Origin of the sequence: Streptomyces sp. NPDC007945, assembly GCF_042958885.1 — a bacterium.
Taxonomy (GTDB): domain Bacteria; phylum Actinomycetota; class Actinomycetes; order Streptomycetales; family Streptomycetaceae; genus Streptomyces.
Window position 1 is genome coordinate 227,004 of record NZ_JBIBJV010000003.1, and the last position, 55,633, is coordinate 282,636.

At 70.7% G+C, this 55,633-nt stretch carries 47 protein-coding genes and 2 tRNA genes (1 of these 49 running past the window's edge); 34 read left to right on the forward strand and 15 right to left on the reverse strand.

What is annotated here, in order from left to right; translation table 11 throughout:
* Positions 1-2,064 carry the 5' portion of a transglycosylase domain-containing protein gene (locus ACFZCF_RS11795; RefSeq protein WP_391286280.1) on the reverse strand. 774 nt of this gene lie to the left of the window's left edge, so 2,064 of the gene's 2,838 nt are visible here — the first part of the coding sequence; it begins with the start codon at positions 2,062-2,064; the stop codon falls past the left edge of the window.
* Positions 2,065-2,446: 382 nt separating this feature from the next.
* Here ACFZCF_RS11795 and ACFZCF_RS11800 point away from each other — a divergent pair, with 382 nt between their 5' ends.
* The 3 genes from ACFZCF_RS11800 to ACFZCF_RS11810 all read left to right on the forward strand — a co-directional run bounded on the left by ACFZCF_RS11800 (position 2,447) and on the right by ACFZCF_RS11810 (position 5,608).
* Positions 2,447-3,121, forward strand: coding sequence for a helix-turn-helix transcriptional regulator (locus ACFZCF_RS11800; protein ID WP_382838865.1), 675 nt, complete (start codon positions 2,447-2,449; stop codon positions 3,119-3,121).
* A gap of 48 nt (positions 3,122-3,169) precedes the next feature.
* Positions 3,170-4,252 (forward strand): inositol-3-phosphate synthase, encoded by a 1,083-nt coding sequence (locus ACFZCF_RS11805; protein WP_189953451.1) that lies wholly within the window; start codon positions 3,170-3,172, stop codon positions 4,250-4,252.
* Positions 4,253-4,336: 84 nt separating this feature from the next.
* Positions 4,337-5,608: an MFS transporter gene (locus ACFZCF_RS11810; protein ID WP_388442359.1), complete on the forward strand. Its 1,272-nt coding sequence runs from the start codon at positions 4,337-4,339 to the stop codon at positions 5,606-5,608.
* A gap of 40 nt (positions 5,609-5,648) precedes the next feature.
* On the opposite strand, the gene ACFZCF_RS11815 is transcribed toward ACFZCF_RS11810, so the two are convergent.
* On the reverse strand, positions 5,649-7,091 hold the full coding sequence (locus tag ACFZCF_RS11815; protein ID WP_388442362.1) for a CCA tRNA nucleotidyltransferase: 1,443 nt from the start codon (positions 7,089-7,091) through the stop codon (positions 5,649-5,651).
* Positions 7,092-7,326: 235 nt separating this feature from the next.
* Between ACFZCF_RS11815 and ACFZCF_RS11820 the strand changes: the two genes are divergently transcribed.
* The 7 genes from ACFZCF_RS11820 (at position 7,327) to trxA (ending at position 17,006) form a co-directional block, all read left to right on the forward strand.
* Positions 7,327-9,687: a DUF6049 family protein gene (locus ACFZCF_RS11820; protein ID WP_391286282.1), complete on the forward strand. Its 2,361-nt coding sequence runs from the start codon at positions 7,327-7,329 to the stop codon at positions 9,685-9,687.
* A gap of 45 nt (positions 9,688-9,732) precedes the next feature.
* A complete protein-coding gene (gene murJ / locus ACFZCF_RS11825; protein WP_388442368.1) occupies positions 9,733-12,003 on the forward strand; it encodes a murein biosynthesis integral membrane protein MurJ in 2,271 nt (756 codons plus the stop codon).
* Between the two features lie 117 nt (positions 12,004-12,120).
* Complete coding sequence (locus ACFZCF_RS11830; protein WP_388442371.1) at positions 12,121-13,812, forward strand: protein kinase family protein; 1,692 nt, start codon at positions 12,121-12,123, stop codon at positions 13,810-13,812.
* 25 nt (positions 13,813-13,837) lie between these two features.
* Positions 13,838-14,539, forward strand: a complete 702-nt coding sequence (sigM, locus tag ACFZCF_RS11835) for an RNA polymerase sigma factor SigM (RefSeq protein ID WP_391286285.1) — start codon at positions 13,838-13,840, stop codon at positions 14,537-14,539.
* Positions 14,536-15,489, forward strand: coding sequence for a hypothetical protein (locus ACFZCF_RS11840; RefSeq protein WP_391286286.1), 954 nt, complete (start codon positions 14,536-14,538; stop codon positions 15,487-15,489). The genes sigM and ACFZCF_RS11840 overlap by 4 nt, the downstream gene beginning before the upstream one ends.
* A 172-nt stretch (positions 15,490-15,661) precedes the next feature.
* Complete coding sequence (gene trxB / locus ACFZCF_RS11845; RefSeq protein ID WP_391286288.1) at positions 15,662-16,627, forward strand: thioredoxin-disulfide reductase; 966 nt, start codon at positions 15,662-15,664, stop codon at positions 16,625-16,627.
* A 46-nt stretch (positions 16,628-16,673) separates the two neighbouring features.
* Entirely contained in the window at positions 16,674-17,006 is a 333-nt protein-coding gene (gene trxA, locus ACFZCF_RS11850; protein WP_043222711.1) for a thioredoxin, read from the forward strand.
* Between the two features lie 81 nt (positions 17,007-17,087).
* Here the strand turns inward: trxA and ACFZCF_RS11855 are convergent, their stop codons facing one another.
* From ACFZCF_RS11855 to rpmH, 9 genes are all read right to left on the reverse strand, one after another.
* Positions 17,088-17,705 carry a GNAT family N-acetyltransferase gene (locus tag ACFZCF_RS11855; protein ID WP_388442385.1) on the reverse strand — a complete coding sequence of 206 codons (618 nt, stop codon included), beginning with the start codon at positions 17,703-17,705 and terminating at the stop codon, positions 17,088-17,090.
* A gap of 204 nt (positions 17,706-17,909) precedes the next feature.
* Positions 17,910-18,965, reverse strand: coding sequence for a ParB/RepB/Spo0J family partition protein (locus ACFZCF_RS11860; RefSeq protein WP_388442388.1), 1,056 nt, complete (start codon positions 18,963-18,965; stop codon positions 17,910-17,912).
* Positions 18,962-20,041, reverse strand: a complete 1,080-nt coding sequence (locus tag ACFZCF_RS11865) for a ParA family protein (RefSeq protein WP_388442391.1) — start codon at positions 20,039-20,041, stop codon at positions 18,962-18,964. The genes ACFZCF_RS11860 and ACFZCF_RS11865 overlap by 4 nt, the downstream gene beginning before the upstream one ends.
* 238 nt (positions 20,042-20,279) lie before the next feature.
* Positions 20,280-20,996, reverse strand: a complete 717-nt coding sequence (gene rsmG, locus ACFZCF_RS11870; RefSeq protein WP_382838226.1) for a 16S rRNA (guanine(527)-N(7))-methyltransferase RsmG — start codon at positions 20,994-20,996, stop codon at positions 20,280-20,282.
* A gap of 126 nt (positions 20,997-21,122) precedes the next feature.
* Positions 21,123-21,635 carry a protein jag gene (locus tag ACFZCF_RS11875; protein WP_388442394.1) on the reverse strand — a complete coding sequence of 171 codons (513 nt, stop codon included), beginning with the start codon at positions 21,633-21,635 and terminating at the stop codon, positions 21,123-21,125.
* A gap of 31 nt (positions 21,636-21,666) precedes the next feature.
* Positions 21,667-22,959 (reverse strand): membrane protein insertase YidC, encoded by a 1,293-nt coding sequence (gene yidC / locus ACFZCF_RS11880; RefSeq protein ID WP_388442396.1) that lies wholly within the window; start codon positions 22,957-22,959, stop codon positions 21,667-21,669.
* A 3-nt stretch (positions 22,960-22,962) separates the two neighbouring features.
* Positions 22,963-23,289 (reverse strand): membrane protein insertion efficiency factor YidD, encoded by a 327-nt coding sequence (yidD, locus tag ACFZCF_RS11885; RefSeq protein ID WP_388442399.1) that lies wholly within the window; start codon positions 23,287-23,289, stop codon positions 22,963-22,965.
* Entirely contained in the window at positions 23,286-23,657 is a 372-nt protein-coding gene (rnpA, locus tag ACFZCF_RS11890) for a ribonuclease P protein component (protein WP_043222725.1), read from the reverse strand. The genes yidD and rnpA overlap by 4 nt, the downstream gene beginning before the upstream one ends.
* 21 nt (positions 23,658-23,678) lie before the next feature.
* On the reverse strand, positions 23,679-23,816 hold the full coding sequence (gene rpmH / locus ACFZCF_RS11895) for a 50S ribosomal protein L34 (protein WP_015659252.1): 138 nt from the start codon (positions 23,814-23,816) through the stop codon (positions 23,679-23,681).
* A 356-nt stretch (positions 23,817-24,172) separates the two neighbouring features.
* Here rpmH and dnaA point away from each other — a divergent pair, with 356 nt between their 5' ends.
* The 11 genes from dnaA (at position 24,173) to ACFZCF_RS11950 (ending at position 38,596) form a co-directional block, all read left to right on the forward strand.
* Entirely contained in the window at positions 24,173-25,960 is a 1,788-nt protein-coding gene (gene dnaA / locus ACFZCF_RS11900; RefSeq protein ID WP_388442403.1) for a chromosomal replication initiator protein DnaA, read from the forward strand.
* A 943-nt stretch (positions 25,961-26,903) separates the two neighbouring features.
* Entirely contained in the window at positions 26,904-28,034 is a 1,131-nt protein-coding gene (gene dnaN / locus ACFZCF_RS11905) for a DNA polymerase III subunit beta (RefSeq protein ID WP_189953483.1), read from the forward strand.
* A gap of 123 nt (positions 28,035-28,157) precedes the next feature.
* Entirely contained in the window at positions 28,158-29,033 is an 876-nt protein-coding gene (gnd, locus tag ACFZCF_RS11910; RefSeq protein WP_388442407.1) for a phosphogluconate dehydrogenase (NAD(+)-dependent, decarboxylating), read from the forward strand.
* A gap of 59 nt (positions 29,034-29,092) precedes the next feature.
* Positions 29,093-30,214, forward strand: a complete 1,122-nt coding sequence (recF, locus tag ACFZCF_RS11915) for a DNA replication/repair protein RecF (protein ID WP_391286295.1) — start codon at positions 29,093-29,095, stop codon at positions 30,212-30,214.
* Positions 30,211-30,771 carry a DciA family protein gene (locus ACFZCF_RS11920; RefSeq protein WP_391286298.1) on the forward strand — a complete coding sequence of 187 codons (561 nt, stop codon included), beginning with the start codon at positions 30,211-30,213 and terminating at the stop codon, positions 30,769-30,771. Before recF ends, ACFZCF_RS11920 begins: the two co-directional genes overlap by 4 nt.
* A 360-nt stretch (positions 30,772-31,131) precedes the next feature.
* Entirely contained in the window at positions 31,132-33,162 is a 2,031-nt protein-coding gene (gyrB, locus tag ACFZCF_RS11925; RefSeq protein WP_388442417.1) for a DNA topoisomerase (ATP-hydrolyzing) subunit B, read from the forward strand.
* Positions 33,163-33,203: 41 nt separating this feature from the next.
* A complete protein-coding gene (gene gyrA, locus ACFZCF_RS11930; protein WP_388442420.1) occupies positions 33,204-35,810 on the forward strand; it encodes a DNA gyrase subunit A in 2,607 nt (868 codons plus the stop codon).
* A 105-nt stretch (positions 35,811-35,915) separates the two neighbouring features.
* Positions 35,916-36,485, forward strand: a complete 570-nt coding sequence (locus ACFZCF_RS11935; protein WP_391286301.1) for a DUF3566 domain-containing protein — start codon at positions 35,916-35,918, stop codon at positions 36,483-36,485.
* 122 nt (positions 36,486-36,607) lie between these two features.
* Positions 36,608-36,681, forward strand: a tRNA-Ile gene (locus ACFZCF_RS11940).
* Between the two features lie 147 nt (positions 36,682-36,828).
* Positions 36,829-36,963, forward strand: a complete 135-nt coding sequence (locus tag ACFZCF_RS11945; RefSeq protein ID WP_208809277.1) for a DLW-39 family protein — start codon at positions 36,829-36,831, stop codon at positions 36,961-36,963.
* Between the two features lie 292 nt (positions 36,964-37,255).
* The gene (locus ACFZCF_RS11950; RefSeq protein ID WP_391286304.1) at positions 37,256-38,596 is read left to right on the forward strand and encodes a hypothetical protein; all 1,341 of its coding nucleotides are present in this window, start codon (positions 37,256-37,258) and stop codon (positions 38,594-38,596) included.
* A gap of 13 nt (positions 38,597-38,609) precedes the next feature.
* Here the strand turns inward: ACFZCF_RS11950 and ACFZCF_RS11955 are convergent, their stop codons facing one another.
* Both ACFZCF_RS11955 and ACFZCF_RS11960 read right to left on the reverse strand, forming a co-directional pair.
* A complete protein-coding gene (locus ACFZCF_RS11955; RefSeq protein WP_391286306.1) occupies positions 38,610-39,878 on the reverse strand; it encodes a protein kinase in 1,269 nt (422 codons plus the stop codon).
* Positions 39,879-39,917: 39 nt separating this feature from the next.
* Entirely contained in the window at positions 39,918-40,469 is a 552-nt protein-coding gene (locus tag ACFZCF_RS11960) for a helix-turn-helix domain-containing protein (RefSeq protein WP_391286308.1), read from the reverse strand.
* Positions 40,470-40,596: 127 nt separating this feature from the next.
* On the opposite strand from ACFZCF_RS11960, the gene ACFZCF_RS11965 reads away from it, so the two are divergent.
* The 8 genes from ACFZCF_RS11965 to ACFZCF_RS12000 all read left to right on the forward strand — a co-directional run bounded on the left by ACFZCF_RS11965 (position 40,597) and on the right by ACFZCF_RS12000 (position 47,048).
* Positions 40,597-40,669 (forward strand) — tRNA-Ala (locus ACFZCF_RS11965).
* Between the two features lie 193 nt (positions 40,670-40,862).
* Positions 40,863-41,195, forward strand: a complete 333-nt coding sequence (locus ACFZCF_RS11970; protein ID WP_391286310.1) for a hypothetical protein — start codon at positions 40,863-40,865, stop codon at positions 41,193-41,195.
* Between the two features lie 237 nt (positions 41,196-41,432).
* A complete protein-coding gene (locus ACFZCF_RS11975) occupies positions 41,433-41,621 on the forward strand; it encodes a hypothetical protein (protein WP_388442437.1) in 189 nt (62 codons plus the stop codon).
* 72 nt (positions 41,622-41,693) lie between these two features.
* Positions 41,694-42,458 (forward strand): FAD-dependent thymidylate synthase, encoded by a 765-nt coding sequence (gene thyX / locus ACFZCF_RS11980; protein ID WP_388442440.1) that lies wholly within the window; start codon positions 41,694-41,696, stop codon positions 42,456-42,458.
* Between the two features lie 27 nt (positions 42,459-42,485).
* On the forward strand, positions 42,486-43,046 hold the full coding sequence (locus tag ACFZCF_RS11985) for a TIGR00730 family Rossman fold protein (protein ID WP_382805567.1): 561 nt from the start codon (positions 42,486-42,488) through the stop codon (positions 43,044-43,046).
* Between the two features lie 15 nt (positions 43,047-43,061).
* Positions 43,062-44,111 carry an isopenicillin N synthase family dioxygenase gene (locus tag ACFZCF_RS11990; RefSeq protein WP_388442444.1) on the forward strand — a complete coding sequence of 350 codons (1,050 nt, stop codon included), beginning with the start codon at positions 43,062-43,064 and terminating at the stop codon, positions 44,109-44,111.
* 4 nt (positions 44,112-44,115) lie between these two features.
* A complete protein-coding gene (locus tag ACFZCF_RS11995; protein ID WP_391286314.1) occupies positions 44,116-45,366 on the forward strand; it encodes an ATP-grasp domain-containing protein in 1,251 nt (416 codons plus the stop codon).
* A gap of 116 nt (positions 45,367-45,482) precedes the next feature.
* The gene (locus ACFZCF_RS12000; protein ID WP_391286316.1) at positions 45,483-47,048 is read left to right on the forward strand and encodes a solute carrier family 23 protein; all 1,566 of its coding nucleotides are present in this window, start codon (positions 45,483-45,485) and stop codon (positions 47,046-47,048) included.
* Between the two features lie 95 nt (positions 47,049-47,143).
* Here ACFZCF_RS12000 and ACFZCF_RS12005 read toward each other — a convergent pair whose 3' ends face one another.
* Entirely contained in the window at positions 47,144-47,977 is an 834-nt protein-coding gene (locus ACFZCF_RS12005; protein WP_391286318.1) for a LuxR family transcriptional regulator, read from the reverse strand.
* Between the two features lie 347 nt (positions 47,978-48,324).
* Positions 48,325-49,365, reverse strand: coding sequence for a LuxR C-terminal-related transcriptional regulator (locus ACFZCF_RS12010; protein WP_391286320.1), 1,041 nt, complete (start codon positions 49,363-49,365; stop codon positions 48,325-48,327).
* A gap of 141 nt (positions 49,366-49,506) precedes the next feature.
* Here ACFZCF_RS12010 and ACFZCF_RS12015 point away from each other — a divergent pair, with 141 nt between their 5' ends.
* The 5 genes from ACFZCF_RS12015 to ACFZCF_RS12035 all read left to right on the forward strand — a co-directional run bounded on the left by ACFZCF_RS12015 (position 49,507) and on the right by ACFZCF_RS12035 (position 55,497).
* Positions 49,507-50,802 carry an ATP-grasp domain-containing protein gene (locus ACFZCF_RS12015; RefSeq protein ID WP_391286322.1) on the forward strand — a complete coding sequence of 432 codons (1,296 nt, stop codon included), beginning with the start codon at positions 49,507-49,509 and terminating at the stop codon, positions 50,800-50,802.
* Between the two features lie 7 nt (positions 50,803-50,809).
* Positions 50,810-52,036: an MFS transporter gene (locus ACFZCF_RS12020; RefSeq protein WP_391286324.1), complete on the forward strand. Its 1,227-nt coding sequence runs from the start codon at positions 50,810-50,812 to the stop codon at positions 52,034-52,036.
* A 58-nt stretch (positions 52,037-52,094) separates the two neighbouring features.
* On the forward strand, positions 52,095-53,360 hold the full coding sequence (locus ACFZCF_RS12025) for an ATP-grasp domain-containing protein (protein WP_388442465.1): 1,266 nt from the start codon (positions 52,095-52,097) through the stop codon (positions 53,358-53,360).
* Positions 53,357-54,649: an acetyl-CoA carboxylase biotin carboxylase subunit family protein gene (locus ACFZCF_RS12030; RefSeq protein WP_391286327.1), complete on the forward strand. Its 1,293-nt coding sequence runs from the start codon at positions 53,357-53,359 to the stop codon at positions 54,647-54,649. Before ACFZCF_RS12025 ends, ACFZCF_RS12030 begins: the two co-directional genes overlap by 4 nt.
* Positions 54,650-54,801: 152 nt before the next feature.
* Positions 54,802-55,497: a 2OG-Fe dioxygenase family protein gene (locus tag ACFZCF_RS12035; RefSeq protein ID WP_388442471.1), complete on the forward strand. Its 696-nt coding sequence runs from the start codon at positions 54,802-54,804 to the stop codon at positions 55,495-55,497.
* Positions 55,498-55,633: the final 136 nt, after the last annotated feature.

Consider the following 55,633-nt stretch of genomic DNA (forward strand, 5'->3'; position numbering starts at 1 on the left):
GAAGATGACCTGGCCGCCCTTGACCACCTTGGTGACCGAGTACGGCTCGTTGCGCACGCCCTGGTTGGCGAAGGTGGAGTAGGCGCCGGCCATGCGGATCGCGCTGGGGCTGGAGATGCCGAGCGAGAAGGACGGGACCTCGCCCTTCACCAGCGAGTCGGGCCGCAGACCGGCGTCGATGGCCGCCTGACGCACCTTGTCGATGCCGACGTCCATGCCGAGCTGCACGAAGGGGGAGTTGGCGGAGACGATCATCGCCCGGCGCAGGCTGATGTTGCCGTAGCTCCGGTCACCCTCGTTGTCCTGCTTCCACTCCTCCCCCTTCTCGTTGTGCCAGATCTCGCCGTTGTACTTGCGGACCTTGAGGTCGTCCTTGCCGCTGTAGCGGCTCTTGTCGGGGTCGACCAGGGTGCGGGTGGATGGGCCCTGCTCCGCGGGGCCCTCCGGGTCGCGCACGCCGTCCTTCATCGCGGCGGCGAGCACGAAGGGCTTGAACGTCGAACCGACCTGGGCGCCGGTGGTGTCGGCGTTGTTGGTGTAGTGCTTGGTGGCGTCCTGGCCGCCGTAGATGGCGACGATGGCGCCGGTCTTGACGTCGACGGAGGCACCGCCGAACTCGACGTGGGTGTCGTCCTCGGGACGCTTCTTCTCGTCGATGTACTCGTCGTAGACCTTCTGGACGGAGTCCGACATCGCCTGCACCTTCTTCTTGTCGAAGGTGGTGTGGATCTCGTATCCACCGAGGTTCAGGGCCTCGTCGCTGATGTCGTACTTGCTGCGGAAGTTGGCCTTGGCGGTGGCGACCAGGTAGCCGATCTGCCCGCTGAGCTGCGCGTCCGTCTTCCGCTTCTGGATCTTCGGGAGCTTCGTGTACTTCGCCCGCTCCTCCGCCGTGATCTTCCCGTCCTTGACCATCTCGTCGAGGATCCAGGCCCAGCGCTCGGTGAGGCGCGCCAGGTTCTTCTCGGGGGTGGCGTCGGGGTCGTACTCGGGGTAGCCGGCCGGGTCGTAGTACGTCGCACCCTTCAGCACCGCGGCGAGGACCGCCGACTCGGAGGCGTTGAGGTCCTTGGAGTCCTTCTCGAAGTACGCGCGGGAGGCGGCCTGGATGCCGTAGGCGTTGCGGCCGTAGTAGGCGGTGTTGAGGTAGCCGACCAGGATGTCGTTCTTCCCCAGATCGTTGCCGACCTTGATGGAGATGAAGAGCTCCTTCACCTTCCGGGAGAGTGACTGCGTCTGGTCGTTGAGCAGGCCGTTCTTCACGTACTGCTGGGTGATGGTCGAGCCGCCCTGGGTCTCGCCGCCCTTCGCCATGTTCCACACGGCGCGGGCGATGCCCATGGGGTCGACGCCCCAGTCGTCGCGGAAGGTCTTGTTCTCGGCCGAGATCACGGCCTCCTGCATGACCGTCGGGATCTGGTCGATGCCGACGATCTGGCGGTTCGCGCCGGCCCCGGTGGCGACCATCCGCGAGCCGTCGTTCCAGTAGTAGATGTTGTTCTGGGAGGTCGCGGCGTCGGCCACGTTGGGGACGACCACCTGCGAGTACGCGAAGATCGAGGCGCCCATGAGGAGGCCCACGAACAGCAGGAACGTGCCCGTGACGAGCTTCCAGGACGGCATCCAGCGACGCCAGCCGTCCTTGTCGTGCCGCGGGTAGTCGATCAGCCGCTTCTTGCCCGGCGGACGGCCGCCCGGGCCTCCGCCGCGTCCGCCGCCACCACCGCCCCTGCGGCCGCCGCCACCGGGACCGTTCGGTCCACCGGGGCCGGCCGCGGGGGCGCGCCGTCGGCCACCGCGCTGGGCGGCCCGCCGGGCCTCCGCGCGACCGCCGTACGGACGTGCCTCCTCCCCGTAGGGGGAGGGGGCCCCGTGGGAACCGGACGACCCGTACGAGGCGGACGACCCGTAAGGGGCCGGCGATCCGTACGGGGGCGTTCCGGTACCGGGGTTCTCGGCCGGGGCCGACCTGCGGCCGGCCGGCTGCTGGGCGGCGCGTCGTGCCGCCGCGCGGCCGCCCGTCGGCGGCTCCTGCGACGGCATCCTGCGACGGTGCTCGCTCATCGAACGACTACTCCTCGGGCAGGCGCGTACGCCTGGAAGCGGCAGTTGAGTTCCGGTCCCCCCGAAATGCGTACGACCGGAGCCCATCGGAGGCCCCTTTCGTACCGCAGCCGGTCACCCGCTGCACTGACGCCCCAGCGCGGCTCCTGGTTCCCGGTGGTGTGCATGCCGCACAGACTACGCACGGCCAAAACCCCTCTTGCTCCCGAGTTCACCCCAAATCAGGCAAGTCGCACGCTATGAATTGATGATGTGACGCCGGTCACCACACCCCCGCTTGTCGGACCTCTCGGCCCGTTCTATCGTGCTGATGTATCGAGTCGATACATCAGCACGGCATAAGTGTTTCGGCCACGGACCGCAGGGTGAAGGAGGACGACGGATGAGCAGACGCTCCGGCATTCTCGAATTCGCCGTTCTCGGCCTCCTGCGCGAAGCCCCGATGCACGGATACGAGCTGCGCAAGCGCCTCAACACCTCGCTCGGCATCTTCCGCGCGTTCAGCTACGGGACGCTCTACCCCTGCCTCAAGACGCTGGTCGCAAACGGCTGGTTGATCGAGGAACCGGGCAGCGCCCCCGAGGAGGCGCTCGCCTCGTCACTCGCAGGACGCCGGGCCAAGATCGTCTACCGGTTGACGCCCGAGGGGAAGGAGCACTTCGAGGAGCTCCTCTCCCACACCGGCCCGGACACCTGGGAGGACGAGCACTTCGCCGCCCGCTTCGCGTTTTTCGGCCAGACCGAGCGCGAAGTGCGGATGCGGGTCCTCGAAGGCCGCCGCAGCCGGCTGGAGGAGCGCCTGGAGAAGATGCGCGCCTCGCTGGCCCGGACGCGCGAGCGACTCGACGACTACACGCTTGAGCTCCAGCGCCACGGAATGGAGTCCGTGGAGCGCGAAGTGCGCTGGCTGAACGAGCTCATCGAGAGCGAGCGGGCGGGACGCGACCAGCGTCCCGGCACCGACGCTCCGCACGACAACGATTCTGGAGAGACGGGCGGCCTGCCCCGGCACGGGGGCAGTACCCGGCCGGATCCGTCCGACGACACCGCCAAGTGAAACCCTGCGCCAGCAGGGCTTCCACGATCACAACAGGGAGCAACCGGAATGGGTTCGGTTCGCGTAGCCATCGTCGGCGTGGGCAACTGCGCCGCCTCGCTGGTTCAGGGCGTCGAGTACTACAAGGACGCCGACCCGGCGACCAAGGTGCCCGGCCTCATGCACGTCCAGTTCGGCGACTACCACGTCGGTGACGTCGAGTTCGTCGCCGCCTTCGACGTCGACGCGAAGAAGGTCGGCCTGGACCTCGCGGACGCCATCGGCGCCAGCGAGAACAACACCATCAAGATCTGCGACGTGCCCGCCTCCGGCGTCACCGTCCAGCGCGGCCACACCCTCGACGGTCTCGGCAAGTACTACCGCCAGACCATCGAGGAGTCCGCCGAGGCGCCTGTCGACGTCGTCCAGATCCTCAAGGACCGCCAGGTCGACGTCCTCGTCTGCTACCTGCCCGTCGGTTCCGAGGAAGCGGCGAAGTTCTACGCCCAGTGCGCCATCGACGCCAAGGTCGCCTTCGTCAACGCCCTCCCGGTCTTCATCGCCGGCACCAAGGAGTGGGCGGACAAGTTCACCGAGGCCGGCGTCCCGATCGTCGGTGACGACATCAAGTCCCAGGTGGGCGCCACCATCACGCACCGCGTGATGGCCAAGCTCTTCGAGGACCGCGGTGTCCGTCTCGAGCGCACCATGCAGCTGAACGTCGGCGGCAACATGGACTTCAAGAACATGCTCGAGCGCGAGCGCCTGGAGTCCAAGAAGATCTCCAAGACGCAGGCCGTCACCTCGCAGATCCCCGACCGCGAGCTGGGCGACAAGAACGTCCACATCGGCCCGTCGGACTACGTGGCCTGGCTGGACGACCGCAAGTGGGCGTACGTCCGCCTCGAGGGCCGCGCCTTCGGCGACGTCCCGCTGAACCTCGAGTACAAGCTCGAGGTCTGGGACTCCCCGAACTCCGCGGGTGTCATCATCGACGCCCTGCGCGCCGCGAAGATCGCCAAGGACCGCGGCATCGGCGGCCCGATCCTCTCCGCGTCGAGCTACTTCATGAAGTCCCCGCCGGTCCAGTACTTCGACGACGAGGCCCTGGCCAACGTCGAGAAGTTCATCAAGGGCGAGGTCGAGCGCTGACCTTCCGAGGTCTCCTGCGTTTCGCCTGACGAGGGTCCCCGCGGCACTGCCCGGGGACCCTCGCCGTATGTGAGTCTTGCTGCCATGTCCGTCGCACGTGATCTGCGCGTACTGCTGCGCCTGCGGGACTTCCGGCGCCTGCTCGCCGTCCGGCTGCTCTCCCAGAGCGCGGACGGGGTCTACCAGGTCGCCCTGGCCACGTACGTCGTCTTCTCCCCCGAGAAGCAGGCGACCCCGGCCGCCATCGCCTCCGCCATGGCCGTGCTGCTGCTCCCGTACTCCGTCGTCGGCCCCTTCGCCGGCGTCCTCCTCGACCGCTGGCAGCGCCGCCAGGTCTTCCTCTACGGGAACCTGCTCCGCGCCCTGCTCGCCGGCGGGACCGCCGTGCTCGTCCTCGCCCCGGTCCCCGACTGGCTCTTCTACGCCTCCGCCCTCTCCGTCACGGCCGTCAACCGCTTCGTGCTCGCGGGACTCTCGGCCGCCCTGCCGCGGGTCGTCGACGAGGAGCGGCTGGTCCTGGCCAACTCGCTCTCGCCCACCGCCGGCACCCTCGCCGCCACCGTCGGCGGCGGACTCGCCTTCGGCGTCCGCCTACTGGCCGACGGGTCCGATGCCGTCGTGGTCGCCTTCGGTGCCGTGCTGTACCTCTGCGCCGCCCTCGCCTCCCTGCGCATCACCCGGACCCTCCTCGGTCCCGACCCCGATCAGGTGCCGGGCCGGCTCTCCACGGCGCTCGCCTCCACCGCCCGGGGCCTCGCCGCCGGGCTGCGCCACCTCGCCGCACGCCGCCCGGCCGCCTTGGCGCTTACCGCCGTCGGGCTGATGCGCTTCTGCTACGGCGCTCTGCTCGTGACCGTGCTGATGCTCGCTCGGTACGCCTGGAGCGCCACCGAGTCGGAGGGGCTCGGGCTCCTGGGGATCGCCGTCGCCGCCTCGGGCGCCGGTTTCTTCACCGCCGCCGTCCTCTCACCCTGGGCGGTCGGACGGTTCGGGCCCTTCGGCTGGATGTTCCTCTGCTCGACCGCGGCCGCCGTCCTCGTCCCGGCGCTCGCCCTGTCCTTCAGGCCCGTGACGTTCCTCGTCGCCGCCTTCGTCCTGGGGCTCATCACCCAGGGAGCGAAGATCGCCACCGACACCGTCGTGCAGACGAGCGTGGACGACGCCTACCGGGGCCGGGTGTTCTCCCTCTACGACGTGCTCTTCAACGTCGCCTTCGTGGCGGCGGCCGGGGTCGCCGCCCTGATGCTGCCGCCCGACGGCCGCTCGCCCTTGCTGATCCTGCTGGTGGCCGGCGGTTACGCGGGCATCGCGCTGCTGCTGCGCCGGGCGGGCCGGGAGCGGCGACGTTTCACGTGAAACACCGCCGGGGGTGTTTCACGTGAAACAGGGCGCGGCCTCAGTCGCGCGCCGCCCACCATTCCTTGAGTGCGGCGACGGCCTGCTCGTACTCCATCGGACCGTTCTCCAGTCGCAGCTCCAGCAGGAACTTGTACGCCTGGCCGACGGCGGGACCCGGCTTGATCTCCAGGATCTCCTGGATCTGGTTGCCGTCGAGGTCGGGCCGGATCGAGTCCAGTTCCTCCTGCTCCTGAAGCTGGGAGATGCGCTCCTCCAGGCCGTCATAGGCACGGGAGAGCGCGGACGCCTTGCGCTTGTTGCGCGTGGTGCAGTCCGAGCGGGTCAGCTTGTGGAGTCGCGAGAGCAGCGGCCCGGCGTCGCGGACATAGCGGCGCACGGCCGAGTCGGTCCACTCGCCCGTGCCATAGCCGTGGAAGCGCAGGTGCAGCTCCACGAGCCGCGAGACGTCCTTGACCAGCTCGTTCGAGTACTTCAGCGCGGTCATGCGCTTCTTGGTCATCTTCGCGCCCACCACCTCGTGGTGGTGGAAGGAGACCCGGCCGTCCTTCTCGAAGCGGCGGGTGCGGGGCTTGCCGATGTCGTGGAGGAGCGCGGCGAGGCGGAGCACCAGGTCCGGGCCGTCCTCCTCCAGGTCGATCGCCTGGTCGAGGACGGTCAGGGAGTGCTCGTACACGTCCTTGTGCCGGTGGTGCTCGTCGCTCTCCAGGCGCAGCGCCGGCAGCTCCGGGAGGACGTGGGCGGCGAGGCCGGTGTCGACGAGCAGGCCGAGGCCCTTCCGCGGGTGGGCGGAGAGCAGCAGCTTGTTCAGCTCGTCCCGGACGCGCTCGGCGGAGACGATCTCGATCCGGTCGGCCATCTCCGTCATCGCGGTGACGACCTCGGGGGCGACCTCGAAGTCGAGCTGGGCCGCGAAGCGGGCCGCCCGCATCATGCGCAGCGGGTCGTCGGAGAAGGACTCCTCGGGCGTGCCCGGGGTGCGCAGGACCCGGTCGGCGAGGTCCTCCAGACCGCCGTGCGGGTCGATGAACTCCTTCTCGGGGAGGGCCACGGCCATCGCGTTGACGGTGAAGTCACGGCGGACGAGGTCCTGGTCGATGGAGTCGCCGTAGGAGACCTCGGGCTTGCGGGAGGTCCGGTCGTACGCCTCGGAGCGGTACGTCGTGACCTCGATCTGGTAGCCGTCCTTCTGCGAGCCGACGGTGCCGAAGGCGATCCCGACCTCCCAGACGGCGTCGGCCCAGGGGCGGACGATCTTCAGCACGTCCTCGGGGCGGGCGTCCGTGGTGAAGTCCAGGTCGTTGCCGAGCCGGCCGAGGAGGGCGTCCCGTACCGAGCCGCCGACCAGGGCGAGGCGGAATCCGGCCTCCTGGAAGCGGCGGGCGAGGTCGTCGGCGACAGGGGCCACGCGCAGCAGTTCGCTGACGGCGCGGCGCTGCACCTGGCTCAGCTCGGTCGAGGTGTCTTCGTTGGCGTTCGGCACAACAGAAAAGGGTACGTGCCCCGCTCCGCCCCGGCGCCCCCGTTTCACCGCGCCCGCCCCGGGCCGGGCGGGAGCCGTCTGTGAGCTTCTTGTGAAAAGGGCCTCTTCCGGCCTCATCGGCTGGAGGACTCCCCGGCACTCGGCCCCTCCATGCCTCGTTACCATGCCTGGACACAGCAACCGGGAACCACTGGCATCACGGGCACCACCGACAACGACGAGGACGGGCGAACGCGTGGCTGAGGCGGCAGCTTTCCAGGGAACCGGTCCCTCACCTGCTCGTCGGTGGCTGCGGCGCACCCTCACCGTGGCCGTCGGGGCACCCCTCCTCGCCGGTCTGCTCCAGAACCCCTCGCCGGCCCGGGCCGCCGAGGAGACCCCGGTCTCCCGGACGGTCGATGTGTCCATCGACACGCTGACGCCGAGCGCCCCGGTCGAAGGGGACACCGTCACCGTCACGGGCACGCTGACCAACCGCGGCAAGCGCACCATCACCGACGCGACGGTGAACCTGCGGGTCGGTCCGCGGATGGACAGCCGCAGCGAGATCGACCAGGTCGCCCGCCGCAGGGGCTTCCGCTCCGACAGCGACCCCCAGCCCCTGGACGCCCCCGAGATCAAGGTCCCGCGCCTCGCCGCCGGCGTCGCCCAGGACTTCCGGATCTCCGTGCCGGTCGCCGATCTGGACCTCGGTGACGAGGGCGGCGTGTACCAGCTGGGCGTCTCCCTCACCGGGCAGACCTCGGACGCCCGGTGGGACCGCGTCCTCGGCATCGAGCGGACCTTCCTGCCCTACCAGCCGGAGCCGACCGCCAAGCGGACCCAGGTCACCTACCTCTGGCCGCTGATCTCCTCCGCCCACGTCTCGGCCGACACCGCCGCGGACGACCAGCAGACGCCCGTCTTCCAGGACGACGAGCTCGTCCAGGAGCTGCGCCCCGGCGGCAGGCTCGACGAGATGGTCACCCTGGGCAAGGATCTGCCGGTCACCTGGGTGGTCGACCCGGACCTGCTGGCCTCCGTCGACGCCATGGCCAGGGGCTACCGGGTCAAGGACGGGACCGGGCACATCGCGGGCACCCGTGAGAACCGCGACTTGGCCCAGCGCTGGCTCGGCGAGCTGGAGAAGGCCGTGCAGGGCCGCAAGATCGTCGCGCTGCCCTTCGCCGACCCCGACCTCGCCTCCCTGGCCCACCGCGGCAAGGCCGTGCCCGGCTCCCTCGGGCACCTCCAGTCGGCGACGGCGCTGGCCGGTTCGACCGTGGAGACGATCCTCCACGTCCAGCCGGCCACCGACTTCGCCTGGCCCGTGGAGGGCGCCGTCGACCCCTCGATCATGGCGGTCGCGACCTCGGCCGGCGCCCGCAAGGTCATCGCCCGCAGCGACAGCATCCGCGACGACGACCTCTCCTACACGCCCACGGCGGCCCGCCCCATCGGCGGCGGCGCCACGGCGGTGGTGAGCGACGCCGAGCTGTCGACCGCCTTCCAGGGCGACATGGTCCGCGCCGAGACGTCGACGCTCGCCGTCCAGGAGTTCCTGGCGCAGACCCTCGCGATCACCCTGGAGCAGCCGCAGGACCGGCGAAGCGTCGTCGTCGCCCCGCAGCGGCAGCCGAGCGTCTCCCAGGCCCAGGCGATGGCGGCCGCCGTGCGCGGACTCGGCGCCAAGCGCTGGACCGAGCCGCTCGACCTGGTCGCCGCGGCGGCGGCCAAGCCCGATCCCGACGCCTCGACGACCGTGCCGCGCGCCGCGCAGTACCCGAAGAAGCTCCGCGACGGCGAACTGCCGGTGGACGCCTTCCGGGACATGAAGACCACCGGCGACGAACTGAGCGATTTCAAGGTCGTCCTCGCCAGGCCGGACCGGGTCGTGCCGTCGGCGATCGCCGCGATCAACCGCGAGATGTCCACCTCCTGGCGGGGGCGGACCACCGCGGCGGCGATCTACCGCGCCGACGTCCAGGACGTCCTCCGGCGCCTCACCAAGAGCGTGGTGCTCGTCGACAAGTCCGCCCTGACCCTCTCCGGACGCAGCGCCACCATCCCCGTCACGGTGCAGAACAAGCTCCTCCAGGACGTGAAGGGCCTCGTCCTGCGGCTCACCTCCAGCAACGGCACCCGGCTGAAGGTCGACGGGAACACCTCGGCCGACCTGCCCATCACGGTCCGCGCCGGGCACAGCCAGTCGGTGAAGTTCCCCGCCTCGGCCAACGCCAACGGCCAGGTCTCGATGACCGCCCAGCTGTACACCGTGGACGGCACACCCTACGGCTCCCCGATGACCTTCTCCGTGAAGGTCTCGGAGATGACCCCGACGGTGATGCTGGTCATCGCCGGCGGTGTGCTGCTCCTCGTCCTCGCCGGCGTCCGCATGTACAGCCAGCGCAAGCGACTCGCCGCCCGCGCCGCCGAAGCCGAAACCGTCGCCGACGCCCTTGCCGAGGGCGGGACGGAGGCCGGGATCGAGGCCCCGAGCGACGGCGGGGCCGCGAGCGCCACGGCGGACGGAGCCGGGCAGCCGAGTGACCCGGAGGCGGACACCGGCTCCGAAAGCGGCGACCCGTCGGGCCCGGGTGAGAAAGTGGACCGTTGAGCGATGTCGTGGCCGGTCGGCCGGGGACGATGAGGTGGGGTAACCATGAACGCGCCGTACGACGGTGACCGCGGCGAGGGTGCGGGCGGCGCCGCACCGTCCGGCGGCATGCCCGTTCCCCCCGTCGGGCCGGACGGACAGCCGCTCCCGCAGGGGCAGCACCCCGGGTACCCACCGCAGGTCCCGTACCCGCAGGAGCCCTACGGCGCGCAGCCGCAGGACCCGTCCGCGCACCCCGGGCACCCGCACGCCGAGAACCCGTACGCCCAGGACCCCTACGTCCAGGACGCCTACGCCCACGACCCGTACCGGGCGCGCGACCTGTCCGCGCAGGACCCGGTGGGCGAGGCGCTCTACGACCGCGCCGCCCATCCGCCGCCCCCGCCGGGCACGTACCAGGACCCGCACGCGCTCTACCAGCAGCCGCCCGCGCCCCCGCACGCCCCGGACCCGCGGGTCTGGGCGCAGACCCCCGCGCCCGAGCCCGACGGCCCGTCCCGCCACCTCCCCTACGGCGACGACGCCCGCACGGTCCAGTTCACCGGCGTCGACGACCTGGTGACCCGGGCGAGCGAGGACGAGCGGCCCGAGCAGGACGCCTTCGCCCACCTCTACCGGGACCAGCAGGGCCAGGTGCCCGCCCCCGCCCCGGAGCCCGACCCGCTGCCCGCGCCGCCGAAGAAGGGCGGCCGTGCCTCGGGTCTGCTGAAGTCGAGCGCCCTGATGGCGGCCGGCACCCTCGTCTCCCGGCTCACCGGCTTCGTCCGCTCGCTGGTCATCACCGGTGCCCTCGGCGCCGCGCTGCTCGGCGACACCTTCACCATCGCGTACACCCTGCCGACGATGATCTACATCCTCACCGTCGGCGGCGGCCTCAACTCCGTCTTCGTGCCGCAGCTGGTCCGCTCGATGAAGAACGACGAGGACGGCGGCGAGGCCTACGCCAACCGCCTGCTCACCCTCGTCATGGTGGCCCTCGGCCTGATCGTGGTCGCGGCGGTCTTCGCGGCACCGGTCCTGATCCGGCTGATGTCGAACACCATCGCCGACGACGCCGCCGCCAACAGCGTCGCGGTGACCTTCGCCCGCTACTGCCTGCCCACCATCTTCTTCATGGGCGTGCACGTCGTGATGGGCCAGATCCTCAACGCCCGCGGCAAGTTCGGCGCGATGATGTGGACCCCGGTCCTCAACAACATCGTCATGATCGTCACCTTCGGCCTGTTCATCTGGGTGTACGGCACCTCCGCCGAGTCCCACATGGGCGTGACGACCATCCCCGACGAGGGCATCCGCCTCCTCGGCATCGGCACCCTGCTCGGCCTCGTCGTCCAGGCGCTCGCGATGATCCCGTACCTGCGCGAGACGGGCTTCCGCTTCCGGCCCCGGTTCGACTGGAAGGGCCACGGCCTCGGCAAGACCGTCAAGCTCGCCAAGTGGACCGTCCTCTTCGTCCTCGCCAACCAGGCGGGCGTCCTGGTCGTCACCCAGCTCGCCACCGCGGCCGGCGAGGAGTCCGGCAAGAACGGCGCGGGCTTCCTCGCCTACTCCAACGCCCAGCTGATCTGGGGCATGCCGCAGGCCATCATCACGGTCTCCGTCATGGCCGCCCTGCTGCCCCGGATCTCCCGCGCCGCCAGCGACGACGACCCCGGCGCCGTCCGCGACGACATCTCCCAGGGCCTGCGCAACTCCGCGGTCGCCATCGTCCCGGTCTCCTTCGCCTTCCTGGCCCTCGGCGTCCCGATGTGCACCCTGCTGTACGCCTCCAGCGGCATCGAGGCCGCCCAGGGCATGGGCTTCATCCTGATGGCCTTCGGCCTCGGCCTGATCCCCTACTCCGTGCAGTACGTCGTCCTCCGCGGCTTCTACGCCTACGAGGACACCCGCACCCCCTTCTACAACACGGTCATCGTCGCGGCCGTCAACGCTGCGGCCTCCGCCCTCTGTTACGTCCTGCTCCCCGCCCAGTGGGCCGTCGTCGGCATGGCGGCCTCCTACGGCCTCGCCTACGCCGTCGGTGTCGGCATCGCCTGGCGCCGGCTGCGCAACCGCCTCGGCGGCGACCTGGACGGCGCCCAGGTGATGCGCACCTACGCCCGCCTCTGCATGGCCTCCCTGCCGGCCGCGGTGCTGTCCGGGGCCGTCGGCTTCGGTCTGCTGAAGCTGCTCGGCGAGGGCGCCCTGGGGTCGCTGGTCGCCCTCGTCGTCGGCGGTGCGGTGCTCCTCGGGGTCTTCTTCGTCGCCGCGCGCCGCATGCGGATCACCGAACTGAACACCCTCGTCGGCATGGTCCGGGGCCGTCTCGGACGCTGATCCCGCCCTCCCGGACAACCTTCGGGGGGACCCGTGTGTCGTGCATGGCGTCCGACTGTGGGCACAATTGGCTTGGCTGTTGGATGTGGCGCAACGGATGGGGAGGCAGGAACGACGGTGGCGGAACGTAGCACGGCTGCCGTCGACGTGGCCGACAACAGCGGTGACGACCCGCTGACCGCGCAGGCGGACACGGCCGCGACCGACGGGGTGGCGGAAGAACGTAAGACGGCGCAGGAGCCCTCAGCGGCGCCCGAGCAGAAGGCGGTCGAACGGAAGAACGGTGAACAGCCCTCCCTCGCTCCACCCGAGTTGCACAGCGGTCACAAGCTGGCCCGGCGCTACCGGTTGGAGGAGTGCGTCACCCGTCTGGACGGCTTCAGCAGCTGGCGTGCCGTCGACGAGAAGCTGCGGCGCGCCGTCGGCGTGCACCTGCTGCCCGCCGACCACCCGCGCGCCCGCTCCGTCCTGGCCGCCGCCCGCTCGGCGGCGCTCCTCGGCGACCCCCGGTTCGTCCAGGTCCTCGACGCGGTCGAGGAGAACGACCTCGTCTACGTCGTCCACGAATGGCTTCCCGACGCCACCGAGCTGACCGCGCTCCTCGCGGACGGTCCGCTCCAGGCCCACGAGGCCTACCAGCTCGTCTCCCAGGTCTCCCAGGCCATGGCCGCCGCGCACCGCGAGGGCCTGGCCCACCTGCGCCTCACGCCGAGCGCCGTCCTGCGCAGCTCCACCGGCCAGTACCGCATCCGTGGCCTCGCCGTGAACGCCGCCCTGCGCGGCATCACCGCCGACCGTCCGCAGCGCACCGACACCGAGGCCATCGGGGCCCTCCTCTACGCGGCGCTCACCCAGCGCTGGCCGTACGAGAGCGACGCCTACGGCCTCTCCGGCCTCCCCAAGGGCGTCGGCCTGATCCCGCCGGACCAGGTCCGCGCCGGCGTCCACCGGGGCCTCTCCGAGATCGCCATGCGCGCCCTCGCCAACGACGGGGCCACGGCGTCCCGTCAGGAGCCGCCCTGCACCACCCCGGACGAACTCGCCAAGGCCGTCGCCGCGATGCCCCGCGTCAAGCCGCCGGAGCCGGAGTTCCCCGCCCCCGCCGAGTACCAGCGCACCACGTACCAGCAGGGCACCTACGGGCGTCCCCAGCCGCGCCCCGTCGTCACCCAGCCCGTCCCGGTCCCGCCGGCCCCGCTGGAGACCCGCACGGGCAAGGCGCTGAAGTGGGCCGTCGGCGCCCTCCTCATCGCCGCCCTGGGCCTGGGCAGCTGGCAGATCGCCGACCGGCTCCTCAAGCCGGAGCCCAAGGAGGAGACGCCGGTCGTCCAGCCCACGACCGACGAGAAGCCCGCCCCGCCGAAGCCGATCGCGATCAGCTCGGCGGACGACTTCGACCCGCTCCCCGGAGGCAACGGCGAGGAGTACGCGGAGGCGGTGAAGAACGCCTACGACGGCGATCCCGGCACCGTCTGGCACACCAAGAACTACACCACCGCGCACTTCGGCAATCTGAAGACCGGTGTCGGCGTCGTGCTCGACCTGGGCTCCGAGCGGAAGCTCAGCTCGGTCGACCTGACGTTCGTGGGGCGCACCTCCGTCGACATCCGTACGGCACCCGAAGGCGCCTCCTCGGCGCCGTCCACCGCCGACGGGTTCACCACCCAGGTGTCCGACGCCGGCGACGACCTGAAGCTGAAGCTCCCCAAGCCGGTGACGACCCGCTACGTTCTGGTCTGGCTGACGGAGCTGCCCCTCACAGACGGCCAGTTCCGCGGCCAGCTGTCCGAAGTCAAGGTCATGGGCTGACGACCACAGGGGAGGGGGCACACCGTTGGACCGTCCGATAGGCGCCGCAGACGACCGGGAACTCCTGGCCCGTCACGTCGCCGGGGACCCGGACGCCTTCGGTGAGCTCGTACGGCGCCACCGCGACCGGCTGTGGGCGGTGGCGCTCCGGACCCTGGGGGACCGCGAGGAGGCCGCCGACGCCGTCCAGGACGCCCTCATCTCGGCCTTCCGGGCCGCCCACACCTTCCGGGGCCAGTCGGCCGTCACGACCTGGCTCCACCGCATCACCGTGAACGCCTGCCTGGACCGCCTCAGGAAGAGCGCCTCCCGCAGGACCTCGCCCGTGGACGACACCGCCCGCTTCGAGCAGCTCCTCGAACCGCACGAGTCCGCCGAGGCCCCCGCCGAACGCGAGGACCTCCACCGGCAGCTGCTCGCGGCGCTCGCCACCCTCGCCCCCGACCAGCGCGCCGCGCTCGTCCTCGTCGACATGCAGGGATACCCCGTCGCCGAGGCCGCCCGTATCCTCGACGTCCCCACCGGCACCGTGAAGAGCCGCTGCGCACGCGGACGAGCCCGTCTGCTGCCGATGCTCACTCATCTGCGCGCCGACACCGTGGGTAACGAGGCCCCCGAGGGGGGAAGGAACCGGACGCCGGGGGCATCCGTCCCACCGGTGTCGGAGCCGACGGAGTCAGGACCGACTGATCCAACTGCTGTGAAGGGCGGAGGTGGGCGCGCGTGACCACGACCGACAAGGCCGACACAGCTCAGCACCCGGACGTCTCGGAGATCTCCGACCTGACCGAGGGACTGCTCTCCCCGAGCCGCTCCGCGACCGTCCGCAGGCATCTCGACGGCTGCGCGCTCTGTGCGGACGTGCGGAGTTCCCTGGAGGAGATCCGGGGGCTCCTGGGCACCCTGCCGGGTCCTCCCCGCATGCCCGCCGACATCGCCGGCCGAATCGACGCCGCTCTCGCCGCCGAAGCGCTCCTGGACGCCACCGCCCCCGACGCGACCCGATCTGTTTCACGTGAAACCACGGGCTCGGCCGACGTGACCGCCGCGAAGGCCACCCGGGCTGTTTCACGTGAAACGGCCCGTCCGGCAGCCGTCAGGGGCGCTCGCGGCATCGAAGGCCGTCCTCCGGCGCCCCGGGCCGCCACCGGCCCCGGGCGGGGGCGCACCCGTCACCGCGGGAGGATCGCCGCCCTCGCGGGTCTCGCCGGGACCCTCGTCGCCGCCGTCTGTGCCGTCAGCCTCTATGCCCTGACCCAGAACGGCGCGGACACGGACGGCACTGCGGCCGACGCTCCCGCGAGCTCCTCCCTGAGCGCCTTCTCCGGGGAATCGGTCGAGGACCGGGTAGGGAGCCTCCTGGGAGGCGACGGGCCCGCCGCACGTGCCCCGAAGGGGGACCGGCCCGAGTCGCTCTCGGCGGAGACGACGGAGAGCGCCGGCGTCGCCCAGCGGAATCTCGACGGAGCTCTTCCCGAGTGCGTCCGCGCGGGCACCGGCCGCCAGGACGCCGTCCTCGCCTCCGAGCGTGGTGAGTACGAGGGCACCTCCGCCTACCTCCTCGTGCTCCCGGACCCCGAGGACGGCAGCCGGGTGGACGCCTATGTGGTCGACGCCTCCTGTACCGGAAAGACTCCGGCGAAGCTGCTCACGACGGCCTCGTACCCGAAGCCCTGACCCCTTTTTCGGCCCTCTTCCGGCCCGCCGCCGTCTCACACTCCGTCTCACCCACGTGCCGGGCGGCGCTCTCGGGAATGCTCGCCCCGTAGGATCCGTTGGGTGGGGTGAGAGTGACCGAGACACCACCCCCGTAGGCAGTAGGCAGTCTGCAGAGACGAGGAAGAAACCCGTGAGCGACGTCCGTAACGTGATCATCATCGGCTCCGGGCCCGCGGGTTACACCGCCGCGCTCTACACGGCCCGGGCGTCGCTGAACCCGCTGGTCTTCGAAGGTGCCGTCACCGCCGGTGGCGCCCTGATGAACACCACCGAGGTCGAGAACTTCCCCGGCTTCCGTGACGGCATCATGGGCCCGGACCTCATGGACAACATGCGGGCGCAGGCCGAGCGCTTCGGCGCCGAGCTCGTTCCGGACGACGTCGTCGCCGTGGACCTCACCGGTGACATCAAGACCGTCACCGACACCGCCGGCACCGTGCACCGCGCCAAGGCCGTCATCGTCACCACCGGTTCTCAGCACCGCAAGCTCGGTCTGCCGAACGAGGACACTCTCTCCGGGCGCGGTGTCTCCTGGTGCGCCACCTGCGACGGCTTCTTCTTCAAGGACCAGGACATCGTCGTCGTCGGCGGCGGCGACACCGCGATGGAGGAGGCGACCTTCCTCTCGCGCTTCGCCCGGTCGGTCACCATCGTCCACCGCCGTGACACCCTGCGGGCCTCCAAGGCCATGCAGGAGCGTGCCTTCGCCGACCCGAAGATCTCCTTCGCCTGGGACAGCGAGGTGGCCGCGATCCACGGCGACCAGAAGCTCTCCGGTCTGACCCTGCGCGACACCAAGACCGGTGAGACGCGCGAGCTGGCCGCGACCGGCCTCTTCATCGCCGTGGGCCACGACCCGCGGACCGAGCTGTTCAAGGGCCAGCTGGACCTCGACGAGGAGGGCTACCTCAAGGTCGCCGCCCCGTCGACCCGCACCAACCTCACGGGCGTCTTCGGCGCCGGTGACGTCGTGGACCACACCTACCGTCAGGCCATCACGGCCGCCGGTACCGGATGCTCCGCCGCGCTCGACGCCGAGCGCTTCCTGGCCGCTCTCTCCGACAGCGAGAAGCTGGCCCAGACCCCCGCGGTCTGACCCGAGCTCTCTTCACCTCACACCCCGCGAAGTTAAGGAGGCCGCCGTGGCCGGCGCCCTGAAGAACGTGACCGACGCTTCCTTCGAAGAGGACGTCCTCAAGAGCGACAAGCCCGTCCTGGTGGACTTCTGGGCTGCCTGGTGCGGCCCGTGCCGTCAGATCGCCCCGTCGCTGGAGGCCATCGCCGCCGAGCACGGCGAGATCGAGATCGTGAAGCTCAACATCGACGAGAACCCGGCCACGGCCGCGAAGTACGGCGTCATGTCCATCCCGACGCTGAACGTCTACCAGGGTGGCGAGGTCGTGAAGACCATCGTCGGCGCCAAGCCGAAGGCGGCCATCCTGCGCGACCTGGAGCCCTTCGTCGCCGCGAAGTGAGCCCACGCTGTTTCACGTGAAACGGCCCGTCCCCGGAAGGGGGCGGGCCGTTTTCGCTCACCGACCGGGGCAGCTGCGGGGTCACAGCGGTCGGAGCGCGGGCTCCTTCTGGACCGCGCCGAGCAGTCGGTCCAGGGCCATCTCGACGTCCTCCTTCCAGGAGAGCGTCGTCCGCAGCTCCAGCCGAAGCCGGGGGAAGGCGGGATGCGACCGCACGGTCTTGAAGCCCACCGCGAGCAGATGGTCCGCCGGCAGCACACAGGCCGGTTCCTTCCAGCGGGCGTCCCCGAAGGCCTCGATGGCCTTGAAGCCCCGCCGGAGCACGTCCTTGGCGACCGTCTGCACCATCACTCGGCCCAGCCCCTGCCCCTGGTACTCCGGCATGATCCAGGCCGTCATCAGCTGAACGGCATCCGCCGCCACGGGGCTCGTGGGAAAGGCGGTCGAGCGCGGCACGTAGGCCGGAGGCGCGTAGAGGACGTACCCGACCGGTACCTCGTCGACGTAAACGACCCGGCCGCAGGAGCCCCACTCCAGCAGGACGGCGGAGATCCACGCCTCCTTCTCGACCTCCGCGCGGCCCGCCTTCACGGCTGCCTCACCGCTCACCGGGTCGAGCTCCCAGAAGACGCAGGAACGGCAGCGCTTCGGCAGATCCGGAAGATTGTCCAGCGTGAGCGGTACGAGCCGACGCCCCACGGCTGCCCTCGCTTCCCTGGCCGTCGCACGGCCACCAAGCACGGATACGGCTCTCGGAATCGTAACCAGCGGGCCCCCACGGCGACACCGCACACAGGCAAAGGGCGGGGAGCCTCCCGGTGACACCCGGAAACGCTCCCCGCCCTGGAGACCTGAAGACCTTGGAGATCTTGAGACCCGAAGGACCGGAGTCCTGCGGGGGGCCTACTGCTCGCCCTGCTCCCACTCCTGGTCGGCCTTGAGCTGGTCCATGACCTTGTTCTCCCCGGGCGCCAGCGTGGTGAGGATCCGGTCGAGGTCCTCCACCGAGGCGAACTCGACGACGATCTTGCCCTTCTGCTGCCCCAGGTCGACCTTCACCCGCGTCTCGAAGCGGTCCGAGAGACGGGTCGCCAGGTCGGAGAAGACCGGCGACACCCGGGCCCCGGCCCGCGGCTTCTTGGCCTTCGCCACGGTGGGCTCCTCCAGGCCCATGAGCTTCACGATCTCCTCGACCGTGCGCACCGAGAGGCCCTCGGAGACGATCCGGAACGCCAGCTGGTCCTGGGCCTCCGGGTCCTCCACGCCGAGCAGGGCTCGGGCATGGCCGGCGGAGATCACTCCGGCGGCGACCCGGCGCTGGACCGACGGCGAGAGCCGGAGCAGTCGCAGCGTGTTGGAGACCTGCGGGCGCGAGCGACCGATCCGGTCGGCGAGCTGATCGTGGGTGCAGCCGAAGTCCGTGAGCAGCTGCTCGTAGGCGGCGGCCTCCTCCAGCGGGTTCAGCTGGGCCCGGTGGAGGTTCTCCAGGAGGGCGTCCAGGAGCATCTTCTCGTCGTCGGTCGCCCGGACGATCGCGGGGATGGACTCCAGACCGGCCTCGCGGCAGGCCCGCCACCGCCGCTCGCCCATGATCAGCTCATAGGCGTCGGCGTCGGTCTGCCGGACGACCACGGGCTGGAGGAGGCCGACCTCCTTGATGGAGGTGACGAGCTCGGCGAGGGCTTCGTCGTCGAAGACCGTACGCGGCTGCTGCTTGTTGGGCGTGATGGCATCGAGCGGGATCTCGGTGAAGTACGCCCCGGCGACCAGCGCCGGCTCGGGATCCACCGGTGCCGTCACCGGCTCGGTCTGCGGGGCACCCTGGGGGAACAGGCGGGCCGCGCCGCTCCCGGGGAGCGTGGAGACGGCGCCGGTCTCCGGCGCCTGCTGGTCCTGAGGGGTGCCGGCGAACAGCGCGCCGAGCCCCCGCGGGCCCAGTCCCCTACGTCGGTCGCTCACTGAAGTTCCTCCGCCATGCTGTGCTGGTTGTTCTGGTGCCCCACGCGGCCGTGCTGGTGGGGCTCGTAGTGGACCGAGACGCCGCGGAAGGCGATCTCGCGTGCCGCTTCGATGTACGAGAGGGCTCCGCTGGAACCCGGGTCGTAGGTGATCACGGTCTGGCCGTAGCTGGGAGCCTCGGAGATGCGGACGGACCGCGGGATGCTGGTCCGGAGCACCTCCTTCCCGAAGTGGCTGCGGACCTCCTCGGCGACCTGCGACGCGAGCCGGGTGCGGCCGTCGTACATGGTCAGCAGAATCGTCGAGACGTGCAGCGTCGGGTTGAGGTGGCCGCGGACCAGGTCGACGTTCTTGAGCAGCTGCCCCAGACCCTCCAGCGCGTAGTACTCGCACTGGATCGGGATGAGCACCTCGGCACCCGCCACCAGGGCGTTGACCGAGAGCAGTCCGAGGGACGGCGGGCAATCGATGAGGACGTAGTCCAGCGGCTGCTCGTACGCCTGGATCGCGCGCTGGAGCCGGCTCTCACGGGCCACCATCGACACCAGCTCGATCTCCGCACCCGCAAGATCGATCGTGGCCGGGGCGCAGAAGAGGCCTTCGACGTCCAGGACCGGCTGGACCACCTCGGAGAGCGGCCTGCTGTCGACGAGGACGTCGTAGATCGAGGGGACATCGGCGTGGTGGTCGATGCCCAGTGCCGTGGAGGCGTTGCCCTGCGGATCCAGGTCGATCACCAGGACCCGGGCACCGTGCAGGGCCAGGGAGGCGGCCAGGTTGACGGTCGTGGTGGTCTTGCCCACCCCGCCCTTCTGGTTGGCCACCACCATGATGCGGGTCTGCTCGGGACGGGGCAGCCCCTCGCCGGCCCGGCCCAGCGCTTCTACGGCCAGCTGGGCAGCACGGCCAATGGGGGTGTCATCCACCGGGGGCAGCGTTTCACGTGAAACATCCTCCCCAGCCGATTCGGTTCGGGGACCGGGGACCGGATCGGTCATCGGTCCCGCGATGTTGGCGTCGGACCGCAAGGATTCACTCTCCTCGGCATCAAGCTCGCGATGGGAAGAGCCTGCCATGCCTTCGGGGTCCTGAACCAGCGAGGTCGGTGTATCTGTGGGTGAATCCACCTCTGTGGAAAACTCCGTAACCCTCGCGGGTGGCTTCACACGGGGTCTGCGGTCCCGGGGGGTGGCCGCGGCGCGCCCGCGGCTGATGATCCCCTGAAGCAGTGAGCGACGTTTCACGTGAAACACGATGCCCCTGCGCCCGTGCCGGGACCGTCCGACACTCCGTGAAAGCGGACGAAAGCGACGCTCAGCGGCGCCGACGGGTCTTGCTGGTCCGCGCCGCCTTGGCCCGCTTGGCCGCGAACCGCACACCGCCGGGGCTCTCGCCGACCTCGACCCGGACCACGGTGGACATCGGATCGACGATCCCCTCGCCGACCTGGAGGACCGAGGTCTCCACCACCCCCAGCTTGGCGAGCGCGGCGCGGGCTCCGTCGAGCTCCTCCTGCGCGGTGTCGCCCTTCAGCAGCAGCATCTCGCCGTAGGGGCGGAGCAGGGGGACGCCCCAGCCGGCGAGCCGGTCGAGGGGAGCCACGGCGCGGGCGGTCACGACGTGCACCGGCGGGACCTTGCCGAGCATCTCCTCGGCGCGGCCGCGGACGACGGTCACGTGGTCGAGACCGAGCAGCTCCACGACCTCCGTGAGGAAGTTCGTCCGGCGCAGGAGCGGCTCCAGGAGCGTGATCTTCAGGTCGGGTCGGACCAGGGCCAGCGGGATGCCGGGCAGGCCGGCGCCGGAGCCGACGTCGCAGACCGTGACGCCCTCGGGGACGACCTCGGAGAGGACCGCGCAGTTCAGCAGATGGCGTTCCCACAGTCGCGGGACCTCGCGCGGGCCGATGAGCCCGCGCTTCACGCCGGCGTCCGCGAGCAGCTCGGCGTACCGCACGGCCTCGGGGAAGTACTCACCGAAGACCTTGCGTGCCTGCTCCGGCGCCTCGGGGAGCTCCGCTTCCTCCGTCACGGGGACCGTCCTTCCGTACCGCACGCGTACCGTGCGAGCGCGCTGTGGTGGCTGAGTGGCTGAACTATCAGGCTGACAAAGATCGGCCCCGTCTGCGAACAGACGGGGCCGACGCGAGGAGAAGGGTCAGGCAGGGAGGACGACGACGAAGCGCTGCGGCTCCTCGCCTTCGGACTCGCTGCGCAGACCGGCGGCGGCGACCGCGTCGTGCACGACCTTGCGCTCGAACGGGGTCATCGGGTCCAGCTTGACCGGCTGACCGGAGGCCTTGACCTCGTCCGCGGCCTTGGCGCCGATCTGGGCCAGCTCCGTGCGCTTCTGCGCGCGGAAGCCGGCGATGTCGAGCATCAGGCGGCTGCGGTCACCGGTCTCCCGGTGCACGGCGAGGCGGGTGAGCTCCTGGAGCGCCTCCAGCACCTCTCCGTCGCGACCCACGAGCTTCTGCAGATCGCGGCTGGCGGAGTCGCTGATGATCGAGACCGCGGCCCGGTCCGCCTCGACGTCCATGTCGATGTCGCCGTCGAGGTCGGCGATGTCGAGCAGACCCTCAAGGTAGTCGGCCGCGATCTCACCCTCCTGCTCAAGGCGGGTCAGGGTGTCGCCACCCTCGGCGGCGGCGGAGGTGGTGCCTTCCGTCACGGATGGACTCCTTCTAGCTACGTGGACGCTTCTACTTCTTGGAGGACGGGTGCTTGGGCCGCTGCTGGCCCTTGCGCTGGCGGGAGCCACCGGAGCTGGCGCGGCTGCGGCCGCCGCCCTGCGCGCCGCCCTTGGCGGGCGTCTCGGGCTTCTTCTCCAGCGAGGTCTTCGGCTGGGCGTCCTGGGCGGCCTCGCCCGCGGACTCCTCGGCCGTCTCCTCGACGGTCTCCTCGCTCTTGGCCTGCTGGGCGGCGGACTGGCGCTGGGCCTTGGTCTGGCGCTTGGGCTGCTGGCGCTTGGGGGCGGCGGTGCCCTCGGCCTCGGCGACGGCGGCGTCGCTCTTCACCACGGTGCCGTCGGCCTGGGCGGCGAAGCCGGCCTTGGCGAGGCCGCCGATGAAGCGGCGCTCGTTCTCGTTGCGGTCCGAGCCCTTGGCGACGATCGCCTTGACGACGGCCTTGTGGCGACGGCTGCGGATCTCGCCGTGGTGCGTGACGCTCTTCAGCAGGCGCTGCAGGTAGGAGTCCTGCGCCTTGCTGCCCGGGGTCGGGTTCTGGTTGATCACGTACATCTGCTGGCCCATCGTCCACACGTTGGTGGTCAGCCAGTAGACGAGGACACCGACGGGGAAGTTGATGCCCATGACGGCGAAGATCACCGGGAAGATGTACATGAGCATCTTCTGCTGCTGCATGTACGGGGTCTTCACCGAGAGGTCGACGTTCTTCATCATCAGCTGGCGCTGGGTGAAGAACTGCGAGGCCGACATCAGGATGATCATGATCGCGGTGACGATGCGGACATCGGTCAGCGAGGCGCCGAGGGCCGCGACGGCCTCGGGGGAGTCCATGAACTTCGAGGCGATGGGGGCACCGAAGATGTGCGCCTCACGGGCGCTGTCGACCAGTTCCTGGTTGAGGGCACCGATCTTCTTGCCCGACGCGATGTTGGACAGCACGTGGTACAGGGCGAAGAAGAACGGCGACTGGGCGAGGATGGGAAGGCACGAGGAGAGCGGGTTGGTGCCCGTCTCCTTGTACAGCTTCATCATCTCTTCGGACTGACGCTGCTTGTCGCTCTTGTAGCGCTCCTGGATCGCCTTCATCTTCGGCTGGAGCGCCTGCATGTTCCGGGTCGCCTTGATCTGCTTCACGAAGAGCGGGATCAGCGCGATACGGATCAGCACCACGAGGGACACGATCGACAGGCCCCAGGCCCAGCCCGTGTCGGGGCCGAAGATCGCCCCGTACAGCTTGTGGAACTGGACGATGACCCAGGAAACGGGCCAGGTGATGAAGCTGAACAGACTGGCAATCGTGTCCACTAATCAGGCTCCTTGAGCATTGGGCGAGGTCTCTGCGGCCGGGCTCGTCTCGGCGGAGATCCCGCCCTTGTCGCCGCGCAGCGCGTTCCTGAGCATCTCGTGCCAGCGAGGACGCTTCCGCTGGGGGACATGGTCCACTCCACCGGGCGACCACGGGTTGCACCGCAGGATGCGCCAGGCGGTCAGGGCGATGCCCTTGATCGCGCCATGCCGGTCTATGGCCGTGAATCCGTAGTGGGAACACGACGGGTAGTACCGGCAGACGTCACCCAGAAGCGGGCTGATCGTCCACTGGTACAGCTTGATGAGGGCGAGGAACGGGTACTTCATCGCGTACCCCCTCCCAGCAGCCGCTGAAGGGCGGCGTCCAGGTCGCGGGCCAGGTGGGCGTGGTCGGCGTCACCGGCTCCGGGCAACGCCCGTACGACCACCAGGCTACCGGGGGGCAGCGCGGAGAGCCGGTCGCGGACGAGGTGGCGCAGACGACGCTTCACCTGGTTGCGGACGACCGCACCGCCCACGGCCTTGCTCACGACGAAACCCGCACGCGTCGGGGGAGCGCTCTCCCCAGGCGCGTGCGGGTCCGTTGCACCGCTACGAAGGTGGACGACGAGGAGTGGGCGACCGGCCCGGCGTCCTCGACGTACCGCGGTTGCGAAGTCCTCGCGCCGCCTCAGCCGATTCTCGGTAGGCAGCACGTCATGACCTGTTTAGGTGGATCAGGCGGACAGGCTCGCGCGACCCTTGGCACGGCGGTTCGCCAGGATGGCGCGGCCGGCACGGGTACGCATGCGCAGGCGGAAACCGTGGGTCTTCGCACGACGACGGTTGTTCGGCTGGAAGGTGCGCTTGCTCACTCGGGGGCTCCAGAAATGATTCGGGTGGTGGCGGGACATCGCCTGGCTGTCACCGTGCGCCCACGAGTAGCTCGCATACGCTCGAGTGCACCGCTACGCGACCACACAAGGTGGTCTTTGCCCATCGGAGGCAGGCGGCAGCAGCCATCGACAACTCGACCTGGTTACGGTACGCGCGGTTACGCCATCCGGTCAAACCGACCCGTCGCCGGGCCCGCTTGTGCACAGGCTGTGGACAACAACTTGAACGACGTCAGCCGCCGCGACTACCGTGGCTGGACTCGACTAACTCTTCCGTTCTGTTCTTATCGTCCCGAGAACCACACCTTCGTGGGACCTGCGAGAAAGCGTGCCCTGTGGCTGACGTACCTGCCGATCTTGCCGCAGTGTGGCCACGCGTGCTCGATCAGCTGCTCGGAGAAGGACAGCAGGGCATCGAGCCCAAGGACAAACAGTGGATCGAGCGCTGCCAGCCGCTCGCCCTGGTCGCGGACACGGCGCTGCTCGCCGTCCCCAACGAATGGGGCAAGCGGGTCCTGGAGGGCCGGCTGGCCCCTCTGATCAGCGACACCCTCAGCCGCGAGTGCGGCCGCCCGATCCGGATCGCGATCACCGTCGACGACTCCGTCGGCGAGCAGCCGCCGACGCCCTCCCCTGGCCACGCCCCGCAGCAGCACTACGGCGAGCGCCCGCAGCCGGAGCCGTACGAGAAGTACGACGGCTACGGTCACCGCGCGCTCCCCGACGACGGGCTGCCCTCCGCCCGCCCGGCCTACCCGGACTACCAGCAGCCGCCGCGCCCCGAGCCGGGCGCCTGGCCGCGGTCCCAGGAGGACCTCTCCTGGCAGCAGCCGCGCCTCGGAGGCTTCCCGGAGCGCGCCCCGTACACCGGCCCGGCCTCCCCCGACCCGTCCGGGCGGCCGCGGTACGACGAGTCCTCCCGCGGCTACGAGCAGCCGCAGCGGCCCGAGCGCTCCGACCACCCCGAGCCGCCGGGGGCGGGACCGCGTCCCGGCCCGGGCCCCGGCGGCCAGGGCGTGGGGCCCGGCCTCGGTCAGGGCTCGCTCGGCGGCACCGGCGCGGGTTCCGGCGCCGGCGGCCCCGGCGAGCCGCACGCGCGGCTGAACCCCAAGTACCTCTTCGACACCTTCGTCATCGGTTCCTCGAACCGCTTCGCGCACGCGGCCGCGGTCGCGGTGGCGGAGGCGCCGGCGAAGGCGTACAACCCGCTCTTCATCTACGGCGAGTCGGGGCTCGGCAAGACCCACCTGCTGCACGCCATCGGGCACTACGCGCGGAGCCTCTACCCGGGCACCCGCGTGCGCTACGTGAGCTCGGAGGAGTTCACCAACGAGTTCATCAACTCGATCCGCGACGGCAAGGGCGACGCCTTCCGCAAGCGCTACCGCGACGTGGACATCCTGCTGGTCGACGACATCCAGTTCCTCGCGAGCAAGGAGTCGACGCAGGAGGAGTTCTTCCACACCTTCAACACCCTGCACAACGCGAACAAGCAGATCGTGCTCTCCTCCGACAGGCCGCCGAAGCAGCTGGTGACGCTGGAGGACCGGTTGCGGAACCGTTTCGAGTGGGGACTCACCACCGACGTGCAGCCGCCGGAGCTGGAGACGCGCATCGCGATCCTCCGCAAGAAGGCGGTGCAGGAGCAGCTGAACGCCCCGCCGGAGGTGCTGGAGTTCATCGCCTCCCGGATCTCGCGGAACATCCGCGAGCTGGAGGGCGCGCTGATCCGGGTGACGGCCTTCGCGAGCCTCAACCGGCAGCCGGTGGACCTGGGCCTCACCGAGATCGTCCTCAAGGACCTGATCCCGGGCGGCGAGGACTCCTCACCGGAGATCACGGCGCCGGCCATCATGGCGGCCACGGCCGACTACTTCGGGCTGACGGTGGAGGACCTCTGCGGTTCCTCGCGCAGCCGGGTCCTGGTGACGGCCCGCCAGATCGCCATGTACCTCTGCCGGGAGCTCACCGACCTGTCGCTGCCGAAGATCGGCGCGCAGTTCGGCGGCCGCGACCACACGACCGTCATGCACGCGGACCGGAAGATCCGCGCCCTGATGGCGGAGCGGCGCTCCATCTACAACCAGGTCACCGAGCTGACCAACCGCATCAAGAACGGCTGACCCCCACCGTCGCGCCCCCTCGGCAAGGGCGCCGCCCCACCTTCCGTACCGGCGCCCACCGCCTCCGTGCGGCGCGGCGCTGCCCTGCGCGGGACGCTTGTGCGCGGGCTCCGTACGGCCTTCGAAGGGCGCCCCGGGACACCTCCCGGGGCGCCCTTCGGCGTTGCCGGAGGGGTCGGAGCGTGGCGGACGGACGACGAGGGAGCGCCCTCACCCCATCGGCCCTGTTCGATTACTCCGTTGCGGTGGCGGGTTCTCCACAGATTGGGGGATGATCTTCCGTCCACAGGGTGGGGACTGTCGAGTTATCCGGATTGTGTCCACAGGCCGCCCTGGTGACAGGTCATCACTCCAGCTCAGGGGGGTGTGGATTTGTTGGCAACCACTCTCCACAGCCTGTGGATGAACTTTTCGTCCACAGGGGGGCCGGAGGGTTGTCCACCGGCTACCCACAGGGAGGGGTGGGTTGCCCACAGCTTCTCCACACCGCTGTCCACTGTTCGGCAACACAACACCCCCTCTCACTGGCCAGAGTGAAAGGCGTCACACCAAGGGAGACGTTTGGGCTGTGGGGAACCTGGGGAAAGCTGGGGACAGTACTGGGGAGAACTACCCCGTGCCTGTGTATCGGGTGTGCAGAACTTTCCGGCGTCCACAGAGAACCGTGGTTTTCCACCGGTTCCACCCACAGGGGCAGTGGACAAAAAACCGGCTCTGACCTGCGTGGACGACGTTATCCACGGTTTCCACAGGCCCTACTACTACTGCCACTCATAGTTAGCTCGGGAATCGTTTTGAAGCGGGGCCTGTGCACAACTCGGCGCCGGAGCCCCGACGCGCTCTCGTCGCGACTTGACCCCGAGCCGCACCGAGTGTCGGCGGCGTACGTCAGACTGGATCCCGCAGTCGACGAAGAGCCAGCAACAAGCAGGAGGCGGTTCCGGTGAAGATCCGGGTGGAGCGCGATGTACTCGCGGAGGCGGTGGCGTGGGTGGCCCGCAGCCTTCCGGCCCGTCCGCCGGCTCCCGTACTCGCGGGCCTTCTGCTGAAGGCCGAGGACGGCGCGCTGAGCTTCTCGAGCTTCGACTACGAGGTCTCCGCCCGCGTCTCCGTCGAGGCCGAGGTCGAGGAGGACGGCACCGTCCTCGTCTCCGGCCGCCTCCTCGCGGACATCTGCCGCGCCCTCCCCAACCGCCCGGTGGAGATCTCCACCGACGGCGTCCGGGCGACCGTGGTCTGCGGCTCCTCCCGCTTCACCCTCCACACCCTTCCCGTGGAGGAGTACCCGGCGCTGCCGGAGATGCCCACGGCAACCGGCACCGTCCCCGGCGAGGTCTTCGCCGCCGCCGCCGCGCAGGTGGCCATCGCCGCCGGCCGCGACGACACGCTGCCCGTCCTCACCGGTGTGCGCATCGAGATCGAGGGCGACACCGTCACCCTGGCCTCCACCGACCGCTACCGCTTCGCGGTCCGCGAGTTCCTGTGGAAGCCGGAGTCCCCGGACGCCTCCGCCGTCGCCCTGGTGCCGGCGAAGACCCTCCTGGACACCGCGAAGGCGCTCACCAGCGGCGACACCGTCACCCTGGCGCTCTCCGGCTCCGGCAAGGGCGAGGGCCTGATCGGCTTCGAGGGCGCGGGCCGCCGCACCACCACCCGCCTCCTGGAGGGCGACCTCCCGAAGTACCGCACGCTCTTCCCCACCGAGTTCAACTCGGTCGCGGTGATCGAGACGGCCCCCTTCGTCGAGGCCGTCAAGCGCGTGGCGCTGGTCGCCGAGCGCAACACCCCGGTCCGCCTCAGCTTCGAGCAGGGCGTCCTCATCCTGGAGGCCGGCTCCAGCGACGACGCACAGGCTGTGGAGCGGGTCGACGCGCAGCTCGACGGCGACGACATCTCGATCGCCTTCAACCCGACCTTCCTCCTGGACGGCCTGAGCGCGATCGACTCCCCCGTCGCCCAGCTCTCCTTCACCACCTCCACCAAGCCGGCGCTGCTCAGCGGTCGCCCGGCCGTGGACGCGGAGGCGGACGAGGCCTACAAGTACCTGATCATGCCGGTGCGGCTGAGCGGCTGACGCCTCTTCGCCGGGTGCCCCGGGGGGTTCGACTGAGCGGCTGACCCCACAGGTGTGCGGCCGGGTCCGGGCGTAGGCTCGGACCCGGGTAGCAACCGCACACGACGCTTAAGGAACACTCTGATGGAGCTCGGTCTCGTCGGTCTCGGCAAGATGGGCGGCAACATGCGCGAGCGCATCCGCCGCGCAGGCCACACCGTCATCGGATACGACCGCAACCCGGACCTCGCGGACGTCCCCAGCCTCGAAGAGCTGGTGAACAAGCTCAAGGGTCCGCGCGTCGTCTGGGTCATGGTCCCCGCGGGTGCGGCGACCCAGTCCACCATCGACGAGCTGGCGGAGCTGCTGTCCCCCGGCGACATCGTGGTCGACGGCGGCAACTCCCGCTGGACCGACGACGAGAAGCACGCCGAGGAGCTCGCCGCCAAGGGCATCGGCTTCGTCGACTGCGGCGTCTCCGGCGGCGTGTGGGGCCTGGAGAACGGCTACGCCCTGATGTACGGCGGCTCCGCCGAGGACGTCGCCAAGGTGCAGCCGATCTTCGACGCGCTGAAGCCCGAGGGCGAGTACGGCTCCGTGCACGCCGGCAAGGTCGGCGCGGGCCACTTCGCGAAGATGGTCCACAACGGCATCGAGTACGCCATGATGCAGGCCTACGCCGAGGGCTGGGAGCTCCTGGAGAAGGTCGACTCGGTCGAGAACGTCCGTGAGATCTTCCGCTCCTGGCAGGAGGGCACGGTCATCCGTTCCTGGCTGCTCGACCTCGCGGTCAACGCCCTCGACGAGGACGAGCACCTGGACCAGCTGCGCGGCTACGCGTCGGACTCCGGCGAGGGCCGGTGGACCGTCGAGGCCGCCATCGACAACGCCGTACCGCTGCCGGCGATCACCGCGTCGCTGTTCGCGCGGTTCGCGTCCCGCCAGGACGACTCGCCGCAGATGAAGATGATCGCCGCGCTGCGCAACCAGTTCGGCGGCCACGCGGTCGAGAAGAAGTAGCAATCCACAGGCTGTGCACCACCCGGTGCACAGCGACCGGGGGAAGGCCGGCGCCCACCATGCACGTCACGCATCTCTCGCTGGCCGACTTCCGCTCGTACGCCCGGGCCGAGGTACCCCTCGACCCGGGCGTCACCGCGTTCGTGGGGGCGAACGGCCAGGGCAAGACCAACCTCGTCGAGGCCGTCGGCTACCTCGCCACCCTCGGCAGCCACCGCGTGGCCTCCGACGCCCCGCTGGTGCGGATGGGTGCCGAGCGGGCCGTCATCCGGGCCGCCGTCACCCAGGGCGAGCGCTCCCAGCTCGTCGAGCTGGAGCTCAACCCGGGCCGCGCCAACCGCGCCCGCATCAACAGGTCCTCGCAGGTCAGACCCCGCGACGTGCTCGGCATCGTGCGGACCGTGCTCTTCGCGCCCGAGGACCTGTCGCTGGTCAAGGGCGACCCCGGGGAGCGCCGGCGCTTCCTCGACGAGCTGATCACGGCGCGCGCGCCGCGCATGGCGGGCGTGCGCTCCGACTACGAGCGGGTGCTCAGGCAGCGCAACACCCTGCTGAAGTCCGCCGCCATGGCCCGGCGGCACGGCGGCCGCGGCATGGACCTCTCCACGCTCGACGTCTGGGACCAGCACCTGGCCCGCGCCGGCGCCGAGCTGCTCGCCCAGCGGCTCGACCTCGTCCACACCCTGCAGCCGCTCGCGGACAAGGCGTACGAGCAGCTCGCGCCCGGAGGCGGACCGATTCTGCTGAAGTACCGGCCCTCCGCGCCCGGCACCGGGCAGACCCGCGAGGAGCTGTACGAGCAGCTGATCGCCGCCCTCGCCGAGGCCCGCAAGCAGGAGATCGAGCGCGGGGTCACCCTCGTCGGCCCGCACCGCGACGAACTGCTGCTGCGCCTCGGAGACCTGCCCGCCAAGGGGTACGCGAGCCACGGCGAGTCCTGGTCCTACGCGCTGGCGCTCCGCCTCGCCTCGTACGACCTGCTGCGCTCCGAGGGCAACGAGCCGGTCCTGGTCCTCGACGACGTCTTCGCCGAACTGGACGCGCGCCGGCGCGAGAGGCTCGCGGAGCTGGTGGCCGACGGCGAGCAGGTCCTGGTGACGGCGGCGGTCGACGACGACGTGCCGGGCGTCCTGAAGGGGACGCGGTACGAGGTGTCCGGAGGGACGGTGGAGCGGGTATGAGCGCCGCCGACGAAACTTCCCCACAGGCTGTGGACAAGCCGGCGGCTCCCGAACCCTCGGGCGTGGACCTCGCCCGGGTCGCGCTGCGCGCCGCCAAGGAGCAGGCACGCGCGCGGGGGGCGGCCGCGCAGCAGAAGAAGCAGGCCCGGCGCGGGGGCGGGCTGCGCTCCGGCGCCCGTGCCGACGGGCGCGACCCGATGGCGCTCGGCGCCGCGATCAACCGGCTGCTCGCCGAGCGGGGCTGGGAGACGCCGGCGGCCGTCGGCGGGGTCATGGGGCGGTGGCCGCAGATCGTCGGCGAGGACCTCGCGAAGCACTGCGTACCGGTGAAGTACGAGGAGGAGCCGGACGCGCGCGTGCTCACCGTCCAGTGCGACTCCACGGCCTGGGCGACGCAGCTGCGGCTCCTCGCCCCGACGCTGGTCGCCCGGCTCAACGAGGACCTCGGGCACGGGACGGTGCGGCTGATCAAGGTGCTGGGTCCGGGCAGCGGGCCGCGGCGGTACGGGCCGCTGCGGGCGCCCGGGTCCGTCGGACCCGGGGACACGTACGGCTGACCTGTGCGGCGCGGGGTCCTCGGGGCGCGGGCCCGGGCAGTCGGGCGCCGTCGCGTGGGCGCTGCGCCCACCCGCCCCGCCCGGTCGGAACGCATGCCCACAACAGGGGCACGACGCCTGCTTGCGACGAGGTGCCACTACCCGTCACCGCTCGAAGCGCTAGGTGGCCGTCAGGGGGCTCTGGAGACCCTGTCCGGATATGGGGAGTCGTCTCGGGGGCGCGGAGGGCGGCACATGCGCATTCAGGTACCGGCAAACCCCCATGAGTGTCGGCGGTACCGGTAGACTGGGAGACAATCCCGCCACACTGCGGAACTGTCGAACGACGCAGCCGGCTCCCCTATGCCCGGAGCACGGCCTGTGCTGTGCCAGAAAGGGCGCTTCGTGGCCGATTCCGGCAACCCCAACGAGAACACTCAGTACACCGCCAGCAACATCCAGGTCCTCGAGGGCCTGGATGCGGTGCGCAAGCGCCCCGGCATGTACATCGGCTCGACCGGAGAGCGCGGCCTGCACCACATGGTGCAGGAGGTCGTCGACAACTCGGTCGACGAGGCCCTGGCCGGTCACGCGGACACCATCGACGTCACGATCCTGGCCGACGGCGGCGTCCGCGTGGTCGACAACGGCCGCGGCATCCCCGTCGGCATCGTCGAGTCCGAGGGCAAGCCGGCCGTCGAGGTCGTGCTGACGGTCCTCCACGCGGGCGGAAAGTTCGGCGGCGGCGGCTACGCCGTCTCCGGCGGTCTGCACGGCGTCGGCGTCTCCGTCGTGAACGCGCTGTCCACCAAGGTGTCCGTCGAGATCAAGACCGACGGATACCGCTGGACGCAGGACTACAAGATGGGCGCCCCCACCGCGCCCCTCGCGCAGCACGAGGCGACCGACGAGACCGGCACCTCGGTCACGTTCTGGTCCGACCCGGACATCTTCGAGACGGTCGAGTACTCCTTCGAGACGCTCTCCCGCCGCTTCCAGGAGATGGCCTTCCTCAACAAGGGCCTGACGATCACGCTCACCGACGAGCGCGAGTCCGCCAAGGCCACGGTCGGCGCCGACGACCCGGACGCCGAGGCGGCCGACGAGCCGGCCGCGCGCACGGTGACGTACCACTACGAGGGCGGCATCGTCGACTTCGTGAAGTACCTCAACTCGCGCAAGGGCGAGCTGATCAACCCGACCGTCATCGACATCGAGGCCGAGGACAAGGAGCGCCTGCTCTCCGCCGAGATCGCGATGCAGTGGAACTCGTCGTACAGCGAGGGCGTGTACTCCTTCGCGAACACGATCCACACCCACGAGGGCGGTACCCACGAGGAGGGCTTCCGCGCCGCGCTGACGACGCTCGTCAACAAGTACGCGCGCGAGAAGAAGCTGCTCCGCGAGAAGGACGACAACCTCACGGGCGACGACGTCCGCGAGGGACTGACGGCGATCATCTCGATCAAGATCGGCGAGCCGCAGTTCGAGGGCCAGACGAAGACGAAGCTCGGCAACACCGAGGCGAAGACCTTCGTGCAGAAGGTCGTCCACGAGCACCTGACGGACTGGTTCGACCGCAACCCGAACGAGGCCGCGGACATCATCCGCAAGGGCATCACCGCCGCCACCGCGCGCGTGGCCGCCCGCAAGGCGCGTGACCTCACCCGCCGCAAGGGCCTCCTGGAGTCGGCGTCCCTCCCGGGCAAGCTCTCCGACTGCCAGTCGAACGACCCCACCAAGTGCGAGATCTTCATCGTCGAGGGCGACTCCGCCGGCGGCTCCGCCAAGTCCGGCCGGAACCCGATGTACCAGGCCATCCTGCCGATCCGCGGCAAGATCCTGAACGTCGAGAAGGCCCGGATCGACAAGATCCTCCAGAACACCGAGGTCCAGGCTCTGATCTCGGCCTTCGGCACCGGTGTGCACGAGGACTTCGACATCGAGAAGCTCCGCTATCACAAGATCATCCTGATGGCGGACGCCGACGTCGACGGCCAGCACATCAACACCCTGCTGCTCACCTTCCTCTTCCGCTTCATGCGGCCGCTGATCGAGCACGGGCACGTGTACCTCTCCCGCCCGCCGCTCTACAAGATCAAGTGGGGCCGGGAGGACTTCGAGTACGCCTACTCGGACCGCGAGCGCGACGCCCTGGTCGAGCTGGGCAAGCGGAACGGCAAGCGGATCAAGGACGACTCGATCCAGCGCTTCAAGGGTCTCGGCGAGATGAACGCCGAGGAGCTGCGCGTCACCACCATGGACATCGAGCACCGCGTCCTCGGCCAGGTCACCCTGGACGACGCCGCGCAGGCCGACGACCTGTTCTCGGTGCTGATGGGCGAGGACGTCGAGGCACGGCGCTCCTTCATCCAGCGCAACGCCAAGGACGTTCGCTTCCTCGACATCTGAGTCGGTCTCAGCTGACCGCACGAAAGGACTGACCACCAGCAATGGCCGACGAGAACCCCCCCGTGACCACCGAAGAAGAAGAGGGCCAGCAGCTGAGGATCGAGCCCGTCGGGCTCGAGACCGAGATGCAGCGCTCGTACCTCGACTACGCGATGTCCGTCATCGTGTCCCGCGCGCTGCCCGACGTCCGGGACGGCCTCAAGCCGGTCCACCGGCGCGTGCTGTACGCGATGTACGACGGCGGCTACCGGCCCGAGAAGGGCTTCTACAAGTGCGCCCGCGTCGTCGGCGACGTCATGGGTACGTACCACCCGCACGGCGACACCTCGATCTACGACGCGCTCGTCCGCCTCGCCCAGCCCTGGTCGATGCGGATGCCGCTCGTCGACTCCAACGGCAACTTCGGCTCCCCGGGCAACGATCCGGCCGCGGCCATGCGCTACACCGAGTGCAAGATGGCGCCGCTGTCGATGGAGATGGTCCGGGACATCGACGAGGAGACCGTCGACTTCCAGGACAACTACGACGGCCGCAACCAGGAGCCGACGGTCCTCCCGGCGCGCTTCCCGAACCTGCTGGTCAACGGCTCCGCCGGCATCGCGGTCGGCATGGCGACCAACATCCCGCCGCACAACCTCCGCGAGGTCGCCGAGGGCGCCCTGTGGTACCTGGCCCACCCGGAGGCCGGCCACGAGGAGCTCCTCGACGCGCTCATCGAGCGGATCAAGGGCCCCGACTTCCCCACCGGCGCGCTCGTCGTCGGCCGCAAGGGCATCGAGGAGGCGTACCGCACCGGCCGCGGCTCCATCACGATGCGCGCGGTCGTCGAGGTCGAGGAGATCCAGAACCGCCAGTGCCTGGTGGTCACCGAGCTGCCCTACCAGGTCAACCCGGACAACCTCGCGCAGAAGATCGCCGACCTGGTGAAGGACGGCAAGATCGGCGGCATCGCCGACGTCCGCGACGAGACCTCGTCCCGGACCGGCCAGCGCCTGGTCATCGTGCTCAAGCGCGACGCGGTCGCCAAGGTCGTCCTCAACAACCTGTACAAGCACACCGACCTCCAGACGAACTTCGGCGCCAACATGCTGGCGCTCGTCGACGGCGTGCCGCGCACCCTCTCGCTCGACGCGTTCATCCGCCACTGGGTGACGCACCAGATCGAGGTCATCGTCCGCCGGACGAAGTTCCGGCTGCGCAAGGCCGAGGAGCGCGCCCACATCCTGCGCGGCCTCCTCAAGGCGCTGGACGCGATCGACGAGGTCATCGCCCTCATCCGGCGCAGCGAGACGGTCGAGATCGCCCGCGAGGGCCTGATGACCCTCCTCCAGATCGACGAGATCCAGGCCAACGCGATCCTGGAGATGCAGCTCCGCCGGCTCGCGGCCCTGGAGCGCCAGAAGATCGTCGCCGAGCACGACGATCTCCAGGCGAAGATCAACGAGTACAACGCGATCCTCGCGTCCCCGGAGAAGCAGCGGGGCATCGTGAGCGAGGAGCTGACCGCGATCGTCGAGAAGTTCGGCGACGACCGGCGCTCCAAGCTGGTGCCCTTCGACGGCGACATGTCCATCGAGGACCTCATCGCCGAGGAGGACATCGTCGTCACCATCACGCGTGGCGGCTACGTGAAGCGGACGAAGACCGAGGACTACCGCTCGCAGAAGCGCGGCGGCAAGGGCGTGCGCGGGACGAAGCTGAAGCAGGACGACATCGTCGACCACTTCTTCGTCTCCACCACCCACCACTGGCTGCTCTTCTTCACGAACAAGGGCCGGGTCTACCGCGTCAAGGCGTACGAGCTGCCGGACGCCGGCCGGGACGCCCGCGGCCAGCACGTGGCGAACCTGCTGGCCTTCCAGCCGGACGAGCAGATCGCCCAGATCCTGGCGATCCGCGACTACGAGGCCGCGCCGTACCTGGTCCTCGCCACCCGCTCGGGCCTGGTGAAGAAGACCGCGCTGAAGGACTACGACTCGCCGCGCTCCGGCGGCGTCATCGCCATCAACCTGCGGGAGCGGGAGGACGGGAGCGACGACGAGCTGATCGGCGCCGAGCTGGCCTCCGCCGAGGACGACCTGCTGCTGATCTCGAAGAAGGCGCAGTCGATCCGGTTCACCGCCACGGACGACGCGCTGCGTCCGATGGGACGCGCCACTTCGGGTGTCAAGGGCATGAGTTTCCGCGCCGACGACGAACTGCTCTCGATGAATGTCGTCCGGCCCGGTACGTTCGTCTTCACCGCGACGGACGGCGGGTACGCGAAGCGCACCCCCGTCGACGAGTACCGCGTCCAGGGTCGTGGCGGCCTCGGCATCAAGGCTGCCAAGATCGTGGAGGACCGCGGCTCGCTCGTGGGCGCGCTGGTGGTGGAGGAGACGGACGAGATCCTCGCCATCACGCTCTCCGGCGGTGTGATTCGTACGCGAGTCAACGAAGTCAGGGAGACCGGCCGTGACACCATGGGCGTCCAGCTGATCAACCTGGGCAAGCGCGATGCCGTCGTCGGCATCGCACGGAACGCCGAGGCCGGCAGCGAGGACGAGGACGGCGAGGACGTCGTCGACGCCGAGGGTGCCGTCGAGGCAGTCGAGGCCGAGGAATCGGTCGAGGGCACGGAGCCTGCGACCGGGGATCACGAGGAGTAGAGCGTGAGTGGAGCCACGGGCGCCGGTTCGGCGGCCGCCGGAGCTTCTGCAGGTGCCGGCGCGTACGGCGCCCGTGGCTCGGCCACGGACTCCCAGGGGGGTGCGGTGACGGACGGACGGGGGCAGCAGCCCCCCTACGAGGCCTACAGCGGGCCGCTGCCGGGCGAGCGGCAGGGCGGGCAGCAGCAGGGCCCGTACCACCCGCCGCAGGCCTACGGCGCGCCGACGCAGGGCGGTCAGGCGCGCGGCGGGGCCGCGGGCGGCGGAGTGCGCCGCCCGCGGACCGGGGCGCGCACCACGCCCCGCACCCGCAAGGCGCGGCTGCGGGTGGCGAAGGCCGATCCGTGGTCGGTGATGAAGGTGAGCTTCCTGCTCTCCATCGCGCTGGGCATCTGCACGATCGTCGCGGCGGCGGTGCTGTGGATGGTCATGGACGCCATGGGCGTCTTCTCGACGGTCGGCGGGACGATCAGCGAGGCCACGGGCTCCAACGAGTCCAACGGCTTCGACCTGCAGTCCTTCCTGTCGCTGCCGCGGGTCCTGATGTTCACCTCGGTGATCGCGGTGATCGACGTGGTCCTGATGACGGCCCTGGCGACCCTCGGCGCGTTCATCTACAACCTGTCCGCCGGCTTCGTCGGCGGCGTCGAGCTGACGCTGGCCGAGGACGAGTAGCCGGCGAGGGGGCCGCCCGCGCGCCCTTCGGGAGCCCTCGGCTCCGGGCGATTTTGGGACTGGCCCCCACGTGCGCTAATGTTCAGGAGTCAGCGCGACGGGGACAAACCGAGAAGCGCGGCGGGGCTATAGCTCAGTTGGTTAGAGCGCATCCCTGATAAGGATGAGGCCACAGGTTCAAATCCTGTTAGCCCCACAGAAGAGATCGACCCGGACGGTTCCTCCGTCCGGGTCGATCTCGTTGTGTGAGGTTTGGCGCTCGCACAGGTCACCGATCGGTATCGGTCGATGTGTAGAGTGGGCGTCAGAAGTCTCCTACGTCAACGAAAGACGAGGTCGCGCGGTGAAGAAGCTGCTCCTGGTCGCACTGGCCGCCATCGGCGGGCTCCTCGTGTACCGCCAGATCCAGGCGGATCGCGCCGAGCAGGACCTGTGGACGGAGGCGACCGACTCCGTGCCGTCCGGTTCCGGTGTCTGAGACCCACCCCATCTGAACGCCGAAGGTCCCGGCCACGCCTCGCGTGGCCGGGACCTTCGGCGTTCCGGCCCCCGCGCGGGATGATCCGTCCGGGATCCCCGGGCCGACACCATCGAGTTCGCTCAAGCGAAGAAAATGCTTGCTCTCGCGAAGTCGGGTGGGGTGGGAGCGGCCCTCCCCCGATCCCGCCCCGATGCGGACACCGGAGCCGTCGGCGGGGCAGGATGGACCGGCACGACGGCCCTGGCGGCCGTCGGCGGGGCGGTGACGGAGACACGACGAGGAGAAGCGCGTGAGCACGCAGGCGGGGGCCGCGGCGGGGAACGGGGCAGGGCGCCGGTCAGGGCGTCGGGGGAGGGCCGCGGCCCGGACGCGGAGGGCCGCGGCGCTCCTGACGGCCGCCGCCGCGATCGGCACGGTCACCGCGCTGCCCGCGTGGGCGGCCGAGGCGGCCCCCCTGCCCCCGTACTCCTTCGACCCCTCGGCGCAGCGGATCGCGGGCGCCGGCACCAGTGCCGACGCCAAGCCGCTGGAGCCGGGCCGGACCTACCGGGACACCCTGAAGAAGGACGGCAAGCTCTACTACCGGCTCAACCTGGACACGTCCAGGAACACGTACGTCTCCGCGGTCGCCGTGCCCGAGCCGGGCGGCAAGGCCGCGTACGGCGACGGCTTCCGGATCTCCGTCCAGGACGGCTCCGGCGTCGAGTGCGGCTACCAGGACGTCAACTTCGGGGCCGGCGACTACGGGCGGCCGCTGGCCGCCTACGCGCGCCGGATCGTCGACCCGGACGTCTCCGGCTGCCAGGAGGCGGGCGCGTACTACGTGGTGGTCGAGCGCGACTCGGACGCCGCCTCCGCCCCGGGCGACTGGCAGCTGGAGCTCCAGCACGTCACCGAGCCGCTGCTGAAGGAGAACGGGCCGGACGAGCTGCCCGGCTCCTGGCCCTCCGGGACGCCCGCGCCGGTCACCGCCGAGCAGCGGAAGCGGCAGGGCGGGAACGGCCTCCACGACGCCGTCTCCCTGGAGAGGGGCGAGTGGCGGGCCGACATCCGGCCCGGCCAGACCCTCTTCTGGCGGGTGCCGGTCGACTGGGGCCAGCAGCTCTTCACCACCGCCGAGCTGGGCAGCAGCGACGCCGGCGACGACCTGGTCGGCAACGCGCTCGCGCTCGGCCTCACCAACCCGGCGCGCGGCTTCGTCGAGCTCAAGACGGTGAGCTACAGCGGCGACCCGGCCCGGGTCGCCCTCGACCCGCGGCGGCCGGTCGACCACAAGAACCGCTCCGCGTACGAGGACGGCACCAACGGCATGCGGTTCGCCGGCTGGTACTACCTCAGCGCCACCCTCAGCCCGAAGATCGCCGCGAAGTACGGGGACCAGCCGCTGCCGCTGATCCTGCGGGTCGACGTGACCGGGGCGAAGCAGCCCGGGCCCGACTACGCCGGGGACCCGGGCATCTTCCAGGTGACCGCCGACGACCGGGACGCCGCGGCGAGCGGTGCGACGGACGCGGAGGCCGCCGACGACCCGACGATGGCCGTCGTCGCGGCGGGCGGACTCGGCCTCGGCACCGTCCTGCTCGTCGGCCTCGGCGCCTGGACGCTGCTGGCCCGCAGGGCGACCCGCTGACCCCGGGCAGGGCCTACACCTGGGCCAGGGCCCAGAAGCCGACCGCCAGCGACACCAGCGCGAGCAGCAGCACTGGGACCGCCACCTTCGGGGGCGGTCCCGGACGCCGTACGGGGACCGGTCGCGCCGCCTGCGTGGGTGCCTGGGCGGGCGCGGCGGCGTACGGGTTCGGCGCGGCGGGCGGAGCGGGCCGGGGGGCCGGCGGGGGCAGATGGAAGCTGCCCGTCTCGGACGCGGCGGGCACCGGCCGGTACGGATCCGGGGCGGGCTGGGGCGACGGGTACGGAACCGGCGCGGCCGGTACGGGACCGGGCGCGGCGACCGGGACCCGCGGGGCCGGCGGGGCCGGCGGGGCCGGCGGGGCCTCCCGGGACGGCGGCGGGGCGTCCTGGATCGGGCGGGCCACCGGGCCCTCGGGACCGAAGCCGGCCGGCAGCGGACCGATCTGGTCGAGGATCTCCACCGGCTGCTCTCCGGCCGCCGGCTCGGGCAGCATCTCCACCGCGGCGCTCAGCGCCTTCCGGACGCCCGTGGCCGTCCGGAAGCGGGCCTGCGGATCGGGCTGCAGCAGCCCGGCCAGGACCTGCCACAGCGGCTCGGGGACGCTCGCCGGCGCCGGCGGGGTGCCATGGGCCAGGAAGTGCTCCACGAGGGCCTGCGAGTCCGGCCGGGTGCCGTGCAGCAGATAGAGCCCGACGAGCCCGACGGCGTACAGGTCCGCCGTGAAGTCGGGCTCGGCCCCGAGGAGTTGCTCGGGAGCGAAGTAACCCGGCGTGCCCACGACGTAGTCGGTCTCGGTGAGCCGGGGTTCGCCCTTGCGCATGGAGATGCCGAAGTCCGACAGGCGCAGGTGCGGGCGGCCCGTGCCGGTGACCTCCATCAGGATGTTGGCCGGCTTGATGTCCCGGTGGACGACGCCCTCCGCGTGCACCGTCGCCAGGCCGGAGAGCAGCTGGTCGAGGAGGGTGCACACATAGCGGGGCGGCAGCGGGCCGTGGTCGCCGACGACGTGGGCGAGCGAGCCGCCGGCGATCAGGTCCATCGTGAAGAGGACCTTGTCGTCGTCGGCGGCCCAGCTGGCCGGGGCCAGGACGTGCGGGTGGTCGATCCGCAGCGCCTGCTCGCGGACGAAGCGCAGCAGGGTGTGCGCGTCGCTCTGCTGGAGCACCTTGGCCGCCACGTAACGGCGGCGGCGGTGGTCCCAGGCGCGCCAGACCGCGCCGGCCCCGCCCCGCCCGATCGGGTCGATCAGCTCGTACCTGCCGGCGAAGACCTCACCCATCGCGCTGTGCCGCTCCCCGTCCGTCGTGCGTCCGCCGTGTCAGTTCTGGTGCGACTCGTAGTGGGCGACCGCGTCCGCGGTGCGCCCGGCTCCGTACACCCGGAGGAACTCTGCCAGCTCCGGGTGGGCCGGGGCGAGGGAGTCGGCGGCGTCGATGATGTCCCCGGCGGCGGCCACGGAGCGCAGCAGCGACTGGATCTCGCGGACCACGCGGCGCACGGTGGGGGCGCCCGAGCCGTTGGGGGACTGGCCGCCGGCGGCGGTCAGGACCGAGCCGCCCTGGGACTTCTTGATCTCGTCCATGCGGTCGGTGGCCTCGACGGCGCTGACGCTGCCGTCGGCGACCTGCACGGCGAGCTCCTGGAGGGCCTGGACGCGCTGGACCACGGCCGGGTTGCCGATCTTGGCGCGCTGGCCGCTCATCAGCTGGGACAGCATGGGCGCGGAGAGCCCGAGCACGGCGGCGAGCCGGGCCTGGTTGAGCCCGAGATCGTCGATCAGCCGACGGAAGAGCGCCCCCAGCGGCTCCCCGTACCAACTGCGCTGAAGCTCTCTGGCTCTTGCCGTGGCTTCCTGCTGCGCTGCGTCCATCACTTCTCCCCATCCCTTGGTTCGCCACTGCGAACCCCGGTCAGCATCTTACGGAGCGTGGTCGTTCACCGGGAGTCCCCACCTTTTGCCCGGCACCGGCGGAGAACCGGTACGCTGTCCTCGTTCCGGGGCCTTAGCTCAGTTGGTAGAGCGCTGTCTTTGCATGGCAGATGTCAGGGGTTCGACTCCCCTAGGCTCCACCCTGGAAATGCCCCCTGACCTGTGGAAACGCAGGTCAGGGGGCATTTTTGCGTCCGCTTCCGCGTCCGCTTCCCGGCGCGGGCGACCGTGCAGGTCCGTGCAGCTGCACTCCTGTGACCCTTACGGCGGCCCGTCGGGCGGGCGCAGAGTCTCTCCGGCCGGAAGTGTTCCCCTTTCCCCAGGAGGTCGGAGTTGGACACGAAGGAGAGCGCGCTGAGCGCCGCTCAGCTGCTGGAGACCGCCCACCAGGCGGTCCAGCAGGGTTTTCCCTGTGACGACCGGCTGGCCCGGACGGCGCTGCATCTCATCGAGTGCGCCACCGACGTCGTCGTCCGGCTTCCCGAGCGGGACCTCGACGCGGCGCGCGAGGCGCTGAACCTGGCGCGGGCGGCGGTGGTCACCGCCACCACCGCCGTCCGGGAGGTCCACGACCGGGAGCGGACGGCCGGCCTCCAGGAGGAATCCCCCGTAGAACCCGTTATTCCGCCCGGAAACGCGAGGGTTTTCTGCGGAATTGATCGGTGAGAGCGCCGCACCGTCAGGCCCCGTGCCCGTCGTCGACTTCATTGTCAACGGCGGGCACGGGGCTTTGTCATGTGCGTCGGGGAGACGTACAAGCGGAATGTCGTCTGCTGCATGTTCCCGCCGGGGATTCAGACTTGTGCACTGCACAAGTCTGACCTTATTTCCCTCCCGGCGATTTCCAAGAATGAACTCGTGAGCGGACGAGCCGCCCACACACCGGGAACAGGAGCCCTGAACATGTCGATCACCGCCCTGACGACGAAGACCTCCGCCGCGCGCCGCATCGCGCGGAACGCGGCGATCGCCACCGCCGCCGGCCTCGCCGTCCTCACCTCGGGCGGGATCGCGGCCGCCGGCGAGCCGGTCGTCCCGGCCGCCACCGTGACGGTGAGCACCGACACGCCCGCGGACCACGGCTGGGACTGAGCCAGGCAGCCGAAAAGCGGAGCTCCAGCCGATATTCCCCGACCACAAGTCGAGTCACCCGGAGGACACACCATGACGATCAGCCCGGCCCTCGAGACCGAGACCGCCGCCACCGCCCTCCTCGGCCCCGAGATCGAGCTTCGCAGCCAGATCTCCGTGGAGCTCGTCGACCACACCGCGTCCGACCTGGGGGTCGTACGGGCGGCGCGGGTCTCCACCGCGGGTGAGGAGGCGCACCGTGAGGAGCGCGGCGACGATTACATCGGCGGCCTCATCCGCTATTTGATGCGCAGCCGGCACGGCAGCCCCTTCGAGCACAATTCCATGACCTTTCTGGTCCACGCGCCCATCTTCACGATCCGCCACATGATGCGGCACCGAATGTGGTCGTTCAACGAGGAAAGCGCCCGGTACAAGGACCTCAAGAACGTCTTTTACGTGCCGGACCGCGACCGCGCCCTCAAGCAGGAGGGAAAGCCCGGCCACTACCGTTACGTGACGGGCAGCGAGCAGGATTACGAGCTGATGAGCGAGGCCACCAGCGAGGCGTACCGTTCGGCCTTCCGCGAGTACCAGCGCATGCTCGACGCCGGTATCTCCCGTGAGCTGGCGCGCATGGTGCTGCCGGTCGCGACCTTCTCCACCGTCTACGCCACCTGCAACGCCCGCTCCCTGATGCATTTCCTGGGCCTGCGCACCAACCGCGCGGACGCCGCGTACATCTCCCACCCGCAGCGCGAGATCGAGGTCGTCGCGGAGCAGATGGAGACGGAGTTCGCCCGGCTCATGCCGCTGACCCACGAGGCGTTCGAGAAGTTCGGGCGCGTCAGCCCCTGACCGGAACACCGGGAAACGGAGGTGCCCGTGCGCGTCACGGTCTACGCGGGATCGGCCCTGGGGAACCGGGCCGTCTATGAGGAGGCTGCCGCCCTCTTCGCCAAGGAACTGGTCGCGGCAGGACACGAGATCGTCTACGGCGGAGGCGCGGCCGGCCTCATGGGGGTGGTCGCCGACTCCGCCCTCGCCGCCGGTGGCCGGGTCACGGGAGTGATCCCCCGGCACCTCGTCGAGGCGGAGGTCGCCCATCAGGGCCTGACCGAACTGCACATCGTCGACACCATGCACCAGCGCAAGCAGAAGATGGCCGACCTGGCCGACGCCTTCGTGGCGCTGCCGGGCGGGGTGGGCACCGTCGAGGAGATCCTCGAGGTCTGGGCCTGGCTGATCCTCGGCCGGCACGGCAAGCCCATGGCGCTGCTGAACGTCGAAGGCTACTGGGACCGCATGCACCGCATGATCAACCGCATGTCGTCCAGCGGATTCCTGCGTGAGCAGGAGGTCGGGACCCTCGCCTCCGTCGGCGACGCGGCCGGCTTCCTGGAGCTCGTACGGGACTGGGAGCCCCCGCCGCCGCGGTGGGGTTGAGGGAGAGATGAGGCCATGTCGGTACTGAACATGGAGAGCGCGGCCGACACGGCCGCCGAAGTGACCGTGGTGGACGGCTACGTCCCGGTCATCGACCTGAGCTCGGCGAGGACGAGCGAGGCCGCGGACGCCCGCCTGGCCTCGGTGATCGACGAGGTGTGCCGCACCAGCGGCTTCCTCGTGATCGTCGGGCACGGCGTGGCGGAGTCCACCATCGCCGAGATGTACCGGGCCACCCGCGAGTTCTTCGCGCTGCCCGCGGAGGTCAAGAACGGCGTGCTGGCCGACCCGGCCGACCCGCTGATGCGGGGCTTCGGGCGCAAGGGCAGCCTGGCCGCCTCCAACGCCGACGCCGAGGTCGAGCAGGAGCGCGCGCTGCCGGACATCTCCGAGACCTTCACGGTCAACCGGCTGGGCGAGCCGGACGGCCGGCAGGCCCTGCCGGCCGATGCCGACGCCGCCCTCGCCACCCCGAACCAGTGGCCCGCGCTGCCCGGATTCGCCGAGGCGTACCGGAGCTACTACGCGGCGATGGAGGTGCTCGCCGACGACATCATGCGGCTGTTCGCCCTCGCCCTCGGCCTGCCCGGGGACTGGTTCGAGGACAAGATCGAGAACCACATGACCAACCTGACCGCGAACTACTACCCGGCGCAGCCCGAGCCCCCGGCCCCCGGGCAGCTGCGCAAGGGCGTCCACAGCGACTGGGGCAGCCTGACGATCCTCTACCAGGACCAGGGCGCCGGCGGTCTCCAGGTGCTGGACAAGGCGGGCGAGTGGCTCGACGTCCCGTACATCGAGGGCTCGTTCGTCGTGAACATCGGCGACCTGATGGCGATCTGGACGAACAACCGGTGGGTGAGCACGGTCCACCGGGTGGTCAACCCGCCGCGTGAACTGGCCGGACAGGAACGGTACTCGGTGCCGTTCTTCCACCAGCCCGCGTACGACGCGCTCATCGAGTGCATCCCCACCTGCGCGGGCCCGGACAACCCCGCCCGCCACGAGCCCGTCCGCTCCGGCGCGTACATCACCGGCAAGTTCAGCCGGGCGTACGGGAACTGACGGAATGAGCAGGCCCGTCCTGCTGCTCGGCGGCGCGGGAGGCGCGACGGCGCAGAGCGTGCTGACGGCCGCGCGGTCGCTGGGCGTCCCGGTCCACCTCGCGACGGACCGGGCCGGGGCCGGGCGGAGGCAGGACGCGCGGGCGCGGTACGCGGGTGTCGTCGTGGCCGATCTCCGACGACCCGAGCAGGCCGTCGGCCGGCTCGCCGAGTACTGCCTCCGGCAGGGCGTCGGCGGGGTGGCGGCCGACCGGGAGCCCCTGGCGCCGCTGGCCGCCTCGGTGGCCGACGTCCTCGGGCTCCCCGGTCACCCCCCGGGCGCGGCGGCCGTCGTCCGCGACCGCCGGAGGACGGCGCAGATCCTGCTGGCCCACGGGGTGCCGGGGCCGCGCACCCTGGCCGTCCGCTTCTCCGGGACGGCCGAGACGCGGCGCCGGGCCGCCGGGCTCGCCTACCCGGTCGTGGTGCGGCCCGCCGAGAGCCCCGGTGCGTCGGGCGCGGCCGTCGTGCGGAACGCGCGGGAGCTCCCGGAGGCCGTGGAACGCGTCCTCGAACGGCGCGGCGACCCGGCCCGGGGCACCGCCCCCGTGCCGGTGGCGCTCGTCCAGGAGTACCTGGAGGGGACCGAATACCGGGTCGAGTCCGTGTTACGGGCCGGCCGTTTCGGGCACCTGGCGATGCTGCGGGCCACCGACGAGGACGGCCCGGTGCGGCGCGTGGCCGGATACACCCTGCCCTCCGGCCTGCCGGACGCCACCGCCTTCGCGATCCTGTCCGTGGTGGAGCGCGGCCTGACGGCGCTCGGCCTGCGCGACGGGCTCGCCCACACCGCGCTCAAGCTGACGGCGGACGGGCCGCGGCTCCTCACCGTCGGCACCGCGGCCCCGGAGGCGCCGGTCACGGAGCTGATCGAGCACGCCACCGGGGTCAGCGCGGCCGGGGTGTACCTCCAGTCCGTCCTCGGCGAGCGGCCGGAGATCAGTCCCCACGGGCTCCGTCCCGCCGCCCTCCGCTACATCACCACCGCCCGGCACGGCGTCTTCCACGGACTGCGCGGACTGCTCGCCAGCCCGTACGCGGCGGCCGTCCGGTCGTACGTGGACCTCGGCGCGGGCGTCGGGGGCGGGCAGGAAGGTCCGGCGGGCGGCGTCCGCACCCGGCTCGGCCACGTGATCGCCACTGCGGACGGTCCGGACCGGGCCGACGCGCGGGCCGACGAGGCGCTGGCGGGGATCACCGTCCAGGTCGGGGTCTGAGCCCCCCTCTCCCGACGCTTCCGGCTCTTCCGCCTCCCCCGCACCCCGCACCGGCTCCCTCGAACCCGCCCCCCTCAACCCACCCCTATCGAACGTCAGCGACCGGAGGAACGACCATGAAGGGAACGCAGGATCCGATCCAGCGGATCCTCGGCATTGGCTGGCGGCTGCACGGTGACGGCCGGGCCCCGCGGCCCGGCGCGGCCGTCATGCCGGACGAGCGGCTCTCCTGGCCGCGCACGGTGGGCCTCGGGGCCCAGCACGTCGTCGCGATGTTCGGCGCGACCTTCGTCTTCCCCGTCGTGATGGGGCTCGACCCGAACCTCGCGATCATGATGTCGGGCATCGCGACCGTGGTGTTCCTGCTCGTGGTGCAGGGCAAGATCCCGAGCTACCTCGGCACGAGCGCGTCCTTCGTCGGCGCGGTCGCCGCGATCCGGGCGGCCGGCGGCAGCTCGGCGACCGTGACCGGCGCCATCCTCGTGGCGGGCCTGGTCCTCGCCGCGGTCGGCCTGCTCGTCCACTTCGCCGGGCCCGGCCTGGTGAACAAGGCCTTCCCACCGGTCGTCGCGGGCGCCGTGGTGCTGCTGATCGGACTCAACCTGGCCCCGGTGGTGGCCGACATCTACTGGCCCCAGGACCAGTGGACCGCGCTCGCCACCATGGGCGTCGTGATCGCCGCCGGCGTGCTGCTGCGCGGGTTCTGGAGCCGTCTCGCGGTGCTCGTCGGCCTCGTCTTCGGTTACGTGCTCTCCTGGGTGCTCGACCAGACCCTCGGGCAGATCACCGCGCCCGGCCCCACCGGGGAGGTCACCAGCCACCTCCGGGTCCAGCTCGGCGCGGTCGCCGACGCCGACTGGTTCGGGCTGCCCACCATGCACGCGCCGAGCTTCAGCACCTCGGCGATCCTGCTCGTCCTGCCCGGTGTCATCGCGCTGCTCGCCGAGAACACCGGCCACTTCAAGGCCGTCTCCGAGATGACCGGCAAGGACCTCGACCCGGTGCTCGGCCGCGGCATCCTCGGCGACGGTCTCGGCACCGTGGTGTCCTCGGTCGTCGGCGGCGCGCCGACGACCACGTACGCGGAGAACATCGGCGTGATGGCCGCGACCCGCGTCTACTCGACCGCCGCGTACTGGATGGCGGCCGCGGCGGCGCTGGTCTTCGGCCTCTGCCCGAAGTTCGGCGCGCTGGTCGCCGCCACCCCCGGTGCCGTGCTCGGCGGCATCACCGTGGTGCTCTACGGGATGATCGGCCTGCTCGGCGCCAAGATCTGGATCAGGGCGGGCGTGGACTTCTCGGACCCGGTCAACCTGGTTCCGATCGCGGCCGGTTCGGTGCTCGGCATCGGCGGGGTCACCCTCCAGGTGACCGACACCTTCTCTGTCAGCGGCATCGCGCTGGGCACCCTGGTGACCCTGGTCGGCTACCACGCCCTGGCTGCGATCCGCGGCCCGGGCCGGACGGCCGGGACGAAGGCCGCCGAACGGATCACGGGGCCGGACGCCGCGCCCCAGGACGCCGTTTCGGGGCCCGCCGCCCCGGAATCCGCTACTCCGGAGCCCGTCACCGCGGAGCCCGTCACCGCGGAGCCGGTCACCGCGGAGCCTGTCGCCCCGGAGCCCGTCGCCCCGCGGACCGCTGCTCCACAGACCGTCGCGGCGAAGACCGCTGTGAGGTAGGCCTCCGCGGCGAAGCCCCCGCGGGGCATGCGGTTGGCCGGAAAGGACTCTCCCCCACCACCACGGGCGGGGCGTGAGGCGATCAGCAGATCGCCTCACGCCCCGCCCTTCTCGTGTGCCGGTTCCTCGGGGGCGGAGGACTGCGCTCCGGCGAGCTGGCCCAGCCGGTAGCCGAGCTGGAAGCGGGTCTCCGCTTCGAGGTCCGCCTTGAGTCTGGCCAGGTGGGAGGCGTACGCGCGGGTGCTGAGCCCGATGCGCTTCGCGATCACGTTGTCGCTGTCGCCGTGGATGAGGCAGCGGATGATGGTCTCCCGCAGCGCCCCGCTCAGCTGGCTGGACTCGTTCGGGGTGCGGGAACCCTGGAAGGGTTTGGCGCGCTGCCAGTTCCGCTCGAACACCTCGGCCAGGAACCGCACCACGGCCGGATCCCGTACCACGACGGCCTGGTCGCGGGCGGTGTTGGCGGGGATGACCGCGAGGGCGCGGTCCACGATGATCAGCCGGTCGAAGAACTCGTCGAGGGTCCGGATCTGCGCGCCCAGCGCGGATATCTCGCTCACGTAGTCGCGGGTGGGACCGTCGTGCCAGGCGGTGTGCTGGTAGAGGGTCCGCACCTTGACCCCGCGGTCGAGCAGCGCCTCGGTCTGCCGGCGGATCGCGTGCAGGGTGGCCTTCGGCCGGGGGCCGCCGGGCTGCGCCGTGAACAGCTCCTTCGCGCACTGCTGCACCGCTTCGTTCACGATCGAGCTGATGGCGGCCTTGCCCTCGATCCGTACGATCGGCACCCCGTCCGACGCGCCCGAGGCCGGACGGCACTCGGCGATCAGCGGGCGGAGCAGCTCCGTGAGATTGCGCGCCTCCTCGAGCATCATCAGTGCCGAGGAGCGCAACTGCGCGCCCAGACGGGCCTCGACGATTCCCGGGTCCACGGCGATCACTTTGTCCGGAACGGAATCGTCCGTGTCCAGCATGCCCATGGAGAGCAGTTCTTGGAGTGCCTCCCGGTCCGCGTCCGCGTCCGCGGAGTCCGGGCAGTTGTCGGAAAGGTCCGGGAGGCGTCTTCGCTGTGAATCCCGGCGTAGCAGATTGACGTACGCCGCACGAGCCTTGGCGCTGAGGACGGGCGTCACGGACTGTTGCGGTTGCATGGCTGACTCCGATGTGGGGGTGGTCATCGCGCAAAACGGGGCGAAGGGTAGCTCGCCTGTCTGTGTGGTGACCAGATAGTTACGGCCAACTTGGCGGGATCATAGAGCTGTTGCCGCCGCCGGAGCGGCTATTCGGCTTCGTCCGTGTCAAGTCGGAGTCCCAGTTGGTGGGCTTTGTAACCCGCCTGGAATCGGCTTTCCGCCCCCAATTCGTCCGTGACGTCCTTCACGTGGCGGCGCAGCGTGCGGGTGGCCATCCCGAGTCGCTTGGCGATCGTCTCGTCCTTCAGGCCGGCGGCCATCAGCCGCAGGATCGTGAGCCTCAGCGCCTCCGGGGGCTGCGGCGCGTCGGGCGGCGTCGCGTCGAAGGGGCGGCCGGACTCCCACAGGCTCTCGAACATCCGGTACAGGAAGCCCACCACCGTCGGGTCCGTGACGACCGAGGCGCCCTGCGGCCCGCCCGCCGTCCGCTGCTGCGGCACGAACGCCGTCTCCCGGTCGAAGATGATGATCCGGTCGAACGCCTCGGCGGTGGTACGGATCTCGGCACCGGCCGCCGACACCGTCCGCACGTACATCTGCGTGCTCAGGCTGGCCCGGGCGGTGTGCTGGTAGAGCGTGCGCAGCCGGACCCCGCGGTCCAGCATCCCCAGACTCTCCTCGATGATGCCGCGCAGCGTGTCGGAGCTGCGGCCGCCGCCCGGCTGGATGCTGACCATCTCCTCGGTGCACAGCCGGGTCATCAGGGAGAGCTCCCGGCGGACCTCGTCCGCCTCGCCGAAGGTGCGCACCCCGTCGGCGCGCCGCCCCGTGCGCTCGTGCTGCGTGAACAGGGGTGCCAGGGGGCGCAGCCGGGTGTGGAGGTCCACCAGTTCCTGCTGCCGGCGCCGGATCTCCTGTTCCAGCGGGGCGCGGACCGCCATCTCTGCGATCGTGGGATCCGCCGGAATCAAGCCGTCTCCGCGGCCGGCGGGCAGTAGCAGGCCGAGTTCGAGTAGGTTGTCCCGCGCTCCGGTCAACTCGGCGTGCGAAAGCCCGAGTTCGTTTTCCGCTACGGTCAGGTCGGAGTCGCGAAGCACGCCGTTCCGCAACGCCCACGCGTAGACGGCCGGCGATTCCGGCGCCAACCGAGCCGTGCCATCGGGGCTTTGTGTCCCTGAACGCTCCATTTGTCGAGAACCTCTTCTGGTCTGTCCACTTTGGGACACCGAGTATCTCTCCACCAGGACCGCGCCCGCTGAGAGAGTCTTCTCATCGCGCTGGACGGCACGCGTCGCGCGACTTCTGAAAATTCCCCGAAGGGGTGAATCATGCGCAGAATCGCTTTCCTGCGTTCTATTGAGATCCAGCAGACCAAGCCCTTTCTGACGGCGCTCGAAGGGCGTTTCCAGAAGGACGGCATCGAGGCCAAGCTCTTCTACACCGACGGCGAATGCGGACCCGGCGACTTCCCCGGGGAATCCGAGAAGGTCCCCGGCGACATCTCCGCGGACGAACTCGCCAAGAAGGTCATCGCCTGGGGTGCCGACGGCGTCGTGTCGCTGTCCATCGCCGACGAGAACGCCCTGCGTGACGCGGTGGTGAAGCGCCGTCTCGAAACGGTCGGCATCCCGATGACCGCCCACAGCCTGGACGCGGTCACCCTCACCGGCAACAAGTGGGAGACCAAGCGTCTCCTGGAGCGCCACGGGCTCGACACCCCGCCGGGCCTGCTCGTCGACAACGACGTCCTCGCCGGCCGGGGCCTGGCGATTCCCGCCTACCCGGACGCGGTGTTGCTCCAGATATCCGACATGGGATATCCGCTGATCAGCAAGCCGCTCTGGGACTGCATGGGCGCCGGAATGGTCTCCATTCCCGACGAGGCCGCCCTCGAACGCCACCTGACCGAAGGCGAGCACCACGGCAATTTCATCCTGGAGCAGTGCGTCTCCGGTGAGATCTGCTCGGTCGAGGTGGTCGGCGCCGACGGCGAGTACGTGGTCCAGCCCCGGGTGTGGCAGGGACCGGCCGAGCTCGGCCCGGTCTTCAACTTCGGCCGGCTGCGTTACGTGGCCCCGCGCGAGCCGCACGACCGGGACTTCGCCCCGGTGGCCGAGAAGCTGAAGGGCCTCTGCCACGAGGTCGGCTTCACCGGTGCCGTGGGCCTCGACATGATCTACGAGAACGGGGTCTACCAGATCCTGGAGATCAACCCCCGGGTGACCGGAACGACCACCCCGTGCATCGCGTCCACCGACTTCAACACCTACGAGGTCCTGCTGTCGATCCTCGACGGCAGCTGGCCCGCCCACCCGGAACCGCGCGAGGGCATCAAGCGGGTGTGCCTCCAGTTCCCGGTCCGCGAGCTGTCCCCCGAGTTCGTCGCCGACGTGACCCGCGAGCTGGACGTCGTACGGACCCAGACCCTCACGATCGACGGGGTCGAGCACCCCAACATCGTCATCACCTGCGAGCTGGAGGACCGGGCGGCCCTGCCGGCGAAGCTCGAATCCCTCTGGCAGCGCCACGCCTTCACGGACCGGTCCTTCCTGCGGCAGATCGCGGTGGCCGTCGGCGTGGCGGACGCCTCGACCGACGCCGAGACCGGGGAACGGAACCGCTGACATGCGCATGGACGGCTACAGAAAGGTCGTCGCCCACCCGGGCATCGGCCCGCTCATGGTGCTCGGCTTCTTCGCGAAGATCGCCGTCGTCGCGATCCCCGTCGTGATGAACCTCGGCGTCGTCCTCGGCCTCGGCCGCGGCTTCGGGGCCTCCGGCCTGGTGATCGCCCTCTGGACCGTCGGTGTCGCCATCGGCGGCCCGGTCCAGGGCAAACTCATGGACCGCTACGGAGTGCGCCGGGTGCTCGCCGTGTCGGTGGCCGGCCAGGCGCTCTTCTGGGGCCTCGGACCCGCCCTGCCGTACGAGGCGCTGGCCGTCTCCGCGGTGGCCTGCGGTCTGCTCAACCTTCCCGGCTTCGCGATCGTGCGGCTGAGGCTCGCCGTGGCCATCCCCGAGGAGGAGCGGCACACGGCCTTCGCGCTGGACGCGATGACCTCCAACATCTCGTACATGGTCGGCCCGGCGCTCGGCGTCACCATCGCCACCGCCATCTCCAGCGACGTGTCGATGCGCGGCCTCGGCCTGATCGTGTCCCTCGCCGGAATCGGCCTGTGGCTGCTGAACCCGCAGGTCAGGGACGAGGTCAAGGGGACGGACGCACCCTCCGCCAAGCCGGCGAAGGTGCCCTTCAGGACCTGGTTCACCCCCGCCCTCGTCCCGGTGCTCATGGCCACCACCGCCACCACCCTGGCCACCGCGGGCTACGAGGTCGCGATCGTCGGCGGCCTGCGCGAGGCCGGACAGGTGGAGTGGTCGGGACTGGTCCTCACCGTCTGCGGCCTGTGCTCCCTCCTCGGCGCGCTCGTCTACGGCACGCTGAAGAACCCGCCGTCCTTCGCCCTGATCTCCGGCCTGGTCGGCCTGACCACCGTCGTGGGCGGCTTCGCCACCGGCGACTGGCGCTGGCTGTGCCTGGCGATGGTGCTGCCCGCGGCCCTGTGCTCGCCCGCCTTCGCCTCGACGGCCAGCGCGGCCAGCGGACTGGCCCCGGCCGGCGCCCGCGGAGTGGTGATGGGCTGCTACAGCGCCGCGCTCACCCTCGGCAACAGCATCGGCGCCCCGCTCTCCGGCACCGTCCAGGACGCGATGAGCCCGATGTGGGCCTTCGTGATCATCGGCGCCGCCGGCGCCACCCTCTCCGCCCTGGCCCTCGCCGGCGGCCTCCGCAACGCCAGGAAGCCCGGCCCGGCCGCGGAGCCCGCGCCGCCGGTCCTGGCCGAGTCCGCGTCCTGACCCGCCTCCCCGCCCACGCGCAGCCGCGTGGGGATGTCCACCCCAGCAAGGAGTTCCCGTGACCATCAAGGGTTACGTCGCGATCGTCGACGCCTTCGCGCCCGCGCGCTTCTTCCCGCCGGAGTTCGAGAAGGCCGGATACCGGTGCGTCCGTGTCCAGAGCACCGCCGAGATCCCCCCGGCCTTCGCCGGCTCGCTCGACCTCTCCCTCTACGAGGACAACATCGTCCACCTCGGCGACCTCGACGAGACGATCCGGGCCGTCGGCGCCTACCAGCCGATCGCCGTCTTCTCCGGCAGCGAGTTCGGCGTCGAGTTCGCCGACCGGCTCAGCGAGGCCATGGGCCTGCCGACCAACGGCACCCGGCACAGCGCCGCCCGCCGCGACAAGTTCACGATGATCGAGACCATCAAGGCCGCCGGGGTGCGCGGCGCCCGGCAGATCCTCGCCACCAGCGCCGAGGAGCTCGCCGACTGGCACCGGGACCTCGGCCGCCGGATCGTCGTCAAGCCGGTCAAGAGCGCCGCCAACGACGGCGTCCACTTCTGCTCGACCCCGGAGGAGAGCGCCCGCGCCTTCCGTGAGCTCACCGGCGCCGCGAACGTCTTCTCCGAGGTCAACGAAGGGGTGGTCGCCCAGGAGCACCTCTTCGGCGGCGAGTACATGGTCAACACCGTCAGCCGCGACGGCCGCCACCACGTCACCGACATCATCGCCACCTCGCGCATCTCGGTGAACGGGGTCCACGACATCAGCAACTCCGTCCACCTGATGCCCCGCCACGGCGAGGTGCAGGACCAGCTCGTGCCGTACGCCTTCGAGGTGCTCGACGCCCTCGGCATCAAGCACGGCCCCTCCCACATCGAGCTCAAGTTCACCGCCGAGGGCCCGGTGCTGATCGAGCTGGGCGCCCGCATCTGCGGCGGCGACCTCCCGCACTACGTGCAGCACGCCACCGGCGAGTCCCCCTTCGACTGGACCGTCGAGGCGTTCACGAACCCCGAGGGCTTCGCGGAGCGCTGCGACGACCCGTACGAGATCAAGCGCTGGTTCGCCTCGGTCGGTCTGGTCGCCGCCAAGACCGGCACGCTGAAGTCGCTGCGGCACCTGGAGGCCGTCGAGCGGCTGGAGAGCTTCCACGACCTCTCGCAGTTCGTCCCGCTGGGCGGCACGGTCGTCCCCACCGTCAACGACAGCACCTACGTCGGCTTCGTCCGCCTCTTCCACGAGATCGAGGAGGTCGTGATGCGCGACATCGGCACGATCCACTACCTCGACGGCGACGGCATGTACGAGATCGAGGGTGAGGGCGGAGCGTCGTGACCACCACCGGGGCTCCTGGCCTCCCGCACATCGTCGTCATCAACCGCTGGCGCGAGCGGTACGCGCGCTACGCCGAGTACCTGGACCACTCCACGCACCACGTCTCGTACATCTCCACCGAGGTGGGCCTGCCCTCCGTGCCGGAGGAGGCCGGGGACCTCGTGATCGTCGAGCGCACGGACGACCTGGAGGCGGTGCGCGCCGCGGTGCGGGTGCTGGCCGTGCGGCACGGCAGGCCCGAGCGGATCGTCGCCCTGAAGGAGGACGACCTGCTGATCGCGGCGGCCCTGCGCGAGGAGTGGGACTGCCCCGGGCAGCGCACCGAACAGCTCGCGAAGTTCCGGGACAAGTACCTGATGGCCTCCGCGGTCGCGGAAGCCGGCCTGGAACTGCCGGAGTTCGCGCTCGCGACCGACGAGGCCACGGTCCTCGCCTTCGCCGAGCGGTACGGCTGGCCGGTCGTCGTCAAGCCGGTCATGGGCAGTTCGAGCGAGGGCGTCGCCAAGCTCGACGGCCCCGAGGAGCTGGCCTCCCTGCGCCTCGGCGACGGGCCGATGATGGTCCAGCGCTTCCACCCCGGGCTCATCTACCACGTGGACGGCGTGTTCACCGGCGAGGCGATCCGGCACCTGCGGGCCTCCCGGTACGTCAACACCTGCCTCGGCTTCCGGTCGGGGGAGTTCCTCGGCTCGGTCGAGGAGGACGACGAGGCCGTCAACGAGGCGATCAGGCAGGCCGCGGCCGGCTATCTGCGCGCCCTGTCGGACGAGCCCCTCGTCTTCCACCTGGAGGTGTTCGTCGACCGCTCCTCCGGGACCCCGCGGTGCAGCTTCCTGGAGGTCGGCGCGCGGGTCGGCGGGGCCGAGATCCCCTTCGTCTGGCGTGAGGTCCACGGGTACGACCTGATGGACGCGGCGTTCCAGCTCCAGATGCGGCTGCCGATCCCGGAGGGGGAGCCCGGCGCGAGCGGAGAGGTCGGCGGCTTCCTGATCGTCCCGGCCCCGGAGGCCCGGCCCTGCCGGATCACCGAGGTGACCTCCATGACCGGGCGGGTTCCCGGGCTGTACGCGGAGGCGCTGCTGGAGGTCGGCGAGGTGCTGCCGCTGGCGGACGCGTACTACGAGCACGTCGGCGGCCGGTTCCGGTTCCGCGGGGCCGGCAGCGCCGAGGTCGAGGCGGCCGTCGTCGCCGCCGCGTCCGGGTTCCGGGTGGCCGGGGTGCCGGCCGACGCGCCGGAGGAGGCCGCCGAGGAGCCGGACGCGCTGCTCACGGCGGCCGGCGGGCGATAGGCGACGGCGATCCCCGCCCGGACCCCGCCCGATCCCCGCCCGTCCCCCTGCTCCCTGTTTCCCTGCCCCCACCGGCTCACCGACCCACCGGCTCACCGACCCACTGACTGACTGACTGACCGACAGACCGAAGACCGACAGGAGTACGTGGCATGTCCGTTGCCATCGAGACCATCCCGTTCCACCACTCGTCTCCCGCTCTGCTCGGCGACGCGCTCGCCGGCTGCCCGGAACGGGCGCTCAAGGACTTCATCAGGTCCTGGGCGGATCTGCCCGTGGACGCCTACCTGCCGGACGGCGCGACCTTCCGTCAGCGCAGATACGGGCGGTTCCGCCTGGCCAACGACCAGCTGGCGCCCACCGACTCGGCCGTGTTCGAGCAGTCGGCGGAGGTGAACGCCCTGTTCGGCGGCGTGGAGCGGCGCTTCGAGCCGCTCGCCGACGCGGTGGCCTCCTCCGAGGTGCTCCGCAGGATCGTGCTCGCCTTCCTCGACAACCTGCCCGGGGAGATCGACCGCGCCACCGCGGGCGTCGGCGTGCACCAGATCCGGATCACCGCAGGCCGCGACGAGTCCTCCATGCCCGCCCCGGAGGGCATACACGAGGACGGCCACCACTTCGTGGCCCAGGTGCTGATCAACCGCGAGGACGTGGCGGGCGGCGAGTCGCGGCTCTACGACCGGGACAAGCAGCCGATCTTCCGCACCACCCTGCTCCAGCCCTTCGAGTCGATCGTCATCGACGACCGCCGGGTGTTCCACGGAGTCTCGGCGATCACCCCGGCGGACGGTGCCGAGCAGGGCGTCCGCGACATGATGCTGATCGACTTCTTCCCTCTGACCGACTGACCAGGGAGGCCGGGGGGGGGGGGGGCCGCCCCCCCCCGGGGGGCCCCCCCCCCCCGCCCCCCCCCCCCCCCCGCGCCGGGGGGGGGGCCCCCGCCCCGGCCCCCCCGGGGGGGGGGGGGCGGTGGACCGCCCCCCC

Coding starts and splice junctions, on each gene's coding strand:
- ACFZCF_RS11800 (WP_382838865.1), top strand. CDS start 2,447: ATGAGCAGACGCTCCGGCATTCTCGAATTCGCCGTTCTCGGCCTCCTG.
- ACFZCF_RS11805 (WP_189953451.1), top strand. CDS start 3,170: ATGGGTTCGGTTCGCGTAGCCATCGTCGGCGTGGGCAACTGCGCCGCC.
- ACFZCF_RS11810 (WP_388442359.1), top strand. CDS start 4,337: ATGTCCGTCGCACGTGATCTGCGCGTACTGCTGCGCCTGCGGGACTTC.
- murJ (WP_388442368.1), top strand. CDS start 9,733: ATGAACGCGCCGTACGACGGTGACCGCGGCGAGGGTGCGGGCGGCGCC.
- ACFZCF_RS11865 (WP_388442391.1), bottom strand. CDS start 20,041: ATGGCAGGCTCTTCCCATCGCGAGCTTGATGCCGAGGAGAGTGAATCC.
- yidD (WP_388442399.1), bottom strand. CDS start 23,289: ATGAAGTACCCGTTCCTCGCCCTCATCAAGCTGTACCAGTGGACGATC.
- gnd (WP_388442407.1), top strand. CDS start 28,158: ATGGAGCTCGGTCTCGTCGGTCTCGGCAAGATGGGCGGCAACATGCGC.
- recF (WP_391286295.1), top strand. CDS start 29,093: ATGCACGTCACGCATCTCTCGCTGGCCGACTTCCGCTCGTACGCCCGG.
- ACFZCF_RS11920 (WP_391286298.1), top strand. CDS start 30,211: ATGAGCGCCGCCGACGAAACTTCCCCACAGGCTGTGGACAAGCCGGCG.
- gyrA (WP_388442420.1), top strand. CDS start 33,204: ATGGCCGACGAGAACCCCCCCGTGACCACCGAAGAAGAAGAGGGCCAG.
- ACFZCF_RS11955 (WP_391286306.1), bottom strand. CDS start 39,878: ATGGGTGAGGTCTTCGCCGGCAGGTACGAGCTGATCGACCCGATCGGG.
- ACFZCF_RS11960 (WP_391286308.1), bottom strand. CDS start 40,469: ATGGACGCAGCGCAGCAGGAAGCCACGGCAAGAGCCAGAGAGCTTCAG.
- ACFZCF_RS11975 (WP_388442437.1), top strand. CDS start 41,433: ATGTCGATCACCGCCCTGACGACGAAGACCTCCGCCGCGCGCCGCATC.
- thyX (WP_388442440.1), top strand. CDS start 41,694: ATGACGATCAGCCCGGCCCTCGAGACCGAGACCGCCGCCACCGCCCTC.
- ACFZCF_RS11990 (WP_388442444.1), top strand. CDS start 43,062: ATGTCGGTACTGAACATGGAGAGCGCGGCCGACACGGCCGCCGAAGTG.
- ACFZCF_RS11995 (WP_391286314.1), top strand. CDS start 44,116: ATGAGCAGGCCCGTCCTGCTGCTCGGCGGCGCGGGAGGCGCGACGGCG.
- ACFZCF_RS12000 (WP_391286316.1), top strand. CDS start 45,483: ATGAAGGGAACGCAGGATCCGATCCAGCGGATCCTCGGCATTGGCTGG.
- ACFZCF_RS12010 (WP_391286320.1), bottom strand. CDS start 49,365: ATGGAGCGTTCAGGGACACAAAGCCCCGATGGCACGGCTCGGTTGGCG.
- ACFZCF_RS12015 (WP_391286322.1), top strand. CDS start 49,507: ATGCGCAGAATCGCTTTCCTGCGTTCTATTGAGATCCAGCAGACCAAG.
- ACFZCF_RS12020 (WP_391286324.1), top strand. CDS start 50,810: ATGGACGGCTACAGAAAGGTCGTCGCCCACCCGGGCATCGGCCCGCTC.
- ACFZCF_RS12035 (WP_388442471.1), top strand. CDS start 54,802: ATGTCCGTTGCCATCGAGACCATCCCGTTCCACCACTCGTCTCCCGCT.